This window comes from Pseudomonas triticicola, from assembly GCF_019145375.1.
GTDB lineage: Bacteria > Pseudomonadota > Gammaproteobacteria > Pseudomonadales > Pseudomonadaceae > Aquipseudomonas > Aquipseudomonas triticicola.
On the sequence record NZ_JAHSTX010000002.1, the window covers coordinates 115,344 to 173,014 of the forward strand.

Sequence of the window (57,671 nt, forward strand, 5' to 3'; positions counted from 1 at the left end):
ATGTCGATCCTGCTGCTCTTCGACCGCCAACACCCGGCCAGCGGCGAATTGCAGATCGCCGTAGCGGCAGTCAGTCGACGTCAGCGCGACCGGCTCGCCATCCAGCGCCTGCCGATACATCTGCTGATCCGCTTCATTGACGAAAACCACCCCGTCAGGCGTCAGACAAAAAGCACCACCGCCATATTCGTAAACGCGGCTACGCACGCTGAAACCGTCCGGCGTCAGACGTTTCGCCATGCCATCGCGCCAATGCCAGATTCGGCACGCGGCATCCTCGGGGCGGTATTCATTCCAGAACACGCCATGGGCGCCGAGCTGCAGTTCGGCGAAGTCGGTTCCGGCGGCGACGGCCTGGGCGGCGCTGAAAGGCTCAGCCCTTGGCGATGAGGCGTGAGTTTCGTTCATTGCGAAAGGCCAGTTGTTCGATGGTTTGAGTGGCGGTCTCGGCTTCTTCGCGGGCCTTGAGGATCACGCCATGATGTTCGGACTTGCTGCACACCGGGTCGGCATTACTGGCGTCGCCGGTGAGCATGAACGCCTGGCAGCGGCAGCCGCCGAAGTCTTTTTCTTTCTCGTCGCAAGAGCGGCACGGCTCGGGCATCCAGTCGTAACCGCGAAAACGGTTGAAGCCGAACGAGTCGTACCAGATGTGTTGCATGCTGTGATCGCGCACGTTGGGAAACTGCACCGGCATCTGGCGGGCACCATGGCAGGGCAGGGCGGTGCCGTCCGGGGTGACGGTCAGGAAGATGCTGCCCCAGCCGTTCATGCAGGCTTTCGGGCGTTCTTCGTAGTAGTCCGGGGTGACGAATATCAGCTTGCATGGATGCCCTTCGGCTTCCAGTCTGGCCCGGTATTCGTTGGTGATGCGTTCGGCGCGCACCAGTTGTTCCTTGGTCGGCAACAGACCGACACGGTTGAGCTGCGCCCAGCCGTAGAACTGGCAAGTGGCGAGTTCGACGAAGTCAGCCTCCAGCGCAATGCACAGTTCGATAATGCGGTCGATCTTGTCGATGTTGTGCCGATGGGTGACGAAGTTCAGCACCATCGGGTAGCCGTGGGCCTTCACCGCACGAGCCATTTCCAGCTTCTGCGCAAAGGCCTTTTTCGAGCCCGCGAGCAGGTTGTTCACTTGCTCGTCGCTGGCCTGAAAACTGATCTGGATGTGATCGAGCCCGGCCTTTTTGAAGTCGTTGATTTTCTGCTCGGTCAGGCCAATGCCGGAGGTGATCAGGTTGGTGTAGAAACCCAACTGCCGCGCTTCACGGATAAGTTCGGCCAAGTCCTGACGCACCAGCGGTTCGCCGCCGGAAAAGCCCAATTGCGCCGCGCCCATCTCCCGCGCTTCGCGGAACACCTTGATCCATTGCTCGGTGGTCAGCTCTTTGCCCTGCTCGGCGAAATCCAGCGGATTGGAGCAGTACGGGCATTGCAACGGGCAACGGTAGGTCAGCTCGGCGAGCAGCCACAGCGGCAGGCCGACTTCAGGTTTTGGCGGGACTTGCACGGACGAATCAGGCAAGTTCGATCCAGTGCTGTGCACGGGCAACCTCCATGAATTGCTCGATGTCGTCACCGAGCTCGGGCACGCCGGGGAACTGCTCGTCGAGTTTGGCAATGATCGCCGCGACATCACGTTCGCCATCAATCAAACCGCCGATCAGTGCGGCGCTGTCGTTGAGTTTGATCATGCCTTCAGGGTAGAGCAGCACGTGACCCTTTTGCGCCGGCTCGTATTGGAAGCGATAGCCCGGGCGCCAGCTCGGCACTTTGCTGCGGTCGAAACTCATAAGATGATTCCTTTATGCCAGACCCGTTGTTCGGTCACGCTGTGATACGGCGGACGGTTCAGTTCGTAGGCCATGCTCATGGCATCGAGCATGCTCCAAAGAATGTCCAGTTTGAACTGGAGAATTTCCAGCATGCGCTCCTGGCCTTCGCGGGTCTTGTAGTGCTCGAGGGTGATCGCCAGCCCATGCTCGACATCGCGCCGCGCCTGACCGAGGCGGGTGCGGAAATATTCGTAACCGGCCGGGTCGATCCACGGGTAATGCTGCGGCCAGCTGTCGAGGCGCGACTGGTGGATCTGCGGCGCGAACAATTCGGTCAGCGAGCTGCTGGCGGCTTCCTGCCAACTGGCGCGACGGGCGAAGTTGACGTAGGCATCGACAGCGAAACGCACGCCGGGCAGCACCAGCTCCTGAGAACGCAATTGGTCTGGGTCGAGGCCAACAGCCTGGCCCAGACGCAGCCAGGCTTCGATGCCGCCATCTTCACCGGGCGCGCCGTCGTGGTCGAGCAGGCGCTGAATCCACTCGCGGCGGATTTCCCGATCCGGGCAATTGGCAAGGATCGCTGCGTCTTTCAGGGGAATGTTCACCTGATAGTAGAAGCGGTTGGCGACCCAGCCCTGAATCTGCTCGCGGGTCGCACGGCCTTCGTACATCGCCACGTGGTACGGGTGGTAGATGTGGTAATAGGCGCCTTTGGCGCGCAGGGCCGCTTCGAATTCGGTGGGGGACAGCGGGGTGTCGGTCATGTCTGTTCTCCGGGAACAACCCTGGAAATCTCTGGTGTCTGTGCTGGCCTCTTCGCGAGCAGGCTCGCTCCCACAGTTAATCGCATTCCAATGTGGGAGCGAGCCTGTTCGCCATAGACCGCGCAGCGGTCTCGATTGCTTAAAGCACGATACTCATGCCATCAAACGCCACTTCAACATTACGCCGCGCCAGCTCCGCACGCTCCGGCGAATCCTCGTCGAGGATCGGGTTGGTGTTGTTGATGTGGATAAGTACTTTGCGCTGCTCGGGCAACTGCTCCAGCACTTCGAGCATGCCGCCGGGGCCGTTCTGGGCAAGATGGCCCATCTCGCGACCGGTGCGGGTGCCGACGCCACGACGCTGCATTTCATCGTCGTCCCACATTGTCCCGTCGACGAGCAGGCAATCGCTGCCCGCCATGATTTCCAGCAGCGGCGCATCGACCTTGCCCAGCCCCGGCGCGTAGAACAGCTTGCCGCCGGTATTGAGGTCTTCAACGATCAAACCGATGTTGTCGCCCGGATGCGGATCGAAACGGTGCGGCGAATACGGCGGCGCGGCGCTGCGCAATGGCAGCGGGGTGAAACGCAGGTTCGGGCAGGCCGCTACGGTGAAGCTCTGGTCGAGCTCGATACGGTTCCAGTCCAGCCCGCCGTTCCAGTGGGTGAGCATCTTGAACAGGGGAAAACCGGTGCTCAGGTCTTCGTGAACCATGTCCGTGCACCAGACCTGATGCGGGCAGCCTTCGCGCAGGCTGAGCAGGCCGGTGGTGTGATCGATCTGGCTGTCCATCAGGATGATCGCGCTGATGCCGGTGTCGCGCAGGGCGCGGCCCGGTTGCATCGGGGCGAAGCTTTGCAGTTGCGCGCGGATGTCCGGCGAGGCATTGCACAACACCCAGTTCATGCCGTCATCGGAAATGGCGATGGACGATTGGGTGCGGGCCTTGGCGTTCAGGCTGCCGTCGCGAAAACCTGCGCAGTTGACGCAGTTGCAGTTCCACTGCGGAAAACCGCCACCGGCGGCCGAACCCAGAATCTGGACGAACATGAACGCTCCATCATTTCAACGCGGAAAATAAAACGCCTCGGCGAGCCGAGGCGTTGCACTGCGATTCTGCGCAAGCAGAACTCAGCGGCTGGCGAAGTACATGGTGACTTCGAAGCCGATACGCAGGTCGGTGTAAGCAGGTTTGGTCCAGGCCATGAGATGTCTCCTTCTGAGGGTTGGGATAGCGCTATCCATAGGTATAGTCCACGGCAGCGCGAGGATGTTCCAATTAGTTAGGCGGCTATGTTACTCAAAATTTCAACGCCGTGACCCGTGAATCTTTGAGAAAGCTCCTTGCAGCCTCGGTAATGATCAGTTTATCGCTTGCCACGGCGCGTCCGGCATCGATTCATTGGCCAGGCAATGCCAGCCGCCCTCGGCGTTGATCAGACGCTGTGCAGCATCGAGTAAAGCCTGGCGATTCAGCTGCTGGATCGCCGCGACCAACTGCTCACGATAATCGGACGAATGGCCAGCGAGTTTGCCCTGCCACAGCAGCTCGGCAGCATCCTTGGTGGAAAGCGTGGCGTCGTCGAACTGATCGGCGAGGTTTTGGCGCTGCTGCTTGAGGCTTGCGTCATCGAGCGTTTCGATCAACGCGGGGATGTTTTTGAGGAACTCTTGAATGTATTCGAGCAACTCGGCGGCCGAAGTCGTCGGCGATTGCACGCCAAAGACAATCGCGGTCATGCCGTGCAATTGACGCAGCGCGCTGAACACGGCGTACCCCAATTGCAATTCGACGCGCAGGCGCTGGTAAAAAGGCGTCTGGCACACCTGAGCCAAAAGGCGCCATGCTGCTTCATCAGCGAAGTCGCGGCTGGCAGTCGGGCAGACCAGCAGCAAGGCGTGTTCGCTGGAGGCCGTGTTGATCTGGCTCCAGTGGTACTGGCCTTGGGTGATCGGTGTCACCGGTAGCTGATTGTCCGGTGTGCCGGGAATGCGGCTCAGCGCCAGGCCCAAGGCTGATTGGGTTTGTTGGTCAAGCCCGAGAGCGAGGCCGTCCCAGCGCGAAGTTGTCCACAGCTGATTGGCGTCATCGCTGGTTTCAATCGTGGGCAGGCATTTTTCCGGCAACGCCTCGAGCAGTTGGCGGATCGGCATCGACGGTATCTGCACCTCGTCCCGCGGCGAATCGGCGTCGATCATCGTCAGACATTTCAGCGCATGCTCGAGGACACTGGGCATCGGTTCCTGTAATCCGGTCATTTTCAGCAGGCATTGGTTACCTGCGGCGCTGAAAGACAAGTCCACTCCGGCTTCGGATGCATCCTGTCGTGTCTGGCGCAGACTGCGCTGCAATCTGGAGAGCAGATCTGCGCTGGCCGCCGCCTCGACCTGCCAGCGCAGATAGATCGCGCCTTCATCGCTGTTGTCCGGCAGCGTCTGGCTGAACTGCATAGGCGACCGTTCGCGACGGCTGCGCGAGCGATCCTGGGCGAACGTGCGCAGGCCACGGTGGGCGCTGGTCTGGCCGCGAATCAGACCGGCGTTTGCCAGTGGCTCGCTGGCTCGCAGAAAAGGATTGGCGGCGGGCAGGTGCCAATGATCGCTGAAGTTATCCACAACAGGAATTTCGCGAAGGATGTGCTCAAGTGCTGCAGCCCCGGATTCGGACAGGCCGAATGCTTGCTGCTCTATGTCGGTTCGCGCCAGTTGCCATGCGCCGCTGACTTGCTGCTGGCGCTGAAGCAGGGCGGCGTATTCCTCGCGTAACGGCGTCCAGTCCTGACGGGCGAAGAAGCTCAGCCAATCCAGCAGGCATCCGCGAATGGTATCCAGGCGGTCGCCGCCAGCATTGAATTGAAGATGCAGCAGCGCTTGGCTGGCGAACTGGTAAAGCGGCGTGGCTTTCAGGCTGTCAGCCAGATTCTGTTGATGCAGGTATGCGAGCAATCCCCCAGGTTTTGCGCTATTCAACCAATGACAGAGAAAAGCCATCGCCTCGGCGGATGACTCGGACAAGGCGTCGAAAGCAAATAACAGGTTCGCGTGAGCGCCGACCTGTTGATAACTTTTCACTGCCAACGGTGGCGGTGCGGCCTGGGCAACTTTATCCCCAAGCGGCAACACCGCTGCGAATTGCTGCGCCAGCTCCCGAAACTCATCGATACTTTGCGGCCCGACCAGACTGAGGGTCATTTGCCCGGTTCGATAAAAGCGCTGATGGAAATCTTTCAGCGCCGACTGAAACCCTGGCGATTCGACCTGCAAGCTGTCCCGATTGCCCGCATGAAAACCGCGCAACGGATGCTCCGCTGGCAAACTTTCATACAAGGCAAACTGCTGTTGCGCTGTCGGATCCTGCGACCAGCCGACGAATTCGGCCTGCAGCACTTCCCGTTCGCGCAGTTGATCGTCCAGATTCATACGTGGCCGGGCGAGCATGTCTGACAGACGCTCGAGCCCCGCGTTGAACGACGGCACCGGCAGCTCAAAGAAAAAGTCCGTGGTGCGCTCGCGGGTGCTGGCATTCACCTGCCCACCGTGACGTTGCACGTAGGCCATCAGCCCTTCGTCTGTGGGAAAACGCTCGGTGCCGAGAAACAGCAAGTGCTCGAGAAAATGCGCCAGCCCCGGCCATGCCAACGGCACGTCATGACTGCCGGCCGCCACGCGCAACGCGGCAGCGCTGCGCTTGAGACCGGGCACGTGGCGCAGGGTCACGCGCAGGCCGTTGGCCAGGGTTTCAGAGTGGGGGCGAGGATGAGTCGGCGCAGGCATGGGCACTTCCAGAACAGTGAAGTGCCCATGCTAGCGGATTAGCGGCGGTTGAGCGCGCCGTAAAGCTCCGGGCGGCGATCGCTGAGATAGCGATTGGCCTGACGTGAGTCGTTCATCAATTGGCGGTCCAGTTCACCGACGATCAGTGCCTCGTCCAGACCTGCCAGGGCGATGCGGCTGCCGTCCGGTGCGGCAATGCTGCTTTGCCCACAATACTGGATATCGCCTTCATGTCCGCAGTAATTGGCGTAAGCCACGTAGCACTGGTTTTCGAAGGCGCGGGCACGCACGGTGACATCGGCAACGAAGTCGAACGGAATCATGTTGGCCGTAGGCACCACGATCAGCTCGGCGCCGGCCAAGGCCAGGCGCCGCGCGTTTTCCGGAAACTCCAGGTCGTAGCAGATCAGGAAACCGAGCTTCCAGCCGTTCAATTCAACCACCGGCAAGTCGGAGTCACCGGGGCTGAACATCGATCGGTCGAGGTCGCCAAACAGATGCGACTTGCGATAGTTGCACAGGCGCTCGCCATGGGCGTCGATCAGTTGCACAGCGTTGTAGATCTGCCCGTCGGCGGTGCGCTCCGGATAACCGTAAACGATCGCCAGACCCGCAGCCTTGGCAATCCGGCCGATCTGCTGCGCCCATTCGCCGTTATAAACCTCGGCCAGCGTGCCCACCGCTTCGGCGCCGATGTTGTAACCGGTCATGAACATCTCCGGCAGCACCAGCAGGTCGGCGCCCTTGGCCTCCATCGCCACCTGATGCAGGCGCTGCAGGTTGGCGGCGGGGTCCAGTGGCAGCGGTGGACATTGGTAAACGGCTACGCGCATTGGGGAATCCTCTTACTCGGGCAGGGCGATAGGGCCGATGTCTTTGAACACATCACCCGGTCCGGGGTTCTCTTTATGTGTCGAGCCGCCGAAATGTTTCATGATGCCCCACACCGCGTTGAGCGAGGTCTGCACCGCGCCTTCGACCCACGCGGGCGTCCATGACACGTCGTCGCCGGCGATGAAGATCCCGCGCTGCTCGGCCGGCATGTCGTCCTGCATGAAGTGCGCATACATGCGCTGGTTGTAGCGGTAATGGCCGGGCAGGGCGCCCTTGAAGGCACCGAGGAAGTACGGATCGGCTTCCCACGACACGGTGATCGGATCGCCGATGATCCGTGCGGCGATGTCGACTTTCGGGTAGATCTTCTTCAGCGCGTTCAAGGCCAGCTCAACGCGTTTTTCCACCGGATGCGGGAGCATTTTCAACGCGTCGCTCATCCACGAATACGACAGGCAGATCACCCCCGGCTTGTCGTCGCCGTTGTCGAACAGATAGGTGCCACGGGTCAGGCGATCGGTGAGGGTCATGCTCATCACATCGCGGCCGGTCTCCGGATCCTTGTCCTTCCAGAATGGCCGGTCGACCATCACGAAGGTTTTCGACGACTGCATGTAGCGCGTGCGGTCGAGGGCCATCCACATCTTCTGCGAGAACAGGGTTTCGTCGCATTCGATCTGAGTGGTCAGCAGCCAGCTCTGGCAGGTGGTCAGCACAGCGGCATATTCGCGGGTGTCACCGTTGTTGTCGGTAACGGCGAAACGGCCTTGCGGTGCGTGAGCGATTTTCTTCACGCCGGAACGCGGTGCGCCACGGTGCAGGGATTTCAGGCTGGTGCCGGCCGGCCAGTGCACGCAGCGCTCCGGCACATGGCGCCAAATGCCCTGTGGCACCTGCTCGACGCCACCGACCACCAGGTGTTGGTGATCGTCGCAATTGGTCATTACCACGCGGAAGATTTCCAGCATCGAATTGGGGAAGTCCGAATCCCAGCCGCCGGTGCCGAAACCGACCTGACCGAACACTTCGCGGTGCTGGAACGACAATTTGGCGAAGGCTTTCGAGGTGGCGACGAAGTCGTAAAAGGTCCGGTCGTCCCACAGCGGCACCAGCTTGTTCCACAGCTCTTTCAGGCGCGGCACATCGCGATCGCGAATGGCTTGCTGAATATCGGAGAACTGCGAACCGGCTTCCAGCGCATCCGCCCAGGCGTCAGCCACTTCCTGAAACAATGCAGGAAGATCCTTCAGGCTTTCGGCGTAATGGGTTTCGCCTTCCAGATCGATCACGGTGCTACCAGAAGCGCCGGTCAGCGGGTTGGGGAAGGGCTTGGTTTCCAGGCCGAGCTTGTCGACGTAGTGATAGAACGCGGTGGAGGACACTGGAAAGCGCATGCCGCCAAGCTCGGCGACGATGGCGTCGGTGCCGTTGAAGGCTTGCGAGCGCAGACGACCGCCGAGTTTCGACGCCTCGTACACCACCGGCTTCAAACCGAGTTTCATCAGTTCATACGCAGCCACCAGACCGGCAATACCCGCGCCGACAATCGCCACCTCAGCGCCATGGTGCTGCTCGGGAATGCTCCCCAGCCCGGCGGGATGCTCGATCCAGTCGTCAAACGCGAACGGAAAGTCCGGACCGAAAATGGTGACTGGTTTTTTTCCGTCTGCAGGATGGCGATTGTTCTTGTTCATGGCTGACCTTATTGGCGACCCGACGCAGGATTCGCGTCTGAGTATAGGAAAAGATGCCAGCCATTCTAGGGAGCGTGGAGCGCGTTAATAAGACGCAATGTGTCGTCGTTTTGCCTGATTGTTGTGCAGACTGACGATTGCAGGCTGCATACCGACCAAAGAAGTGGGAGCGGGCCTGCTTGCGAAGCGGCTCAGCCAGAATGCCCGGCCAATGCTCAGACCGGCTGCCCGCGATCAATCTTGCTGCTCAGAATGATCGAAGTCGTGGTTTTCTCCACCCCATCGACGCTGCCGATCTGATCCAGCAACTGATCCAACTGCTCCGGCGAATCGGTGCGCAACCACGCCACATAATCAAACTCGCCACTCACCGCACACAGCTGCTGCACCTGCGCCATCGCACTCAAACGTCGCAGCACGTCCTTGCCGGAACGCGGCTGCACCTTGATCCCGACGTAGGCCTGCAAGCCACCATCGACCACACGCTGACCCAAGCGCACACCATAACCGGTGATTACCTTGGCCTTTTCCAGCCGGGCCAGACGCGACGTCACCGTAGTGCGAGCGATGCCCAGCTGACGGGCGAGCATGGCCACGCTTTCGCGGGCGTTGATTTGCAGCGCGGCGATTAGCTGGCGGTCGATTTCGTCGAGGATGGGGTGGCGGGTGTCTGGCAAGGGGGGGCTCCGATGGCGTGGGCGATGAGATTGCCGATGGTACAGGGTCAAGCGCATTGGGGCATATTTGGAACCCATCGCTCGATGGGAGGGATAACGGCTGTGACGGTTGCTCTTGTCAGGTTCAAGGGCTATGATCGGCACATCAGCACAGACCGGAACTTTGTAAGCAAAGGGTGTTGATTTCGGTGGCGCAAGCCACTCCTAGCCAGTGAGCGGGATAAGCGGGAAACCGTGAAAGGATAGGCCGATATTTCAGATTTACAGAAAGCCCCTTTGCGCAAGCATCGGGGCTTTTTGCTTTCTCTCACACGGATTTCCCCGCGCTACGCATTTCCAGAATGTAGCGGACGTTATGTGGTTTTCCTTTCGGCAGCTTCGAGCGTCCCCATTCAGCGACCTCGTAGGCGGAAATGATCCGGAGTTTGAGAAAGTTCGTTGTATTTTGCGGCTTGCTGATCGAAAAAAAGACCGCGTAGTCATGCAAATCAAGGCAGTAATAGCGCTGACTGTTTTCGACGTAGAAGGGCACAGCCAAGCCTTTGAAAAAGCGTTTTTGCAGGTAGTCCGTGATCTGGCTGCTGTAGTAGTGGCGGTCTGCACAAAAATACCGGACTTCTCCTCTGTGTCTTAGTGGCAGGCCGTGACCTTTGTCATCGGTAAAACAGTGGAACCCGAATTCAAACCTGACGACAAGCTGCTGCTCCGCCACTTCAAATGTCTGTTCAAAAGGCTGTAGATGCGCCATGCAATATCTGCGTCCGCCAATAATCAGGTCTTTCCATTCCATTGTTACTGTCGCCGGACATATTGATTTGTGGGATTTCCAAGCCCGGTCGCTGATAAGCAGCGACGTCTCGAGAGTATCCCTGCGAAGACATCATCAACAGATGTCTAACCGCTCAAAACCGCAGCTTAGGATCTTTCCTACAGCTCTGGTTAGGTCTTCCGAACATTGCGCCCGCCGAGACGAAACCCAACCACTCGCCCACAAAAAAGCCGCGCATTCAGCGCGGCTTTTCAATTTGGTGGGCCCACACGGACTTGAACCGTGGACCAAAGGATTATGAGTCCTCTGCTCTAACCAACTGAGCTATAGGCCCTCAGTAGGCCGCGGATTATAGCGACGGTTTCGCGGCTGTGCTATCCGAAAAATCCGATACGGTTACATGCAGAAACGTCGCGGCGAATTCGTCCGGGGGCAGCGGCAGGCTGACGATGTAGCCCTGTATCTGTTCGCACCCTTCAGCAGCGAGGAATTGTTGTTGCGCCTGGGTTTCCACGCCTTCGGCAATCACGGTGAATTGCATGCTGCGGCCGAGCGCGATGATGGCGCGCACAATGGCCGCGTCGTGGGGATCGTCAGGCAGTCCACGGACGAAGGACTGGTCGATCTTGAGGATGTCCAGCGGCAGGCGTTTGAGGTAGCTGAGCGAGGAGTAGCCGGTGCCGAAGTCATCGATCGCCAGTTGCACACCGAGGTGTTTGAGTTGGTGTAGCACTGCCAGCGCCTCTTCGGCCTGACTCATGATGAAGTTCTCGGTAATTTCCAGTTGCAGTAAATCCGGCCTGAGGTGGTTGTCCTTGAGCAGTTGTTCGATGCGCACCAACAGGTTGGGCTGACGCAATTGCGCACCGGCGAGGTTTACCGAAAGCGGACCGAGCGGTTGGTAGATCTCGTTCCACTCGAACATCTGCCGGCAAGCGGTCTCCAGCACCCAGTCACCGATCTGCAGGATCATGCCGTTTTCTTCCGCGAGCGGAATGAAATGCTCGGGCGGCACGTCGCCGAAGGTCGGGTGGCGCCAGCGAATCAGCGCTTCGGCGCCGACAAGGCTGTGGTCGACCAGGCTGATTTTTGGTTGGTAATAGAGAAACAGCTCATCACGCTCGATGGCGCGGCGCAGTTCGTGCTCCAGTGCTATGCGTTCGCTGGCCTGGGCGGTGAGGTCGCGGGTGTAGCTCTCGACACGGTTGCGCCCCTTGGCCTTGGAACGGTACATCGCCGCGTCGGCGTTTTTCACCAGGGTGGCCACATCGCAACCGTCGCGGGGATAGAGGCTGGTGCCGATGCTGGCGCTGATAAAGAACTCGTGTTCGCCGGCCTGGAACGGCGCGCCGAAGCAGTTGAGCAGTTTCGTCGCGATGTTGTCGGCGTCGCTGGCTTGCTGCAAGCCCGGCAGCAAAATGATGAATTCGTCACCGCCCAATCGCGCGACGGTGTCGATATCTCGTAACTGTTCCTTCAAACGCACGGCGATGCCCTTGAGCAACAGGTCGCCCACCGGGTGGCCGAGGCTGTCGTTGATGTGCTTGAAGCGGTCCAGATCGAGAAACAGCACCGCGCCCTGGCCGCCATTTTCCTGTTGGCTGGTCAAGGCCATTTGCAGGCGACTTTCGAACAAAGTGCGATTGGGCAGGCCGGTCAGCGGGTCGTGGTGAGCCTGGTAATCGAGCTTGGCCTGGGCGTGCTTGAGGCTGGAAATATCGGCGAATACCGCGACGAAGTGGGTGATGAACTTGTCGCGATTACGTACGGCGCTGATGGTCAGCCAGCTCGGGTACAGCTCGCCGTTCTTGCGCCGGTTGGAAATCTCGCCTTGCCAGTGTCCCTCGTCGGTCAATTGGTGCCACATCGCCGCGTAGAACGCGCTGTCGTGCAGCCCTGAGGCCAGCAAGCGTGGCGTGTGGCCCAGTGCTTCGCTTTCGCTATAGCCGGTAATTTCGGTGAAAGCACGATTGACGGCGCTGATGTGTTGTTGAGTATCGGTGATCAATACGCCCTCGGCGGTGCTCTCGAAAACGGTGGCGGCCTGCTGCAGTTTTTCCTGCATGAGATGGCGTTCGGTGATGTCGCGGGCGATGGTCAGCATGCAATCCTCGTCGCCAATCGGCAGCGGGCGACTGGACACTTCGCACAGGCGAATCTGCCCGTCGCTGCGACGGATGTGGCAAGTGAAGTCGCGGACGAAACCGTCGCGCTGCAGCAAATCGAGCATCTGTTTGCGTTCGTTGAGGTTGACCCAGATGCCCAGATCCAGCGTCGACCGATCCACCGACATGGCGCTGTTGAAACCGGTGATGCGGCTGAAACCTTCGTTGACCTCCAGCAGCAGGCCGTCGCTCTGGCGTGACAGCAGCAGGCCGTCGGGCGACGCATGGAAAGCCTTGGCGAATTTCTCTTCAGAGGTTTGCAGTTGCTGTTGGGTTTCCTTGAGCTGGCTGATGTCGCGCACCACGACTACCAGCGCCGGAGTGGTATCGAGGTCGAAGGGTTCGGCGGAAATCAGCCCGGTGAACACCTGGCCGTTGTTGCGGCGAAAGGGCATTTCCAGATTACGGATGCTGCCGGCCTGCAAACGCTGCAAGAGGCCCGGCCCGACGCCGGGAATGCCCCAGATATTGAGGTTGGTGGCGGTCTGCCCGATCACGTCCTCGGCCCTGAGGCCGATCTGCTCTTCGAAGGCCTCGTTGACCTCCAGCAGGCAGCCGTCGGACAGGCGTGCAATCACCAGAATGTCCGGACATTGCTCGAACACCGAAGCGAACTTCTGCTCCGACAGGCGCAGCGCCTCTTCAGTGCGCTTGATCTCGCTGATATCGATCATCAGGCCGCGCATCACTGGCTCGTGGCCGTGCTCAATCAGGCTGACGATGTCCCGCACCCACAGGCAGCGACCGTCGGCGGTGATCACGCGGTAGTCGACGATGTGATCGCGGCCCTGGCGCAGCGCTTCCTTGCAGTAGTTCTGCGTGCGGGTCAGGTCCGCGGGGTGAATGATGTTGTGCCAGAAGCCCGGAATCAGCCAGTGAGACTGTGGATAACCGAGCAAGTCTTCAGCGTGCGGCGAGACATAGCTGTAGGTGAAGTCGCTCATCCGCGCTTCCCAGGCGATGGCCGACAAGCTCTCTACCAGGCCACGGTAGTGATATTCGCTACTGCGCAATTCCTGTTCGAGGTCGATGCGCCGGCTGATTTCCGAACTCAGGCGGCGGTTGATGCGAATCACCACGGCGAGGATCGTCATCAGCAGCAACAGACCGGGCAGACCGTACATCAGCAGGTCCGACCAGAACGTGCGGTGGTCGAGCACATTACCGACCCAATGTTCCTGGATGCTACTGATTTCCGCCGGCGTCATGTCGGCGAGGACTTTATCAAGTATCCCGACCAGCACCTTGTTGTCGCGGGGCACGGCCATCGCCAATTGATAGCGATATGGGGTTTCGCCGCTGACGTAGAGGCCGTCGAGCTTGAGCTGGCGCAGGCTCCACACGCTGGAAGCGAGATCGCCGACCACCGCGTCCACTTCATCGGTCGCCAAAGCTTGCAGCGCCGAGCTGACATTGGGCATGGCGACCAGATTCAGGTCGGGGTGGTGAGTACGCAGCAGTTCGTGGGGGGCGTAGTTTTCCACCACGGCGATTTTCAGACCGTACAGGTCGTCGAGTTTGCGCGGCTGGGCGCCGCCGACATGGGCAAGGATGACGATCGGGAAGTCGAGATACGGCCGGGTAAATGACAGGTAATTCTGGCGCTCCGGCGTGGACATGATTCCCGGCAACAAATCGATCTTGCCTTTTTTCACCTGCTCCAGCACCACCGTCCAGCTTGCCGGTTCGATCGGCGTCAGCCTGATCGCCAGACGTTGGCGAATCACGTCGATATAGTCAGCGGCGAGACCCTGATAGCGGTTCTGATCGTCACGAAATTCGAAAGGCGGCCACGACGCGTCGACACCCAGGCGCAAGTCAGGGTGAGCCGCCAGCCAGCTGCGTTCTTCATCGGTGAGAGTCAGCGCGTCAGCCGTGGCGGTGCAGATCATCAATGACAGCAGAAAAAGCACGGGCGCCAGTCTGGGCATAACGCTCTCGTCAGGGCTTGGAGTGATTGTTTCGAGTGTAGACGGGGTACGCAGCGGGGAGGGCGGAGCGGGGAATTTAATCTGCCATAAAACAAAACCCCCGGCCTGGGCCGGGGGTTCTGGTATCACTCGTCGAGGAAGGAGCGCAGATGCTCGCTTCGCGTCGGATGGCGCAGCTTGCGCAGCGCCTTGGCTTCGATCTGACGGATCCGCTCACGCGTTACGTCAAACTGTTTGCCAACTTCTTCGAGCGTATGGTCGGTGTTCATGTCGATACCGAAACGCATGCGCAGTACCTTGGCTTCACGGGCAGTGAGGCCGGACAGCACTTCGCGAGTCGCTTCCTTCAGACTTTCCACCGTGGCGACATCGATTGGCGACTGCATGGTCGAGTCTTCGATGAAGTCGCCCAGATGGGAGTCTTCGTCATCACCGATCGGGGTTTCCATGGAGATCGGCTCTTTGGCGATCTTCAGCACCTTGCGGATCTTGTCCTCAGGCATTTCCATGCGTTCGCCCAGCTCTTCCGGAGTCGGTTCGCGACCCATTTCCTGCAACATCTGCCGGGAAATACGGTTGAGCTTGTTGATCGTCTCGATCATGTGCACCGGAATACGGATGGTGCGCGCCTGGTCGGCGATCGAGCGAGTGATCGCCTGACGGATCCACCAGGTGGCATAAGTCGAGAACTTGTAACCGCGACGGTATTCGAACTTGTCCACTGCCTTCATCAGGCCGATGTTGCCTTCCTGGATCAGATCGAGGAATTGCAGGCCGCGGTTGGTGTACTTCTTGGCGATCGAGATCACCAGACGCAGGTTGGCTTCAACCATCTCTTTCTTCGCGCGGCGGGCCTTGGCCTCACCGATCGACATGCGACGGTTGATGTCCTTGATTTCAGCGATGGTCAGACCGGTCTCGGTTTCCAGCGCGATCAGTTTCTGCTGGCAACGGACGATATCCGGCTGCACGCGACCGATGGCTTCGGCGTACTTGCTCTTGCCTTTGGCCAGGGCGTCGGACCAGCTTTCGTCGACTTCGTTACCCGGGAACTGACGCAGGAAATCGGCGCGTGGCATACGTGCATCACGTACGCACAGCTGCATGATCGCGCGCTCTTGCTGACGCAGACGATCCAGGGCACTGCGCACACGCTCGACCAGGGCTTCGAATTGCTTCGGCACCAGTTTGATCGGCATGAACAGCTCGGCCAGAGCCAGCAACTCGGCAACCGCTGCCTTGTTGTGACGACCGTGCTTTTTCAGGGCCTTGCGGGTGATTTCCATCTGGTCCGCCACCGCGCCGAAGCGCTGCGCCGCGATGACCGGGTCCGGACCGCTTTCGGCTTCTTCTTCGTCATCGGAAGATTCGGCATCATCGTCGTCGGTATCGTCGTCGGCCTTGACGGCTTTCGGGTCAACCGGCGGCGGCACTTCTGCCGCAGGCGGCGCGATGCCGTCGTCCGGGTCGATATAACCGCTCAGGACGTCGGACAGGCGACCACCTTCGGTGGTGACGCGGGTGTACTCGGAGAGAATGTGGTCAACCGTGCCAGGGAAGTGCGCAATTGCGCTCATCACTTCACGAATGCCTTCTTCGATCCGCTTGGCGATTTCGATTTCGCCTTCACGGGTCAGAAGCTCGACCGTACCCATTTCACGCATGTACATGCGCACCGGGTCAGTGGTGCGACCGATATCGGTCTCCACCGCCGCCAACGCAGCGGCTGCTTCTTCCGCAGCGGCCTCGTCGGTATCGGCGTCGGCCAACATAAGGGCGTCCGCATCCGGAGCACTCTCGTGTACGGGGATCCCCATGTCGTTAATCATGCGGATGATGTCTTCCACCTGCTCCGGATCTGAAATATCCTCGGGCAGGTGGTCGTTGACCTCGGCGTAAGTCAGATACTTCTGCTCACGACCCAGTTTGATCAACTCAATAATACGAGACTGCTGTTGCGCTTTTCCGGACATAACACCCTATCCACTGAAGGTCTTGGCGGGCAAAAAACAAGCCGAGGATTATACCTGAGCTATGACCTCACGCGCCAGTTGAGGTCGGGTTTGATGCGGAAACATTGCGACTTAAAAGGTCGCGCAGTTGATTTTTCTCTTCGACGCTCAGTTCGCTTTGCCGCGCTTTCCTGAGTAACTGTTCGAGATTTCGCTCGCGTTGGCGGGCGGACAAGCTAGTAATGGTGTCGAAAAACTGTTGTTCAAGGTTATCTCCGTCAATCAGCCATTCCTTTTCGGCCAGCGCCTTGAGCAAGCGGCCCTGTTCAGTACCGTGCCATCGCGCGATCAACTGAAATGAGTTTAGCTTGGGATTCTTCTGTACGGCTTCGAGCAGCGCCACAAGCAACTGGGCGTTGGTCTGATTTTCATCGGCAATGTGCCCGGCGTCCTCGACGCGCTTGGCCAGTTGCGGATGATGGAGCAATGTTCTCAATGCCGTGAGGGTTGGCGATTCGACGCCAATCGGCGTGCGCGGGCGCTGCTGTTCGCGATCGCCACCGCGCTTGCCGTTCTTGTCCCACGGTTTCTTGTCCCACTTCTTGCCGCCGGCGCCGGGTTTCTTCGGCGTCCATTCCTGCTGCGGCGCGTACATGTCCTGTGCCTGCGGCTGATGGTAGTCGCTGTAGTCCGGCATGGCGTCGTAATCGAAGCCCGGATCGTAGGCGGGCGGTGCTTCCTGCGGCACACTCTGAACCAATTGGCTGACGGTCTCGCTGCTCAGGCCGGTGATTTCGGTCAGGCGCTGACGCATGAGGATACGCAGGTTCGCGCCCGGCACCTTGTCGATCAGCGGTGCGGCGAGGGTGGCCATGTGCGCCTTGCCCTCAAGCGAGCGCGGGTCGGCCTCTTCGGTCAGTTGCTGGAAAAAATAATCGGCCAGCGGCTGCGCGTGCTGATTGATGCGCGCCTTGAAAGCGTCGGTGCCTTCGGCGCGAACCAGGGTGTCCGGGTCTTCGCCTTCGGGCAAAAACAGGAACCGCGCGCGACGACCGTCTTGCAGACACGGCAGGGTCGCTTCCAGTGCACGCCAGGCAGCGTTGCGGCCCGCCTGGTCGCCGTCGAAGCAGAACAATACGTTCGGCACGACGCGGAACAGGCGCTTGAGGTGTTCTTCGCTGGTCGCGGTACCCAGCGTGGCGACGGCATTGCGCAAGCCTTGCTGGGCGAGGGCGATGACGTCCATGTAACCCTCGACAACGATGATTTCATCGAGGTTGCGATTGTTCTTGCGCGCTTCATAGAGGCCGTAGAGTTCCTGACCTTTATGGAATACCGGGGTTTCCGGTGAGTTCAGGTACTTGGGCTTGTCGTCGCCCAGTACGCGGCCGCCGAAGGCGATGATTCGTCCGCGGGTGTCGCGGATCGGGAACATCACGCGATCGCGGAAGCGATCATAGCGCTTACCGGTTTCGGCGTTTTCGATCAGCAGGCCGGCTTCGATCATGGCCTTCTGTTGCAGGGTGTCGCTGCTCAGATGCTTGAGCAGGTTGTCCCAGCCTGGCGGCGCAAAGCCGAGGCCGAAATCCCGAGCGATCTCGCCGGTCAGGCCGCGGCCCTTGAGGTAATCCACCGCAGCCTTGCGCGATGGATGGCTCTTGAGTGCCTGCCGATAAAAATCAGCGGCGGCGGTGAGCAGTGGATACAGCGGCGAATCGGTCGGCTGACGCGGCTTGCGCTCGCGGCCGCTTTCTTCGCGGGGGATTTCCATGCCGGCGGCTTTGGCCAGATCTTCGACGGCCTGGGGGAAATCCAGGTTGTCGTGATCCATTAGAAAGCCGAGGGCGTTGCCGCCGGCGCCGCAACCGAAGCAGTAATAGAACTGCTTGTCGGGGCTGACGCTGAACGACGGGGTTTTCTCTTTGTGGAACGGGCAGCAGGCGGTGTAGTTCTTGCCGGCCTTCTTCAATTGCACGCGCGAGCTGACCACGTCGACAATGTCGGTGCGGTTCAGCAGGTCGTCAATGAAGCTCTGGGGAATCAGCCCGGCCATGGCGTTCTCGTCGTCTGCGCTGCAATAAATCCGTTGCGACAGCCTGTCGGACGCGGGCCATTGCTGGAAACGCACAAAAAGTGCGGCTCGACCGGTGTCGTCTGCGTGATCGCTGTCGGGAAGTGTATCTGCCGAAAATCCACTGACGTTAGTACCTATCAGTCTTCGACTATTTGAAAGTGTTGCGCTGAATCCGCTGACGGCCGGTTGTCGGCCTCGGATAGCTCAATAAAGCGGGCACGCATGCAGGTGCCTTGGGCTGATCGTCGTAAGAGGAATCAGTGGGTGTGCTCGTCAGTAGCCTTGAAAGGCTCGTCAGAAAAGACGTGCACCGCTGGCAAAAGAGCCAGGCCTGACGCGGTGAAGCAGATTTGTCTCGGTCGCATCTGCGGCGTCGACGGTGAAGCATCAAGCGTTTTACGCAAATGCCATTAGCCCGGCTGAGGGCCGGGCTTAGGCAAGAAGCTTGCTACGAACGTCTGTGGATTAGTACAGACGAACGGCGCGGCGCTGTTCGCGCTGAACTTTCTTGGCGTGACGCTTAACAGCGGCTGCTGCTTTGCGCTTACGCTCAGAAGTTGGCTTCTCGTAAAATTCGCGGCTACGAACTTCAGCCAGTACACCGGCTTTTTCGCAGGAGCGCTTGAAACGACGCAGAGCTACGTCGAAGGGTTCGTTCTCTTTTACTTTGACGGCTGGCATCCAGAGCTACCTTCATTCATTACCGGGGTCAACATCCTCGCGGCAAAAGAGCACTTGAAGACGTCGGTTTTTAAGGGTTGCGGATGTTAACCCCTCATCGCTCGGAATGCAAAGCCTCTGATCGAAAACCGCTGGTCGGGGCATCACGTGGCGACTATTATGCGCGCCTTCGAATTCAGCCTAAACAAGGCGCAAACCCATGCTAGTACTGGGATTAGAAACCTCCTGCGACGAAACCGGCGTCGCATTATATGACAGTGAGCGCGGTCTGCTGGCCGACGCGCTGTTCAGTCAGATCGACCTGCACCGCGTCTATGGCGGTGTGGTGCCGGAGCTGGCCTCGCGTGACCACGTCAAACGCATGCTGCCCTTGATCCGTCAGGTGTTGGCCGAGGCCGACTGTGTGCCGACCGAGATCGACGCAATCGCCTACACCGCAGGTCCTGGCCTGGTCGGCGCGCTGCTGGTGGGTGCATCCTGCGCGCAGGCGCTGGCGTTTGCCTGGGGCATTCCGGCGCTTGGCGTGCACCATATGGAAGGCCACTTGCTGGCGCCGATGCTGGAGCCGAAACCGCCGCAATTCCCGTTCGTCGCTTTGTTGGTTTCCGGTGGTCATACACAGCTGGTTCAGGTCGATGGCATTGGCCAGTACAGCCTGCTCGGCGAGACGCTCGACGACGCAGCGGGCGAAGCCTTCGACAAAACCGCAAAGATGATGGGCCTCAATTACCCCGGCGGGCCGGAAATCGCCAAGCTGGCCGAGAAGGGCGTCGCAGGACGTTTCACTTTTCCGCGTCCGATGTGTGATCGCCCAGGTCTGGACTTCAGCTTCAGCGGCTTGAAAACCTTCGCCCTCAACACGTGGCAGCAATGCGTCAGCGCCGGGGACGACGGTGAGCAAGCCCGTTGCGACATCGCGCTGGCGTTCCAGCAGGCTGTGGTGGAGACTTTGACCATCAAGTGCAAGCGCGCCCTGAAACAGGCGGGCATGAAGCGGCTGGTGATTGCCGGAGGCGTCAGCGCCAACAAGGCGTTGCGGGTTTCGCTGGAAAAGATGCTCGGCGATATGAAGGGCGATGTGTTCTATGCGCGCCCGGAGTTCTGCACCGACAATGGCGCGATGATCGCGTTTGCCGGTTGCCAGCGCCTGAAGGCCGGCCAGCAGGAAAGTCTGGCAATCACCGTGCAGGCACGCTGGCCAATGGAACAGTTGTCGGCGCTGTAATGAGCGACGCTCATGAACGGCAGTCAGAAATGCCGTTCGCGCCCGGCAAACAGGTCGCGTAGATTGCCGCGATGGCGCCAGACAATCAGCAAGGTCAGCGCGCTCATTGGCAGCAAGGCTTCCGGCTCTTGCCAGGCCAGCAACGGCAGGGTCAGTGGCGTGGCAATCAGCGCCGCCAGCGAGCTGGTGCGGGTCAGGTAGAACGTCAGCAGCCAGGCGCACACCGCCAGCAGCGCGGCGGGTGGATACAGGCCGAGCAGCATGCCGGCAGCAGTGGCAACGCCTTTGCCGCCACGAAAACGGAAGTACAGCGGGAACAGGTGACCGATCACGGCGCACACGCCAATCCAGGCCTGATCCTGCAGCGAAAGGCCCGCGCTCGAGGCGATCAGCACCGGCAGCAGGCCTTTGCACAGATCACCGAGTAGGGTCAGGATCGCCAGTTTGCGACCGGCCAGGCGCAGCATGTTGGTGGCGCCGGCATTACCCGAGCCACTCATTCGCGGATCCGGATTTCCGGTCAGGCGGCTGAGCAAAATGGCAAAGGACAGCGAGCCGAGCAGGTAGGCGAGAATCGCCAGTAACCAAAACATGCTAACTATTCCGGGCGAGGACGCCCTGATTCTAACGGCGCATCGCGCCCTTGTCGTGCAGCGGAGAGAAGTGCTTGGACAGAGTGTTTATCGAGGGCCTGGAAGTCGACACCGTGATCGGTGCCTACGACTGGGAGCGTGGCATCCGTCAGTGCCTGCGTCTTGATCTGAGCTTCGCCTGGGACAATCGCCCGGCTGCCGCCGGTGACGACCTGACCCTGGCGCTCGATTACGCCAGTGTTTCCACGCGCATTCAGGCCTTCGCCGAGCAGGCGCAGTTCCAGTTGGTCGAAACCTTTGCCGAGCGTCTGGTTGAAGTGCTCATGGCCGAATTCAAGATCACCTGGGTGCGGCTGAAACTGACCAAACCGGGCGCGGTGCCGGCCGCCAAGGGTGGTGTGGGTGTGGAGATCGAGCGCGGATGTCGCTGACTCAGGTCTACCTCGGGCTCGGTAGCAATATCGAGCGCGAAACCCATTTGCGCGCAGGTCTCGATGCGCTGGCCAAATTTCTGGTGGATATCCGTTGTTCGGCGGTGTTCGAGAGCCAGCCGGTGGGCATCAAGAGCGGGCCGTTCTTCAATTTCGTGGTCTCGGCCTACACCGATCTGCCGTTGATGGAGCTCGATCGCCGCTTGAAATTCATCGAGGCGGATAACGGTCGATATGCGCCGGATCGCAAGGGCTTGCCGCTGGATATCGACGTGCTGCTGTATGGCGATCTGGTGGGTAATTTCGACGGATTGGTACTGCCGCGTGCGGAAATTCTGAAAAATGCCTTTGTGCTGTGGCCGCTGTCGTTGATTGCGCCGGAGCGGGTGCATCCGGGGGTGGGCCAAAGCTTTGCGACGTTGTGGGCCGAGGCGCAGATTGATCAGGAGTTGGCGCCGGTTGCATTCGAATGGAATGGGCAGCAATTGACTCCGTCGAATCTTTAAAGCAAAAGATCGCAGCCTTCGGCAGCTCCTATAGAGGAATTTGCGTTTCCCTGGAGCTGCCGAAGGCTGCGATCTTTCGCTCTTGCTTCAGGCGTTGTCTTTGTAGATTTTCAATGCTTTCAACCGTTCCCGCTTCAGCGCTTCGCCCAGTTCCGGTCCCTTGAATCCCTGCTCCAGCAACGGCTGAACCGCCACTTCCCGCGCGGCTTGCGCCGCTCCGCGCAAATAGTCCGCCTGTGGATAACTGCGCTGCTCCAGGCCCTCGCGGCCACGGGCATCCATCTCGCACGCGGCGATAAACTCTTCGAATCGCTGCGGCCGCCGATAGATATCGAAACTCTGCAGCAACTCCAGCAGCGTTGAAGCTTTCAACTCCAGCGCCCGGTGCCCATGGGTGTGATACTGGCCGACCAGCAGCGCCAGTTCCTGACAGTCCTTGGGGACCTTGAAGCGCTCGTTGACCGCTTTGATCAGCTTCAGCCCGGTGTGCTCATGGGCGATATGCCGAGGCCATTCGTCTTCCGGCGTCAGGCCTTTGCCCAAGTCGTGCAGCAGGCAGGCCCAGCGCACCGTCAGTGGTTGTTTGTGCAGGGCTGACTGCTCCAGCACGCTCAGGGTGTGCAGGCCTGTGTCGATTTCCGGGTGGTGAGTCTCTGGCTGCGGCACGCCGAACAAGGCGTCGACTTCCGGCATTAGCTCTTTGAGTGCGCCACAGTCGCGCAAGACCTGAATGAACACCTGCGGGTGGTCTTCCAGCAGTGCCCGGGAAATCTCCTTCCAGCTACGTTCGGCAGTCAGCGCCTGTAATTCGCCGGACTCGCTGAGCTGACGCATCAGGTCCATTGTCTCGTCGGCGACCGTAAAGCCCAATCCTGCGTAGCGTGCAGCAAAACGGGCAACGCGCAGCACTCGCAACGGATCTTCGGCGAACGCCGGGGAAACATGGCGCAGGATTCGCGCTTCAAGATCGCGCTGACCATGGTACGGATCGGTCAGGTTGAGCTGATCGTCCTCGGCCATGGCATTGATCGTCAGGTCGCGGCGAATCAGGTCTTCTTCAAGCGTGACTTCGGGACTTGCGTAGAAAGTGAAACCGCCGTAACCGCGACCGCTTTTGCGCTCTGTGCGGGCGAGGGCGTATTCCTCACCGGTTTTGGGGTGCAGAAACACCGGAAAATCCGCGCCGACCGGGCGGAATCCCTTGGCGAGCATTTCTTCAGTGGTCGCGCCGACCACGACCCGGTCGATGTCAGTGACCGGCAACCCCAACAGGCGATCACGTACTGCGCCGCCAACCTTGTAAACCTGCATAAAAAACCTCCGTTAGTCCGACAGGATAACCCTTGCGTCAGACTTTCGGAGGCCAGAACCGGATCAAAGATGAATCACGGCCAGGTCGAGCCGGCCGTAATCGCCTTCGCTGTGTTCACTGCGCGGCGGCACATGGTGGGTTTTCATGATCTGGTCGCCCTGCAGGGTTTCCAGATGAATGTCAAAACCCCATAACCGGTGCAAGTGCTTGAGCACTTCATCGGTGGAGTCGCCCAGCGGTTTGCGGTCGTGCTGCTGGTGACGCAGGGTTAGCGAGCGATCGCCGCGCCGGTCGATGCTGTAGATCTGCACGTTCGGTTCACGATTGCCGAGGTTGTACTGCGCTGCCAGGGTTTCACGGATGATCCGGTAGCCGCCTTCGTCATGGATGGCCGGCACCAGCAGGTCATCTTTCTGGTCATCATCAAGAATGCTGAACAGCTTCAGATCGCGGATCACCTTGGGCGACAGGTACTGCAGGATGAAGCTTTCATCCTTGAAGCTGCTCATGGCGAACTTGATGGTCGACAGCCAGTCGGAACCGGCGATGTCCGGGAACCAGCGGCGATCCTCTTCGGTAGGCTCTTCGCACATGCGCCGAATGTCGCGGTACATGGCGAAACCCAACGCATACGGGTTGATGCCGCTGTAGTACGGACTGTCGAAACCCGGTTGGAATACCACGCTGGTGTGCGAGGTAAGGAACTCCATCATGAAACCGTCGGTGACCAGGCCTTCGTCGTACAAATCATTCATCAGCGTGTAATGCCAGAACGTTGCCCAGCCTTCGTTCATCACCTGAGTCTGGCGCTGTGGATAGAAATACTGGGCGATTTTGCGCACGATACGCACGATCTCGCGCTGCCACGGCTCCAGCAGCGGTGCGTGTTTCTCAATGAAATAGAGGATGTTTTCCTGCGGCTCGGCCGGGAAGCGGGCGTTGTCCTTGTCGCTGTATTTGTCCGCGCCCTTGGGAATGGTGCGCCACAGATCATTGATCTGCTTCTGCAGATGCTCTTCGCGATCCTTCTGCCGCCGGCGCTCTTCTTCGGCGGAAATCGGATACGGACGCTTGTAGCGGTCGACGCCGTAATTCATCAAGGCATGGCAGGAATCGAGCAGATCTTCCACGGCGTCGATGCCGTGGCGTTCCTCGCACTGCATGATGTACTGCTTGGCGAATACCAGGTAATCGATGATCGAACTGGCGTCGGTCCAGGTGCGGAACAGGTAATTGCCCTTGAAGAAGCTGTTGTGGCCATAGCAGGCATGGGCCACCACCAACGCCTGCATGCAGATGGTATTTTCTTCCATCAGATAGGCGATGCACGGATCGGAGTTGATCACGATCTCGTAGGCCAGGCCCATCTGCCCGCGACTGTAGGATTTCTCTGTGCTGAGGAAGTGTTTGCCGTAGGACCAGTGGTGATAGCCCAGCGGCATGCCCACCGAGGCATAGGCGTCCATCATCTGCTCGGCGGTGATCACTTCGATCTGGTTGGGATAGGTGTCCAGAGCATAGCGGGCCGCGATCCGGGCGATTTCGCGGTCGTAGGTCTGGATCAGCTCGAATGTCCATTCGGAGCCGGTGGAAATCGGTTGGCGTTTCTGCTCTTTGGCGGTCATGTCACTAACCTGCGCTGGAAGAGTTCACGGAAGACCGGATAGATATCTCCGGCCGAGACCAGTTGCTGCTGGGCAAACGTGTCAGAGAAGGCTTCGGCGATGCGTTCGTATTCGTACCACAGGGCCTGATGTTCGCGCGGGGTGATCTCCACATAAGTGTAGTACTGCACAAACGGCATGATCTGGTTGATCAGGATGTCACGGCAGATCGGCGAATCGTCGTTCCAGTTGTCGCCGTCGGAGGCCTGAGCGGCGTAGATGTTCCACTCATTGCTCGGATAGCGCTCGGCCATGATTTCCTGCATCAGCTTCAGGGCGCTCGAAACAATGGTACCGCCGGTCTCACGAGAATAGAAAAACTCCTCCTCGTCCACCTCTCGGGCGCTGGTGTGGTGACGGATGAACACCACGTCAATTTTGTCGTAGTTACGCTTGAGAAACAGGTACAGCAAGATGAAAAAGCGCTTGGCGATGTCCTTGGTCGCCTGCGTCATCGAACCGGAAACGTCCATCAGGCAGAACATCACTGCTTTGGAACTGGGGTTGGGTTGCTTGACCAGCAAGTTGTATTTCAAATCGAAGGTGTCGAGGAACGGCACCCGGTGAATGCGCGCGCTGAGTTTCTCGATTTCAGCTTCGAGTTCCTGAATATCGCCGAAGTTGTCCGGTTCTTCGCGCTTGAGCCGTGCCAGCTCTTCCTTGGCTTCGCGCAGTTTCGCGCGGCTGCTGCCGGACAGGGCGATACGACGCGCATGAGCCGAGCGCAAGGTGCGAATGATATTGATGCGTGAGGGGTTACCTTCGTTGCTGATCCCGGCGCGGACGGTTTTGAACGTGTCGGTGCCGGTCAGGTTGCGTTTGACCAGATTCGGCAGTTCCAGGTCTTCGAACATGAACTCGAGGAATTCTTCCTGGGTGATCTGGAAGACGAACTCGTCCATGCCTTCGCCGGAGTTGCCGGCCTTGCCCGGACCGCGCCCGCCACCGCCTCCCGGGGGACGAGCGATATGTTCGCCGGCAGTAAATTCCTTGTTGCCGGGATGCACCACGGTCTGTTTGCCGCCGCGACCATGGTGAAGCACCGGTTCGTCGATGTCGCGACCGGGAATGCTGATCTGCTCGCCGTGCTCCATATCCGTGATGGAGCGGCGGCTGACTGCCTCTTCGACAGCCTTCTTGATGTGGTCACGGTAACGCCGCAGAAAACGCTGGCGGTTCACCGTGCTCTTGTTCTTGCCATTGAGGCGTCGGTCGATCACATAGCTCATAAGGCCCCTCCGGGGAGCTTCAAGTTTCGAGCTGCAAGCTGCAAGTAGAAGCGAATGCCCGTGTTTTCGGGTTCACGCGCTTCGTTCTTGCAGCTTGTGGCTTATAGCTTGCAGCTGCCTCACTGCGACTTGCGGACCCGCAGGTACCATTCGGACAGCAGGCGTACCTGTTTATCGGTATAGCCACGTTCAACCATTCGCGTAACGAAGTCGTTGTGTTTCTGCTGATCCTCCTTGCTGGCCTTGGCGTTGAAACTGATGACGGGCAGCAGGTCTTCGGTGTTGGAGAACATTTTCTTCTCGATGACCACCCGCAGTTTTTCGTAGCTGAGCCAGGTCGGGTTCTTGCCGTTGTTGTTGGCCCGGGCGCGCAGAACGAAGTTGACGATCTCGTTGCGGAAATCCTTCGGATTGCTGATCCCGGCCGGTTTCTCGATTTTCTCCAGTTCTTCGTTCAGCGCCACGCGGTTGAGAATCTCGCCGGTCTCCGGGTCGCGATACTCCTGATCCTGAATCCAGAAATCCGCATACAGCACGTAGCGGTCGAAGATGTTCTGACCGTATTCGCTGTAGGACTCCAGATAAGCGGTCTGGATTTCCTTGCCGATGAACTCGATGTAGCGCGGCGCCAGGTATTCCTTCAGATAGCGCAGGTAACGTTCGCGGGTTTCGGCCTGGAACTGTTCCTGTTCGATCTGTTGTTCAAGCACATAGAGCAGGTGCACCGGGTTGGCGGCGATTTCATGCGGGTCGAAGTTGAACACCTTGGAGAGGATCTTGAAGGCGAAGCGGGTCGACAGGCCGTTCATGCCTTCGTCGACACCGGCCGAATCGCGATACTCCTGAATCGACTTGGCCTTCGGATCGGTGTCCTTGAGGTTTTCACCGTCGTAGACGCGCATCTTCGAATAGATGTTGGAGTTTTCCGGCTCCTTGAGGCGCGACAGCACGGTGAATTGCGCAAGCATTTTCAAGGTGTCCGGTGCGCAGTGCGCCTTGGACAAGGAACTGTTGAACAGGAGTTTGTCGTAGATCTTCACTTCATCGCTGACGCGCAGGCAGTACGGCACTTTGACGATGTAGATCCGGTCGATGAACGCCTCGTTGTTCTTGTTGTTGCGGAAGGTGTGCCACTCCGACTCGTTGGAGTGAGCCAGCAAAATCCCGGTGAACGGAATCGCGCCGAGGCCTTCGGTACTGTTGTAGTTACCTTCTTGAGTAGCGGTCAGTAATGGGTGCAGCACCTTGATCGGCGCCTTGAACATTTCGACGAATTCCATCAAGCCCTGGTTGGCTCGGCACAGCGCACCAGAGTAGCTGTAGGCATCGGCGTCGTTCTGCGGGAATTCTTCGAGCTTGCGGATATCGACCTTGCCGACCAGCGCCGAGATGTCCTGGTTGTTCTCGTCACCGGGTTCGGTCTTGGCCACCGCAATCTGATTGAGGATCGACGGGTAAAGCTTGACCACGCGGAACTGACTGATGTCGCCGCCGAATTCGGCCAGACGCTTGGTCGCCCAGGGCGACATGATGGTGTTCAGGTAGCGTCGTGGAATGCCGAAATCTTCCTCGAGGATCGCGCCATCTTCAGTGGCGTTGAACAGACCCAAAGGTGATTCGAAGACCGGCGAGCCTTTGATGGCGTAGAAAGGCACTTTCTCCATCAGCTGTTTCAGCTTCTCGGCCAGGGACGATTTACCGCCGCCGACGGGGCCGAGCAGATAAAGAATCTGTTTCTTCTCTTCCAGGCCTTGGGCAGCGTGGCGGAAATACGAGACGATCTGGTCGATGCATTCTTCCATCCCGTGGAAGTCTTCAAAGGCCGGATAGCGGCGGATCACCTTGTTGGAGAAGATGCGCGACAGCCTCGAATTGGTCGAAGTGTCGAGCAGTTCCGGTTCGCCGATCGCCATCAATAGACGCTCGGCGGCGGAAACGTAGGCGCTGCGATCGTTTTTGCACAGCTCCAGGTACTCCTGCAGAGAGAGTTCTTCCTGGCGTGTGGATTCGAAGCGTTGTTGGAAGTGGCTAAAGATACTCATGACGTCACCTCGCTCGATACGTGGAGCCGACGCCGGATCACTCAGTCGATGCTGGCAGCAGTCGCTGTGGCAGCTGCTGTTTACCCCCCAGAATTCTCCCACGGTCGACAAACCGCGAAAGCTACTCCCGATGATCCGCGCGCCGGTGTACCGGCTCTCCCCTGATTTGGATGGCCTGCGCTTAAGGATAGTTGGGAATTCGAGAGGTAAAGGCGAGATACGTAATTAGTTGTGGCAGACCGTTCGTCTGCCGCGCGCAGGCCCACGGCAGCCGGGGCCTGCGCTGCGCAAAAAAATTATTCGGCGGTGCCTTGCGCGGTTTCCGACGGATAAGTCGTACGCCACAGCTCAAAGCCGCCGTCCATGCTGTAAACATCGGAGAAACCTTGGCTGGCCAGATAGGCGGCTGCGCCCTGACTGGAGTTGCCGTGATAGCAAACCACGACGGTCGGTGCATCAAGGTCGGCGCCTTGAATGAAAGCGTGCAGTGAGTGGTTGTCGAGATGCTTCGAACCGCTGATGTGCAGCGCGGCGAAGGTCGCTGGATCGCGTACGTCAACCACAACGGCGCCTTGTTCACGCAGGGCCTGCGCCTGTTCCGGGGGGATTCGTTTGAATTCGCTCATGGCGGGTTCCTGTAGCTCAACTGAAAGTGCAGTCTAACGCGGCGCGTCGACTGGCGAAGATTCGGGGATAAGTGGCGCAACCGTGTGGGCAATCCCGCCGTGCTCGTCGCATTTACATGACAGACGTTCGCCGCTGTCGACGTTCATCAGCGTCAGGCTGCCGCCCCATACGCATCCGGTGTCCAGCGCGGAAATGCCCGGCTCGTGGATATTGCCCTCGAGCGCAGCCCAGTGACCGAAGATGATGCGCAGGCCCTTGGTCTTGCGCTCCTTGTGCTGAAACCATGGCTTGTAGCCGGGCGGGGCGCTGTCGAGGCCTTCCTTGCTTTTGAGGTCAAGCTTGCCTTCGGCGGTGCAAAAGCGCATGCGCGTGAAGTAATTGGTGATCACCCGCAGACGATCAATGCCTTTGAGGTCGTTGTCCCATTTCGCCGGTTCATTGCCGTACATACCGTCAAGGTAGGCGGGGAATACGTTGTCGTCACGCAGGGCGGTCTCGACTTCGGCGGCGCACTTCAACGCACGGCGCAGCGACCATTGCGGCGGGATGCCAGCATGGACCATCGCAACATCGCGTGTTTCGTCGTAATGCATCAGCTTTTGCTGGCGCAGCCATTCCATCAGTTGCGGCCCATCGGGGGCCTCGATGATTTCGCGCAGTGTGTCGCTTTTCTTCAGGCGCTCGATCTTCTTCGCGGCTGCCAGCAGGTGCAGGTCGTGATTGCCCAGCACGCAGACCAGTGATTCCCGCATGCCATAGAGAAAGCGCAGGGTTTCCAACGACTGCGGGCCACGATTGACCAGGTCGCCGACCAGCCACAGCCGATCAAGCGACGGGTCGAACGCGACTTGCTTGAGCAGGCACTCGAGCGGCTCGAGGCAGCCTTGCAGGTCGCCGACGGCATACGTCGTCATCAGTGCAGGGCTCCGGGTACGGCGAGGCGAAACGGTTTGATCGTCGCGTCGAAACGTTTGCCGTCATCAGAAAGCATCTGATAGGTGCCCTGCATGGTGCCGACCTTGGTGGTCATTACCGTGCCGCTGGTATACGTGTGGCTTTCGCCGGCGGCGATCAGCGGCTTCTGGCCGACGACGCCTTCACCGCGTACTTCTTCGACATGGCCGTCACCATCGGTAATCACCCAGTGCCGGGAGAGAAGCTTGGCCGCAAGCTTGCCGTTGTTCTGCACGGTGATGGTGTAGGCGAAGGCGAAACGGTCGTGTTCGGGTTGCGATTGGTCTGGCAGATAGCGGGTGACGACGCTGACATCGACCTGATAACGGGAATCGGACATGCAAGAAGGCCTTAACGAAGCGGAACGCGGGGCGTAGCTGATGGGGAATCAGTCTAGGCAAGTATCGGGCAGTAAACCAGAGTGGTGTGCTGCCCGATAGCGTTCATCGCGAGTCAGTCGGCGGCAGGAGTGGCCGGGACCTGTATCGCGAGCTGGTCGGCCAGGCGCACGAATGCGGCCAGATCCAGTTGCTCGGGACGCAGGCTGCCATCGACGCCAGCGGCTTCGATCTCGGCATTGCTGAGCAATTGCTTGAGGGTATTGCGCAGGGTTTTGCGGCGCTGGTTGAAGGCTTCGCGCACCACGCGCTCCAGCAACTTGTGGTCCTTGGCCGGGTGCGGCAGCACCGCGTGGGGCACCAGACGAACGATTGCCGAGTCGACTTTCGGCGGTGGATTGAATGCGCCCGGGCCGACGTTGAACAGATGTTCCACGCGGCAGTGGTACTGAACCATGATCGACAGACGACCCCAGTCACCGCCACCCGGGCCTGCAGCCAGACGCTCGACCACTTCTTTCTGCAGCATGAAGTGCATGTCACGAATGATGCCAGCGTTGTTCAGCAGGTGAAAAATCAATGGCGTGGAGATGTTGTACGGCAGGTTGCCAACCACCCGCAGGCTGTTTGGCGCGGCGTTCAGCGAATTGAAGTCGAACTTCAGCGCATCACCCTGATGCAGGTTGAAATTGCTCATGCCGGCAAACTGCTGATTGAGGATCGGGATCAGATCCTTGTCGAGTTCCACTACGTCGAGTTGCGCGCCGGAGCCGAGCAGGCCCTGCGTCAGAGCACCCTGACCGGGGCCGATTTCCAGCAGGCGGTCGTCAGCCTTGGCATGGATGGAGCGCAGGATGCGGTCGATAACGCCGGCATCGTGCAGGAAGTTCTGACCAAAGCGTTTGCGCGCCTTGTGTTGGTATTGCTCGTTCATAAACGGGTCTCGGCCATCTGGTAGGCGGTTTCCAGGGCGACTTGCAGGCTGCCGGTGTCGATCCTGCCGCTGCCGGCCAGATCCAGGGCGGTGCCATGGTCGACCGAGGTGCGGATGATCGGCAGGCCCAGCGTCACGTTGACGGCAGCGCCGAAGCCTTTGTACTTGAGCACGGGCAAGCCCTGGTCGTGGTACATCGCCAGCACTGCGTCGCAGTGCTCCAGATATTTGGGGGTAAACAGAGTGTCGGCAGGCAGCGGGCCACGAAGGTCCATGCCCTCGCCGCGCAGGCGCTCTAATGTCGGTTCGATGATGTCGATTTCTTCATGGCCCAGGTGGCCGCCTTCACCGGCATGCGGGTTGAGACCGCAGACCAGGATGCGTGGCCGGGCGATGCCGAATTTGTCTTGCAGGTCGGCGTGCAGGATTCGCGTGACGCGCTCCAGCCGCTCCGGGGTGATCGCGTCGGCAATCTCGCGCAGAGGCAGATGCGTGGTGACCAGCGCCACGCGCAAACCGCGAGTGGCCAGCATCATCACTACCTGCGCGGTGTGCGTCAGGTCGGCGAGAAATTCTGTGTGTCCGGAGAACGCGATACCCGACTCGTTGATGACGCCTTTGTGTACCGGCGCAGTGATCATCCCGACGAAATCGCCGTTCAGGCAGCCGTTGCCGGCGCGGGTCAGGGTTTCGAGGACGAACGCCGCGTTAGCCTTGTCCAATTGCCCTGCGACTACCGGTGCGCTGAGCGGCGTGTCCCAGACGTACAGGCTGTTGGCCGGCGCTGGAACATCTGGCCACTGCCCCGGCGCGACATCCAGCAGGTTGACGGCCAGCCCCAGTTGCGCGGCCCGCTCAAGGAGCAGGTCGCGGCTGGTAATGGCTATCAGGGGATGTGGCTGGGCTTGCGAGGCGAGCAGCAGGCACAGGTCGGGACCGATGCCGGCCGGTTCGCCGGGTGTCAGCGCGAAACGCTTGGGTTTCACTGCGCTGCCTGGTCTGCACCAGGGAGTTTGATCTCTACGTACGCTTCGTCACGGATCTGACGCAGCCAGGTTTGCAGCTCTTCGTCGTATTTGCGGTTACGCAGTACGGTCATGGCTTGCTGCTCACGGGCCTGTTCGGTGCCGTCAGTGGCGCGACGGCCAAGGACTTCCAGCACGTGCCAGCCGTATTGGGTCTGGAATGGCTTGGACAGCTGACCTTGTGGGGTCGAAGCCATCACTTCGCGGAATTCCGGTACCAGCACGTTCGGGTCGATCCAGTTCAGGTCGCCGCCGTTAAGGGCGGAACCCGGATCTTCCGAGTAGTTTTTCGCCAGTTCGGCAAAGTCTTCCCCAGCGGTGATGCGGTCATACAACGATTGCACCAGCGCCTTGGTCTTGGCTTCGTCGCGGATCGGGCTTGGCTTGACCAGGATGTGACGCACATGAACTTCGTCGCGCATCTGCGCTTCGCCGCCACGTTTGCCCAGCAGCTTCAGAATGATGAAGCCGCCCGGTGTACGCGCAGGCTGAGTAATGTCGCCGACCGCCATGCTGCTCAGCTCACGATCGAACGGAGGTGGCAGTTGTGCGGCTTTACGCCAGCCCATGTCACCGCCTTCCAGCGCGTTGTCGCTGCCGGATTTGGCCACGGCCATCTGACCGAAGTCAGCGCCTTGCTTGAGCTGTTGGTAAACATCCATGGCCTGACGATAAGCGCTCTGAATCGCTTCAGAGTTGGCGCTTTCCGGGGTCGGAATCAGGATGTTGGCCAGGTGCAGTTCTTCGGACAGTTGCATCTTGCCGAGGTCGGAGGCGAGGAAGTTCTTCACTTCCTGCTCTGAAACCTGAATGCGCTCGGCCACACGACGCTGACGCACACGGCTGATGATCATTTCGCGTTTGATCTGATCACGGGCGTCGTCATAGTTCAGGCCATCGCGAGCCAGCGCAGCACGGAACTGATCAACAGTCATGTTGTTGCGTTGGGCGATGGTGCCGACAGCCTGGTTCAACTCTTCGTCAGTGATGCGGATGCCCGAGCGTTCGCCGATCTGCAGTTGCAGGTTTTCGACGATCAGGCGCTCGAGCACCTGCTGATCGAGCACGCCCGGAGGCGGCAGACCGCCACCGCGCTTGGCGATGGTCTGCTGAACTTCGTGAACGCGCTGGTCCAGTTGGCTCTGCATGACCACGTCGTTATCGACGATCGCCACCACTTTATCGATGGACTGTACGGCGGCGTTGGCCGCCGTACCCAGGAACAACGCGCCCAGCAGCAACGGGCGCAGACAATCAGAAAGCTTGGTCTTCACGTTCACGATAACCTTGAATGCCTTTGTCGAGGAAGCTCTCTACCTTGGCGCCAGTCAGGCCGCCGAGTCCCTTCAGAACAATTTGGAGGAAGACGCCATGGTCGCCTTTTTCGTTTTGCGGAGCTTCCTGGCTGAACTCGTCATAGGAAACCCAGTAACGGTTGATCAGGCGCAGTTTCCAGCAGCAGTTGTCGTATTCGAAACCACCGAAAGCTTCCAGCGTGCGGTTGCGGTTGTAGTCGTACTGCCAGCGGCTGATGGCGTTCCACTGCGGAACGATCGGCCAGATGACCGAGAAATCATGCTGCTGGATCTTGTAGTAGTCCTTCACGTAGCCAGGTTGGCCCGGGGTGCCGTAGTCGCCGCCACCTACCGACCATTTACCGGTGTTCTGGTCATAACGAACCTGGTCATTACGGTAGCGATAACCAACGTTGATGACTTTGTTCGGATTGTCTTCCGGCTGATAGTGGAACATCGCACTGCCGGAGCGTGGGCTGCGGCTGTCCGGGTCCCAGTTGTAGTCGGCAGTGGTGCGCCAATCGCGGTTCCAGCGGTATTCGTATTCCAGCGCGTATGGCGAAACGTCGGACTTCGCGTCATCACGATCGTTGAAAGCGATACCCGGCAGTTGAACCTTGCGATCCTTGAAGTACAGAGCCTGGCCGACGCTGATGCGCTGACGCTCGAAACCGTTGTCTTCAATCCAGCGACTGGTAACGCCCAGCGACAGTTTGTTCTCGTCGCCGACACGGTCGGCGCCGGAGAAGCGGTTGTCGCGGAACAGCGAGGCGTAGTTGAAGGTGTATTCGCTGGTGTCGAAAACCGGAATGTCTTCCTGATCAACCTCAGGTACATAGAGATAGAACAGGCGTGGTTCCAGGGTCTGACGGTAGTTCTTGCCGAAATACGAGGTGTTGCGGTCGAAGTACAGGCCACCATCGATGCTGGCGATCGGTACGCCACGGTTCTGGTTGCTGTCGAACTCGCCGTTGAGCTTTCTCTGTTCTGCGGTCATCGCATCGATCTGCGATTTGCCGGTGTTGTCCAGATCAAGCTGATACTGCGTGTACTGGTACTTCAGCGATGGCTTGAGGAAACCATACGTCCAGTTCATCGGCAGGCTGACGCCCGGCTTCAGATTCAAACGATCGCCGTTGGCGCGAGCCAGGCCAGTGATGTTGTTGTCCAGGCGCGACTCGGTAGTGATGCCGTCTTCCTGTACAAACGTGCCGCTACGCAGGTCGCGATCAAAGCGAACCAACTCGGTCTCGTAATCGAAGTTCAGCCCTTCCGGGTGATACGGCAGCTGACCATTGAAGGTGATCTGCGGCAGACGGCCATACGGTGTGATGTTCGAAACGGTCGCCAGTTGATACTGCTGAGCGTTGAGGCGTGCAGTGTAGCTGTCGCCACGATAAGTGACCGAGCCCTGCTGGTTGACGAAGTCGTCGCTCTTGACGCCGATCTGGTCGGTTTGCAGATCCTGGAAGTAATACGGATCGCTGATCTTGGTGTAGTCAACCTGGGTCAGCACGCGGGAGTCGAGACCGCCCTTGTGCTGCCAGTTGTACATGTAGCGAGTCTCGTTGTAGTCGGACTGACGCTTGCGATCATCGTCCTCGTCGTTGAGATACGAGGCACCGAACTGCCCTTCGCTCGACTTGGTCAAGTAACGGAACTCACCCTCCACCAGCATGCCGCGCTTGCTCATGTAACGCGGGTACAACGTGGCGTCGTAGTTTGGCGCCAGGTTGAAGTAGTACGGAGTAACCAGCATGAAGCCGGTGTCGCTGCCCGAGCCGATGGTCGGCGGCAGGAAGCCGGACTGGCGACGGTCGTCGATCGGGAAGTAGATGTACGGGGTGTACAGAATCGGAATGTCTTTGACGCGCAACGTCACGTTGGTCGCGGTACCGAAACCGGTCGCCGGGTTCAAGGTGATGTTGTTGCCCTTGAGCTGCCAGGCGTTGCTGTTCGGTTCGCACGTGGTGTACGTGCCGTCCTTCAAGCGGATGATCGCGTTTTCGGCACGCTTGGCATATAGCGCGTTACCGCGGATGCGCGATTTGTGCATCACGTATTCGGCGTTGTCGACCTTGGCTTCACCGGTGTCGAGCTGCACATCGGCGTGGTCGCCGACGATCAGCGCGCCGTTGTCGCGGATGCGCACGTTGCCGGCCAGTTCGCCACGGCTTTCGGCCTGATACAGGTTGGCCTCGTCGGCCTCGACCTGCATGCTGCCCTGACGCATGACCACGTCACCGGCGAGGCTGGCGACCTGGGTGTCCTGCTCATAACGCGACGCTTTGGCACCGATGAAGGTCGGCGCGTCACTTTTATTCGTCTTGTCATTCATGCCAGGACGAATCGGTTCGATATAGGAACCAGAGCAGTAAGGACCGGTCTCGGCCAATTGGGCGGCGGTGAGCTTCTCGCGCGGAACCCAGTCGAGGTGACTGTAGTCTTCGCTACGGGATTTCAGGCCGCGGCCCTTGGACTCGGTGACCAGTGCGGTTTTTGCACCGGTCTCTGCGCCGGAACCGTTGTCGGCCGGGGCCTCGCCAGCAGAGCTGACGGCACTGCCGTCATGCACCGGGCGCGGCGGCAATGCCGCGGCGGGCGACTTGGGCGCACAGTCCCAGCCACCCGTAGCCGAGACGGAGCAGTCATACTGCTCGGCGGCAACAACGAATTGACTGGCCAGAGGTTGCATAGCCAGCAGACTGCCGGTTACCAACAACGGAAATTTTTTACGAAACGCGGGGGATTTCAATGCCATCTTATTAGTCCGGGCTTCCTGCGTGCCATCTGCCCGCGGTGTGGGCCGCACGCCTCTCGATGGTCTGAAAAAGATGCTGGATAATAAAGCATGACCCGCTTGACGGCTAGCGCCGTCGGAGACCCTTGCAATGCCTGACCAAGATGTACGCTTGCAACACCTGAAAGTTTGGCTCGATGAGCAGTTGGCAAAGCTGTTTGCCGAGCAGGGCTGGGGCACCGTGCCCCCGGCCACGTTGACCGCGGCCAGCAGCGACGCGAGTTTCCGCCGCTACTTCCGCTGGGAGGGCGATGGTCGCAGCTTCGTCGTGATGGACGCGCCGCCCCCCCAGGAAAACTGCAAACCGTTCGTGGATATCGCTTTTTTGCTGGCGAAATCCGGAATTAATGTGCCGAAAATTTACGCCGAAGACCTCGATCGCGGTTTTCTTTTGCTCAATGACCTGGGCAACAAGACCTATCTCGACGTGATCGATGGCGAAAATGCCGACGCGTTATTCCACGATGCCCTGCAAGCGCTGTTGGCTTTTCAACAGTTGCCGATGGTTGCGCCGTTGCCCAGTTACGACGTCGCCTTGTTGCGTCGCGAGCTTGAGTTGTTCCCCGACTGGTACGTCAAGCGCGAGCTGGGCGTCGAGTTCGATGCGGCCCAGCAGCAACAATGGCAGCACATCAGCGAGTTGCTGATCGACAGCGCGCTGGCGCAGCCGAAAGTGCTGGTGCACCGCGACTACATGCCGCGCAACCTGATGCTCAGCGAGCCCAACCCCGGCGTGCTGGACTTCCAGGACGCGGTTTACGGCCCGGTGACCTACGACGTGACCTGCCTGTTCAAGGATGCTTTCCTCAGCTGGCCGGAAGAACGTGTACGCGGCTGGCTGGAAAGTTACTGGCAGCAGGCCTCGGCACTGGACATTCCGGTGCAGGCCGATTTCGAAGACTTCCTGCGCGCCAGCGACCTGATGGGCGTGCAGCGTCACCTCAAAGTCATCGGCATCTTCGCGCGTATCTGCCACCGCGATGGCAAGCCACGCTATCTGGCCGACGTGCCGCGCTTCTTCTCCTATATAGAAGCAGTGATCGCACGCCGTCCTGAACTGGCGGAACTGCAAGCGCTGTTCAGCAGCTTGCGTGCTGGAGCGACGGCATGAAGGCAATGATTCTGGCAGCGGGCAAAGGCGAGCGCATGCGCCCGCTGACCCTGACTACGCCGAAACCGCTGGTGCGTGCCGCTGGCGTGCCGCTGATCGAGTTTCACCTGCGCGCCCTCGCGGCCGCAGGCTTCAACGAAATTGTCATCAACCACGCCTGGCTCGGTCAGCAGATCGAGGATCATCTGGGCGACGGTTCGCGTTTCGGCCTGAGCATCCAGTACTCGCCGGAAGGCGAGCCGCTGGAAACCGGTGGCGGGATTTTCCGCGCGCTGCCGTTACTTGGTGACGATGCGTTTCTGGTGGTCAACGGCGACATCTGGACCGATTACGACTTCAGCGTGCTGCACCAGCCGATCAATGGCCTGGCGCATCTGGTGCTGGCAGACAATCCGGCGCATCACCCGAAAGGCGACTTCACTCTCATCGACGGCAAAGTGCAGGACGGTGAGCCTGATGCGGCGACCCTGACCTACAGCGGCATCGCCGTGCTGCATCCGCAGTTGTTCGACGGTTGCAGCGATGGCGCGTTCAAGCTTGCGCCGCTGCTACGCAACGCCATGGCCAAAGGTGAAGTGACGGGCGAGCTGTTGAAGGGGCATTGGGTAGATGTTGGTACCTACGAGCGTCTGGCCGAAGCCGAAGCCTTGATAGAAGCGAGTCGCTGAGATGCTGTGGCCAGGGACTCTGATTGGAGCCGGAGTGGGGTACGCGATTGCCAGCATTCCGGGGGCCATGCTTGGGGCGTTGTTGGGGCAGGCGCTGGATCGGCGCTTGCACTTGCAGAGCTGGGGACATTTACGCGAGAAGCTCGGCGGCCGGCCGATGCTGCGCAACGACGAACTGCTGTTCGTGTTGCTCGGGCGTCTGGCCAAGAGCGACGGGCGCGTCACTGACGGGCATATCCAGCAGGCGCGCAATGAAATGCGCGCGCTGGAAATGAGCGAGCCGGCGACGCGTCGGGCGATTGCCGCGTTCAATCGCGGCAAGTCCGGCAGCGACAATCTGCGCGGCTATCTGCGCCGTTTGAGTTCGCAGCCGCATGCGGCTGAAGGCGTGTTGCGTGCCTGCTGGCGAATGGTCTGGGCTGATGGTCGCGCCGGGGTCAGCGAACGCGAATTGCTGGCGCAGTGGGGCAAGTGGCTGGGCTGGACGGCGCAGCAGGTGCAGGCATTGGCCAGCGACTACGAGCCGGGCAAGCGGCCGATCGTCAGTGCGGCGGTGAGTTATCAGGAGGCGATGAAGTTGCTTGGGGTGTCGGCGAGCAGCGAGCCGGCGCAGATCAAGCGCGCTTACCGGCGATTGCTCAGTCGCCATCACCCGGACAAGATTGCCGGCAGCGGCGCGACCCCGGCACAGGTGCGGGAGGCGACCGAGCGGACGCGGGAATTGCATAGCGCTTATACGCTGATTCGCGAGCGGCGGGATTTTCGCTAGAAGTTAGATGGGTGTTGCTTGTGCTTGCCTCTTCGCGAGCAGGCTCGCTCCCACATTGAATTGTGCATAGATCCAATGTGGGAGCGAGCCTGCTCGCGAAGAGGGGCGACTCGGTGTAACAGTCAGTCAACAGCCTGAGGATTCAACCATCCTCGCACCCGCCGAAACAGTTGTTCCTGCTCAGCCTTCTTGTCCGGCAGCACCTTCAGCGCCACCTGGCTGAACGCCGAGGTCTTCAGGCGCTTGCTCGCCTGCATGCGCTCCAGCGCTGCGTTGCGATCCAGCACTTTGTCCATGTAAAAAATATCCACCGTCGGCAGCTTCAGCGTCGGCGTCAGTTCGGCGAGTGGCGGCAGGGCTTTGGCTGGTGCTTGCGCGTCAACCATAACCAGTTTCTCCACCTGAGGCGTTTGTCGCTCGCTGAGAAAACGCGCCGCCCAGTAGGCGCCGCTGCCGTGACCGAGCACGACAATGCTGCGCGCGCTCTGCTGTTCGGCGTAGGCAATCGCTGCGTCGATGCGTCCGAAGATGCGATCGGCATCGGCCTTGGCTTGTTCTTCGCTGGTCTCGGCGACCACCTGTTCGGCAACTTCCGCTTCACCGCCTGCGGCTTGCTCGATCGGTTGCGCGGTGGCGGCGTCCTTGCTTGTGGTTTCCGGGGCTTTCGGCGCTGCGGTCGGTTCGATTACGCGCGGAGCAATGGCGTCGCCTTGCAGATCCGGCAGGGTGATACTCAGGCTGCTCCACTCGAAATCCGGCAATTTGCGTCGCAACGGGCCGATTGCCTGCGGCCAGTCAGCGGTTTCGCCGGCACCGGGAACGATGATCACTGCGCCTCTGGGTTCGGCGCTGTTGGCCGGTTTCCACAGGGCGAGAAAGGTGTCGCTGCCAGCCTGCAGTTGTTGCTGCTCTTGCGCCGGCAGTTTACGTTGCAGTGCGGCGGCCTCTTCCTGACTACGCTCAAGCAGTGGCTGGCGCTCGGCCGGTTTTTCTTCGGCGGGTTTATCCGTGGCGGCAGGCGCCGGGTCGGCGGCTTCGACGGAAAACGCACAAGGCAGGATCAGCGACAGGCACAATGCTGGCAGTGCCAGGCGGTAGACAGAGGGCATCGGTTATTCCAGGCCAGAAAAGTATCCCGGCAGCCTAATGGGTTGGTCAGAATTTGTCAGTGTATGAGACTTCAATGAAGCGATTTTGCTGCCTGTGGGTTATCGGCTGTTTGTGGTTTCCCTTGATGGGCTGGGCGGCGCCTGCGCTGCCGGCTCATGCCGCGCAATTGTCGCCAGAGCAGCAGCAATGGCTGGCGCAGCACAACGAATTGCGCGTCGGCCTGGTGTTGCAGGCGCCCTACGCGACCTACGATCGGCGCCTGCAGCGATTGTCCGGGGCCAATGTCGAGTTGATGAAGCTGCTGGCCAAAACCCTCGGCGTGGAACTGAGCTGGCGCAACTTTCAGGATCTCGGGGCATTGGAAAGCGCTTTGCGCGAGGGCGAGATCGACATCGCCCCGGGCCTCAGCCAGACCCCCAGCGCGCTACGCCTCTGGCAGTTTTCCGACCCGTACATGCGCGTGCCGCAACTGGTGGTCAGCGATCAGAAAAGCAGCGGCGCGGTCGATCTGGAAAAGCTCGACAGCCAGACCCGCGTCGCCGTACGCATGCCGAGCAGCACCGCCGATTACCTGCGCAGCAACTATCCGCACTTGAATCTGCAAGGCGTGCCGCTGGAACGGCAAGCGTTGCAACTGCTGTTGAGTCAGCAAGCCTCCTACGCGGTGGTCGACGAAGCGCAGTTGGGGCGCCTGTCGGTGGAGCCGGAGTTTGCCGAACTGGTGGTGGTCGGCGATATCGGCCTGCCGCAACTGCTGCGCGTGGCCTCGCGGCGCGATTGGCCGGAACTGGCCGGCATCGTCCAGAGCGCCTTGCGCGCGATCCCGGCCAAGGATCTGGAACAATTGCACAACCAATGGCTGCAGCCGAAATACCCACGGCTGACCGAGTCGCCGGGGTTCTGGCAGAACCTCAGCCTGTTGTTCGCGGTGATGCTGCTCAGTTGCGCGGCAATCGTGGTCTGGCAGCGGCGCCAACAGCACAGTCTCGAACAACGCTTGCTCAGCGCCCGCGAGGACATTGCGTTGCGCGCGGCCAGTGAAGAAGCACTGCGCCTGACGCAGTTTTCCATCGACCAAAGCACGGTCGGCATTCTCTGGGTCAATTGGGACAGCCATGTGCGCTACGCCAACCGCGCAGCGGAAAACATGCTCGGTTATCCTTCGGGCGGGCTGATCGAACGGCCGCTGATCGATTTCGAGCCCGGCCTGCACATGGATCGCTGGCTCAATCTGTGGAAGCGTGCACGGGCCAGTGAAGAAGGGCCCTTGAGCTTCGAAACCAGTTGCCTGCGCGCCGATGGCAGCGTGTTGCCGGCCGACGTTTCTCTGAGTTTTCTGCGTTTTCGCGACAGTGAATATCTGGTGGTCTACCTCACCGACGTCACCGACCGCCGCCGCGCGCTCGCCGCTTTGCAGGAAAGCGAGGCGCGCCTGCAAGGCATCGCCGCCAACGTTCCGGGTCTGGTGTTCAGGCTGGAGCGGGCACCGGTCACCGGGCAGATCGACTTTGCCTACATCAGCGAGGGCAGCGAAAGTCTGGTCGGTTATGCGCCGGCAACCATCGCTCATCGCGACATGGGCTTGCGCAGCCTCGTGCACCCCGACGACAAGGCCAGTTATCACCGCACCCAGGATCAGGCGCTGGACACTGACAGCGACTGGTCGTGGCAGGGCCGCATCGTCACGCGCCAGGGGGAGCAGCGCTGGGCCGAGATCAAGGCGATCACCCGCCAGCTGGAGGACGGCGCCTATGTGTGGGACGGCATCGTCTGGGACATCAGCGAAAGCAAACGCATCGAGCTGGAACTGGCGGCCTCGCGCGAGCAACTGCGTGAACTGTCGGCGCACCTGGAAAGCGTGCGTGAAGAAGAGAAGGCGCGCATTGCCCGGGAAGTTCATGATGAGTTGGGGCAGATGCTCACCGTGCTGAAACTGGAGACATCGATGTGCGAATTGGCCTACGCGCAACTCGATCCGGGACTCAACGAGCGGCTCAACAGCATGAAACGCCTGATCGCGCAGTTGTTTCAGCTGGTACGCGATGTGGCGACGGCGTTGCGCCCGCCGATCCTTGATGCCGGGATTGCCTCGGCCATCGAGTGGCAGGCTCGGCGTTTCGAGGCGCGCACACAGATACCGTGTCTGGTGCAGGTGCCGGACAACCTGCCGGCACTCAGCGATGCCAAAGCGGTGGGGCTGTTCCGGATTCTGCAGGAAGCGCTGACCAACGTGATGCGCCATGCTCAGGCGCATACGGTGGAGTTGACCCTGGCGTTGGATGACGATGAATTGTGTCTGACGGTCGCCGATGATGGCGTAGGATTCGTCGCCGACGAAGGTCGGCCGACTTCGTTTGGTCTGGTCGGCATGCGTGAGCGAGTGTTGATCATGGGCGGGCGGCTGGAGCTGGTGAGTGAGCCGGGGGAGGGCACTAGCCTTCGAGTGTGGGTGCCGGTGAGTGAGGTCTGAAAGTCTGTGTTGTAAGTGCGCACGCCTTCGCGAGCAGGCTCGCTCCCACAGGGAGAATGCATTCCAGGGTGGGAGCGAGCCTGCTCGCGAAATATTTTGGCTAAGGAGAAGAACGTGATCCGTGTACTGGTAGCCGAAGACCACACCATCGTCCGCGAAGGCATCAAGCAATTGATCGGCCTGGCCAAGGATCTGCAAGTAGTGGGGGAGGCGAGCAATGGCGAGCAACTGCTCGAAACCCTGCGCAGCGTGCCGTGCGAGGTGGTGCTGCTGGACATCTCCATGCCCGGGGTCAATGGCCTGGAAGCGATCCCGCGCATTCGGGCGCTGAACAATCCGCCGGCGATTCTGGTGCTGTCGATGCACGACGAAGCGCAAATGGCCGCGCGCGCATTGAAGGTCGGCGCGGCCGGGTATGCGACCAAGGACAGCGATCCGGCGCTGCTGCTCACGGCGATCCGCAAGGTCGCGGCGGGCGGGCGCTACATTGACCCGGAACTGGCCGACCGCATGGTCTTCGAAGTCGGCCTGACCGATACCCGGCCGCTGCATTCGCTGTTGTCAGAACGCGAATTCTCGGTGTTCGAACGCCTGGCCCAGGGCGCCAACGTCAACGACATCGCCCAGCAACTGGCCCTGAGCAGCAAGACCATCAGCACCCACAAGGCGCGGCTGATGCAGAAGCTCAACATCACCTCGCTGGCCGAACTGGTGAAGTATGCGATGGAACACAAACTCCTCTGACCGTCACCGCCCTCATGTGGGAGCGAGCCTGCTCGCGAAGGCGGCGTAACAGTCAGCCATTCAGTTTGATGACCCACCGCATTCGCGAGCAGGCTCGCTCCCACAGGTTCGGAGTTGGCATATCCATTAGCGACAGACGCTTTTGCCTTTACTAGCGGCTTGCAGCTTGCCCCTTGCCGCTGCGTTTGCCCAAACGCGCCATCCTTGTAGGGCAATCCCTACCCCCAACCTTCCATTGCGCTTAAGCGATTCTCTCCTGCGCCCCGATTTGCGTGGCCGCCGCCAGCCACTAGGCTTGATGAACAAGCAGTCATCAACAACAAAGGTGTGGGTATGAGCCAGGTCGATACAAGCGCAGGGACCAGTGATGTGCTGGTCAGCTTTCGTGGTGTGCAGAAGAGCTACGACGGCGAGAACCTGATCGTCAAAGACCTCAACCTGGACATTCGCAAAGGCGAGTTTCTCACCCTGCTCGGGCCGTCCGGGTCCGGCAAGACCACCAGCCTGATGATGCTCGCCGGTTTCGAAACGCCGACCGCCGGTGAAATCCTCCTGTCCGGGCGTTCGATCAACAACGTGCCGCCGCACAAGCGCGATATCGGCATGGTGTTCCAGAACTACGCGCTGTTCCCGCACATGACTGTCGCGGAGAACCTTGCTTTCCCGTTGACCGTGCGCGGCCTGAATAAAAGCGATGTCAGCGAGCGGGTGAAGAAAGTCCTCAGTATGGTTCAGCTCGATGCCTTCGCCTCGCGTTATCCGGCGCAGTTGTCCGGCGGTCAGCAGCAGCGTGTGGCACTGGCCCGCGCGTTGGTGTTCGAGCCGCAACTGGTACTGATGGACGAACCGCTGGGCGCCCTCGACAAACAACTGCGTGAACACATGCAGATGGAGATCAAGCACCTGCACCAGCGCCTCGGCGTGACAGTGGTCTACGTGACCCACGATCAGGGTGAAGCACTGACCATGTCCGACCGCGTTGCCGTGTTCCATCAAGGCGAGATCCAGCAGATTGCGCCGCCGCGCACGCTCTACGAAGAGCCGAAAAACACCTTTGTCGCCAACTTCATTGGCGAGAACAACCGCCTCAACGGCCGCCTGCTCAGCCAGAGTGGCGAGCGCTGCGTGGTCGAGTTGGGGCGTGGCGAAAAGGTCGAGGCGCTGGCCGTCAACGTTGGCCAGACCGGCGAGCCGGTGACCCTGTCGATCCGTCCGGAGCGCGTCAGCCTGAACGGTTCGAGCGATCAATGCGTCAACCGCTTCTCAGGGAGGGTGGCGGAATTCATCTATCTGGGCGACCACGTCCGGGTGCGCCTGGAAGTCTGCGGCAAGACCGACTTCTTCGTGAAACAACCGATTGCCGAGCTAGATCCTGCGCTCAGCGTCGGCGACGTGGTACCGCTTGGCTGGCAGGTCGAGCACGTTCGTGCGCTCGATCCGCTTTTAGAGGCGCACTAAGCGCCCAGGCAATACCAACACCAACCCTGCACGTGGAGAGAACAATAAATGTTGAGATCCCTGAAGTTCACCGCCCTGACTCTGGGCCTGATGGGTGCGACCGGCGCGATGGCTGCCGGCCCGGACTTGACCGTGGTGTCGTTTGGCGGGGCGAACAAGGCGGCGCAAGTCAAAGCCTTCTATGCACCGTGGGAAGCGGCGGGTAATGGCAAGATCGTTGCCGGCGAATACAACGGCGAGATGGCCAAGGTCAAAGCCATGGTCGACACCAAGAGTGTGTCGTGGGATCTGGTCGAAGTTGAATCGCCGGAGCTGTCCCGTGGTTGCGACGAAGACATGTTCGAGCAGCTCGATCCTGCGCTGTTCGGCAAGACCGAAGATTACGTCAAGGGCGCCATTCAGCCGTGCGGCGTGGGCTTCTTCGTTTGGTCGACCGTGTTGGCCTACAACGCCGACAAACTGAAAACCGCACCGACCAGTTGGGCGGATTTCTGGGACACGAAGAAATTCCCGGGCAAGCGCGGCCTGCGCAAAGGCGCCAAGTACACCCTCGAGTTCGCGCTGATGGCCGATGGTGTCGCGCCGAAAGACGTCTACAAAGAGCTCGCGAGCAAGGGCGGCCAGGATCGCGCCTTCAAGAAACTCGATGAGCTCAAGCCAAGCATTCAGTGGTGGGAAGCCGGTGCACAACCGCCGCAATACCTCGCTTCCGGCGACGTGGTGATGAGTTCGGCCTACAACGGTCGCATCGCTGCGGTGCAGAAAGAATCCAACCTGAAAGTGGTGTGGAACGGCGGCATCTACGACTTCGACGCCTGGGCCATCCCGAAAGGTCTGGACGCCAAGCGCGCCGAAGCGGCGAAGAAGTTCATTGCCTTCTCGGTGCAGCCGCAGCAGCAGAAGACCTACTCGGAAAACATCGCCTACGGCCCGGCCAACACCCAAGCCGTGCCGCTGCTGGCCAAGGATGTCCTGAAAGACATGCCGACCACCCCGGAAAACATCGCCAACCAGGTGCAGATCGACGTCAGCTTCTGGGCTGATAACGGCGAGCAACTGGAACAGCGCTTCAATTCCTGGGCGGCGAAATAACCACTGTTTTACCTGTATGGAGATGGCAAGGGGGCTTTTGTGGCGAGGGGATTTATCCCCGTTGGGTTGCGAAGCAGCCCCGAAGCCATACCCGCTCGGTGGGTCAGGTAAACCGCATTCTCAGGTTTTACGACTGCTGCGCAGCCGAACGGGGATAAATCCCCTCGCCACAAAGGTTCGCTGCCACAGGAAGGCTCGCTCCCACAGGTAGCAGTGTTTCAACGCAACAGAGGTGGTTCGCCACCTCTGTAACGATCAAAGATTTGCGGAGTACGTCATGGCCATCGCCGTTCCCCTGAACGAGGGCGCCAGCCCCACCTTGAAGCAGAAGCTCAAGCACGCCGAGCGGGTCAACCGCTGGAAAGCCCAGGCGCTGATTGCGCCGCTGGTGCTGTTTCTGCTGCTGGTGTTTCTGGTGCCCATCGTGGCGCTGCTCTATAAAAGCGTCGGCAACCCGGAAGTGGTTGGCGGCATGCCGCGCACTGTCACCGCCATCGCCAGTTGGGACGGTCGTGGTCTGCCCGCTGAGCCGGTGTACAAGGCTGCCAGCGAAGACCTCGCCGAAGCCCGCAAAAACCAGACGCTGGGCGATCTGTCCAAGCGCTTGAACATGGAGTTGGCCGGCTACCGCAGCCTGCTGACCAAAACCGCCCGGGCGCTGCCGTTCGCCAGCGAACCGGCTTCTTATAAAGAAGCGCTGGAAGCGCTCGACGAACGCTGGGGCGACCCGGCCTACTGGCAAGCGGTGAAACGCAACACCAGCAGCATCACTCCGTATTACCTGCTGGCGGCGGTCGATCACCGTATCGATGACCTCGGCGAACTGGCTCCAGCCACCCCGGATCAGGCGATCTACCTCGACATCTTCGCGCGCACGTTCTGGATGGGCCTGATCATCACCGTGATCTGCCTGCTGCTCGCCTATCCACTGGCTTATCTGCTGGCGAACCTGCCTTCGCGGCAGAGCAACCTGCTGATGATCCTGGTGTTGCTGCCGTTCTGGACCTCGATTCTGGTGCGGGTCGCCGCGTGGATCGTGCTGCTGCAATCCGGCGGTCTGATCAACAGTGCGCTGCTGGCCATGGGCATCATCGATAAACCGCTGGAACTGGTGTTCAACCGCACCGGCGTATACATCTCGATGGTGCACATTCTGCTGCCGTTCATGATTCTGCCGATCTACAGCGTGATGAAAGGCATCTCGCCGACCTACATGCGCGCGGCAATTTCCCTCGGTTGCCATCCGTTCGCCAGCTTCTGGCGGGTGTACTTCCCGCAGACCTACGCTGGTGTCGGCGCCGGCTGCCTGTTGGTGTTCATCCTTGCGATTGGCTACTACATCACCCCGGCGCTGCTCGGCAGCCCGAACGACCAAATGGTCAGTTACTTCGTCGCCTTCTACACCAACACCAGCATCAACTGGGGCATGGCCACTGCGCTCGGCGGGCTGCTGTTGCTGGCGACCGTGGTGCTTTATCTGATCTACAGCTGGCTGGTCGGCGCCAGTCGCCTGCGCCTGAGCTAAGGGGAATTTGCGATGCTGAGTCCTTACATGTCGCCCATCGAACGGGTGTGGTTCTACAGCCTGCGGATCCTCTGCGGCTTGATCCTGTTGTTCCTGATCCTGCCGGTGCTGGTGATCATTCCGCTGTCGTTCAACTCGGGGAGTTTCCTGGTCTATCCGCTGCAAGGTTTCTCGCTGCAGTGGTACCACGACTTCTTCGCCTCGGCGGAATGGATGCGTGCACTGAAGAACAGCATCATCGTCGCCCCGGCGGCGACGGTGCTGGCGATGATCTTCGGCACGCTGGCGGCGATCGGCCTGACCCGTGGCGACTTCCCAGGCAAGTCACTGGTGATGGCGCTGGTGATTTCACCGATGGTGGTGCCGGTGGTGATCATCGGCGTGGCGAGTTATCTGTTCTTCGCGCCGCTGGGGCTGGGTAACAGCTTCTTCTCGCTGATCGTCGTGCATGCGGTATTGGGTGTGCCGTTTGTGATCATCACCGTGTCGGCGACGTTGCAGGGCTTCAATCACAATCTGGTGCGTGCTGCTGCGAGTCTCGGTGCATCGCCGCTGACTGCATTCCGCCGGGTGACCTTGCCGCTGATTGCGCCGGGAGTGATTTCCGGGGCGCTGTTTGCCTTTGCCACTTCTTTCGATGAAGTGGTGGTGACGCTGTTTCTTGCCGGACCCGAGCAGGCGACATTGCCTCGGCAGATGTTCAGCGGGATTCGCGAAAACCTCAGCCCGACAATTGCCGCTGCGGCGACGTTGCTGATCGCTTTCTCGGTGATTCTGCTGCTGACGCTGGAATGGTTGCGGGGGCGCAGCGAGAAGCTGCGTACTGCCCAGATCTAAAATCAAGATCAAAAGCTTACCCCCTCACCCCAGCCCTCTCCCCGAGGGGGCGAGGGGGAAGGGAGCAGATCTTGGTGGCTTTCGCGGCCGGAGTTCGACTCGGTAATTCAGGTCGATGTATTTCGAGAGTACAACCCGGTCAGTCCCCTCTCCCTCCGGGAGAGGGTTAGGGTGAGGGGCTCTTGATCTTCCTATCCGATCAACCATTCACACCCTGAATAGCAGACAACCCCAAATCCCCAGCTAATCTTGTGCCCAGCTCCCACATCTATAAGAGGCTGCGCACCATGAGTCTGTCCCAGTTTAAAATCGCTCACAAACTGATCACCGGCGCCGCAGCCATCGAGCAACTGGCTGCCGAACTCACCCGCCTCGACATCGACAACCCGTTGATCGTCACCGACGCCGCGCTGGTCAAGTCCGGTACTGTCGAGCTGGCGCTGGTGCAACTCGGCGGGCGCGAATACGAGATTTTCGACCGTGTGCTGCCCGATCCGGAAATCGCCATCGTCGAAGACTGCATGCGCGCCTATCGCGAAGGCGGGCATGACGGTTTGATCGGCCTCGGGGGTGGCAGCGCCATCGACATCGCCAAGAGTGTCGCCGCCTACGCCGGTTACCACGGTGCGCTGGAAGATCTGTTCGGCGTCGATCAGGTGCCGCGCAAAGGCCCGCCGCTGATTGCCATCCCGACCACCGCCGGCACTGGCTCTGAAGTCACCAATGTGGCGATCCTCTCGGACAAGGTCGCGCAGTTGAAGAAAGGCATCGTCAGCGACTATCTGCTGCCGGACGTGGCGCTGGTCAGTCCGCAAATGACTCTGACCTGTCCGCGCAGCGTCACCGCCGCCAGTGGTGTCGATGCACTGGTGCACGCCATCGAATCCTATCTGTCGGTGAACGCCTCGCCGATCACCGACTCCCTCGCCATCGGCGCAATCAAGCTGATCGCCAGCGCTCTGCCCAAGGCCTACGCCAACGGCGCCAATTTGCAAGCGCGCGAAGACATGGCCACCGCCAGCCTGATGGCCGGCATGGCGTTCGGTAACGCCGGGGTCGGTGCGGTGCATGCGCTGGCGTATCCGCTGGGCGGGCGCTTCAACATTGCCCATGGCGTCAGCAACGCCTTGCTGCTGCCCTATGTGATGACCTGGAACAAAATGGCCTGTGTCGAACGCATGCAGGATATTGCCGAAGCCATGGGCGTGAAGACCGCTCATCTGAGCGCCAGCGAAGCTGCGGACAAAGCCGTGCAGGCCATGACCGACCTGTGCGCGGCGGTGGAAATCCCTGCCGGGCTGCGCAGTTTCGGCGTGCCTGAAGAAGCAATTCCAGCGATGGCGGTGGAGGCCGCCGACATCGAGCGGCTGATGCGCAACAATCCGCGCAAGCTCAGCGCCGGCGACATCGAGAAGATCTACCGCGCGGCCTACTGAGGCGCGGTCGCTGAGGGCTCATGGCACAACCCAATCATCGCGGTCCCGGTGCGCGCGTGGAAACTTGAGGTATACAATGCGCGCCATCGTGATTTAGCTCAGCACAGGTGCGTCATGCAGCCCTTCGTAATTGCTCCGTCGATCCTCTCCGCCGACTTCGCCCGCCTCGGCGAGGAAGTGGACAACGTTCTCGCCGCCGGCGCCGACTTCGTCCACTTCGATGTCATGGACAACCACTACGTGCCCAACCTGACGATCGGCCCGATGGTCTGCGCGGCGCTGCGCAAGTATGGCGTCACCGCGCCGATCGACGCGCACCTGATGGTCAGCCCGGTGGACCGCATCGTCGGTGACTTCATCGAAGCCGGCGCGACCTACATCACCTTCCACCCCGAAGCTACTTTGCACGTCGATCGCTCGCTGCAGCTGATCCGTGAAGGCGGCTGCAAGTCCGGTCTGGTGTTCAACCCGGCGACTCCGCTGGACGTGCTCAAGTACGTGATCGACAAAGTCGACATGGTTCTGCTGATGAGCGTCAACCCGGGCTTCGGCGGGCAGAAATTCATTCCCGGCACCCTCGACAAACTGCGTGAAGCGCGGGCGATCATCGACGCCTCGGGCCGCGACATCCGCCTGGAAATCGACGGCGGCGTCAACGTCAACAACATCCGCGAAATTGCCGCTGCTGGTGCTGACACCTTCGTCGCCGGCTCGGCCATTTTCAACGCGCCGAACTATCAGGAAGTCATCGACAAGATGCGTTCCGAACTGGCACTGGCGCGCCCATGAGCGGTTTTGAGCAGCTGTTCCCGGGGCAACTGCCACGGTTGGTGATGTTCGATCTGGATGGCACGCTGATCGATTCGGTTCCCGACCTGGCGGCGGCGGTGGACACCATGCTGCTCTCCCTCGGCCGTCCGCCGGCGGGCATCGAAGCAGTGCGCGAATGGGTCGGCAATGGCGCGCCGGTGCTGGTGCGTCGGGCCTTGGCCGGTAGCATCGATCATTCGGCGGTGGATGACGCTGAAGCCGAGCGCGCACTGGAGATTTTCATGGAGGCGTACGGCGCCAGCCATGAGCTGACCGTGGTCTATCCCGGTGTGCGCGACACGCTCAAGTGGCTGCACAAACAAGGCGTGGCCATGGCGCTGATCACCAACAAGCCCGAGCGCTTCGTCGCGCCGCTGCTCGATCAGATGAAGATCGGGCGCTACTTCAAGTGGATCATCGGCGGCGATACCCTGCCGCAGAAGAAGCCTGACCCGGCGGCGCTGTTTTTCGTGATGAAAATGGCCAACATTCCGGCCTCGCAATCGTTGTTCGTCGGTGATTCGCGCAGTGATGTGCAGGCGGCGAAAGCAGCGGGGGTCAAATGTGTCGCGCTGAGTTATGGCTACAACCATGGCCGGCCGATTGCCGAGGAATCGCCGGCACTGGTGATCGACGATTTGCGCAAACTAATTCCCGGTTGCCTGGATCTGGCCGGTGGGATAACGTTGCCCGACGCTGTTCAACCCCCTTCTGGAAACGCCATCGTGGTGGTCACCCGCAAACTCTGGATGAAAGTCATCAAGGCCCTGGCCCGCTGGCGTTGGCGCGCCTGACTGATTCTGGCCGGCCCTGCCGGCGCGTTTGCATACCTGACTGATTGCACCTCACACCACGAGGCACCTTATGAATCGCGATGAATTCCTGCGTCTGGCCGCTGACGGCTACAACCGCATCCCGTTGGCTTGCGAAACCCTGGCCGACTTCGACACGCCGCTGTCGATCTACCTGAAACTGGCCGATCAGCCCAACTCCTACCTGCTCGAATCGGTGCAGGGCGGTGAGAAATGGGGCCGTTACTCGATCATCGGCCTGCCGTGCCGCACCGTGCTGCGAGTCCACGACCATCACGTCAGCATCACCGTCGATGGCGTCGAGACCGAAAGCCATGACGTCGAAGACCCGCTGGCCTTCGTTGAAACCTTCAAAGCGCGCTACAACGTGCCGACCATCGCCGGCCTGCCGCGCTTCAACGGTGGACTGGTCGGTTACTTCGGTTACGACTGTGTGCGCTATGTCGAGAAGCGTCTGGGCAAATGCCCGAACCCGGATCCGCTGGGCGTGCCGGACATTCTGCTGATGGTTTCCGACGCCGTTGTGGTGTTCGACAACCTGGCCGGCAAGATGCACGCGATCGTCCTCGCCGACCCTGCGCAGACCGATGCCTTCGAGCAAGGTCAGGCGCGTTTGCAGGAACTGCTCGAGCAACTGCGTCAGCCGATCACCCCGCGTCGTGGCCTGGATTTCAGCAAACAGCAATCGGCCGATCCGGTGTTCCGTTCGAGCTTCACTCAGGACGATTACGAAAAAGCCGTCGACACCATCAAGGAATACATCCTCGCCGGCGACTGCATGCAGGTGGTGCCATCGCAGCGCATGTCGATCGACTTCAAGGCTGCGCCGATCGATCTGTATCGCGCGCTGCGTTGCTTCAACCCGACGCCGTACATGTACTTCTTCAACTTCGGCGACTTCCACGTCGTCGGCAGTTCACCGGAAGTGCTGGTGCGCGTCGAAGACAATCTGATCACCGTGCGCCCGATCGCCGGCACGCGCCCACGCGGCGCCACCGAAGAAGCCGATGTGGCGCTGGAGCAGGACCTGCTCTCGGATGACAAGGAGATCGCCGAGCACTTGATGCTGATCGATCTGGGCCGCAACGATACCGGGCGCGTTTCGGAAATCGGTTCGGTGAAGCTCACCGAGAAAATGGTCATCGAGCGTTATTCCAATGTGATGCACATCGTCTCCAACGTCACCGGCCAGTTGAAGTCGGGCCTGACCGCGATGGACGCACTACGAGCGATTCTGCCGGCGGGTACGTTGTCGGGCGCGCCGAAGATTCGCGCGATGGAAATCATCGACGAACTCGAGCCGGTCAAGCGCGGTGTGTACGGCGGCGCGGTCGGTTACTTCGCCTGGAACGGCAACATGGACACCGCCATTGCCATTCGCACGGCGGTGATCAAGAACGGCGAGCTGCATGTGCAGGCTGGCGGCGGCATCGTCGCCGACTCGGTGCCGGCGCTGGAATGGGAAGAAACCCTGAACAAACGCCGCGCGATGTTCCGCGCCGTGGCCCTGGCCGAGCAGACCCCGGACGCCTGATCCACGCAATTTCCCATGTGGGAGCGAGCGTGTTCGCGAAGAGGTGAGTCAGTCACCGTTGATGCTGACTGACCCAGCGCTTTCGCGAGCAGGCTCGCTCCCACATCGGGTTTTGTGTTGAGGCATAAAAAAAGCGGCGCCTGTCAGGCGCCGCTTTTTTGCATCTACGATTCAGAAATCCAGCACAACCCCGACATTCACTCCCTGCTGCTTGAAGTCATCATCCTTGCGCAAGGTATAACCGCCACGCAGCGCCAGATCCGCCGTCAGCTTGTGACTGACACCCAGGCTCAAGCGGTTCAGGTGACTTGCCGGTGTGTAGCCTTCAAGGGTGAAGTCATTGGCCGGCAGGGTGTTAAGCGCGATGTTGACCTTCTGCACGTCATCTTCGTACTCACGCTCGTGGGCGTATTCGCCATACACCTGGGTTTGCGCGGTGAAGTTGTACTTGCCCTGAATGCCCAGGCCCAGGCGTTTCGAATCGCGGCTCTGGTCATCGAAGGTCAGCGCCGTAGCGCGGTTGCTCTTCTCCGAGTAACCGTCGACATCGACACTGGCGTAATCGGCGCTGACAAACGGCGACAGATGCCATTGGCTGCCCGGTTGCGCAATGTCATAGCCCAGGCGCGTGCTGAACGCCCACAGACTGCCGTCGGTATCGCCTTTCTCCGCGCCCTCGCTGGCGCCGAGGTCGAACTTGCGCTTGAGGTTGTCGTAGTCGAGTTTGCCGCCGGTCAGCGCCGCGTCGGCCCACCAGCGGTTCTGCTGGAACTGGGCGAACGCGGTGGCCATGTAGCTGTTGAGTTTGTAGTCGGAATCGTTGTGCCCGGCCTCGAGATTCTGCCGGTACAGACCGGCCGCCACGCCCACGCGCCAGGCCTCGCTCAGGCGATAGCTGCCGCCGACGTTGAGGTTGTAACCGTTGCCATCGGCACTGGCGCCGCTGCTTTGGCTGTCGACATCCAGATGCTGTCCGCCGGCCGAGACAATCGCGCGCCATTGGCCGACCGCTTGCCAGTTCTCCCAGTCTGCCTTCCATTGGTTGCGCAATTCATCCTGATGTGCACGCACGGTGCCGTGGGCCATTTCCGGTAGCAGGCTCAATTCCCACGGCGCAGCCAACAGCGAATAGGCATAATCGGCGATCAGTTTTTGCCCGGATTCGGTCGGGTGTACGCCATCGTTGTAGATCAGTTTGGTCGGATCCGGCGTGGCGCTGTTGATCCCGTAGCGGGCGTTTTCCGGGCAGTTATTGCCACTGAAGCAGGTCGCGGTGAGGTTCTGATCGGTGGCCAGACCGAAGCGTCCCGGGTCGGCGAAGACTTCCGAGAGCAGCACCGGAATGTTCAGCGGAATGACTTCAGCGTTGATGCCTTGCAGGCGCGTCACCAACTGACTGTTGAACTGGTTGGCGAGGGTGCTGCTGAACGCTTGCAGCGGCGTGCCGTTCAGAGCGGGTGTCAGGCCCACGTCGGGCAGCAGCCAGACCATCACGTATTTGGCGCCGGCGGTCTGCAGGGTCTGCACGCTGTCGGCCAGTCGATCGGCTGCGGCGTTGGCCTGGGGCAGGCTGAGAATGCGACCCTGGAGGAAGTCGTTGCCGCCCCCGGAAATGTAATACAGCGCATTCGGGTCGGCGCGAAAGCCGTTCGACGGCAGGTAACCGGCGCGGGTGCGTTCGCCGGTGGCCGATTGGCTGGTGATCGAGTCGAGAATCTGGTCAGTGCGATAGCCGCCGACCGCCCAATTGTTGCCGTCGGGCTGGCCGTTTTCCGCGCGCACCGCTGAGCTGGAAGAGGCTGTCTGGTCGGGCGAAAAGCCCAGGCGGCCGCCAAGCAACTGGGTGGAATTCAATGAAAAAACTTCGCCGCTGCCATCCTGATACACCGGCCCGGTACGGTTGGTGTAACGCTCGGTGGAGCCCGCCGGGCCGCCCGTGTCGGCGAAGGTGCCGGCATCGTTGAGGCTGTCGCCGAAGACGATGAAACTCGAATAAGGATTGGGCGCTGCATTGGCCTGGGCGCAGGCGAGTGCGAGCAAGCAGCTGGCCAGCGGTACAAACAACGTCTGTCTGATCATGAGCAAGTCCGTTTATTTATTGTTGTAGGTGAACGAAACGACAGTACCAAAAACTTTCGGCCTTTTGCCATCGGTCGCGAATCCCTCTGCCGTTTTATAACCCGCAGGCCCCGCCATATTGCACGCTCCGCCCAGCTAAGTTACTGTGCCGGAACGTATGAACGAGACCTTCCCCGTGTTGATCACCAGCAAACTTCTGGATCAAGTCATCAAGGCACACGCCCGCTGGCGTTGGCGCGCCTGAATCTTCTCTGCCGGCTCCGCCGGATCTGTATCGCTTTGCCTTCCTTGTCTGTTTGAAATGCCGCTGTGCTGGCGCCCTGTGCGCGTCCGACATCGCGCAGCGCCCTGCGGGCAAGTCATCTGAAGGCTGTCATCAAGTCAGAATTCAAGAGGTTCGAAACGCCATGTTGCTGATGATCGACAACTACGACTCCTTTACCTACAACGTTGTGCAATACCTCGGCGAGCTGGGTGCCGAGGTCAAAGTGGTGCGCAACGACGAGCTGACCATCGCCGAAATCGAAGCGCTGAATCCCGAGCGCATCGTGGTTTCCCCCGGGCCATGCACGCCCACCGAGGCGGGCGTTTCCATCGACGCGATCAAGCACTTTGCCGGCAAGCTGCCGATCCTCGGCGTTTGCCTCGGCCACCAGTCCATCGGCCAGGCCTTCGGCGGTGATGTGGTGCGTGCCCGCCAGGTCATGCACGGTAAGACTAGCCCGGTATTCCACGAGGACAAGGGCGTGTTCGCCGGCCTCAATCATCCGCTCACTGTTACCCGCTATCACTCGCTGATCGTCAAGCATGACAGCCTGCCCGATTGCCTCGAGCTGACCGCGTGGACCCAGCACGATGACGGCTCGGTCGACGAGATCATGGGCCTGCGTCACAAGACCCTGAACATCGAGGGCGTACAGTTCCACCCCGAGTCGATCCTCACCGAGCAGGGTCATGAACTGTTTGCCAATTTCCTCAAACAAACCGGCGGCACGCGCTAAGGACTTCCCATGAATATCAAGACAGCCCTCAGCCGTATCGTCGAACACCTCGACCTCAGCACCGATGAGATGCGCGATGTGATGCGCGAGATCATGACCGGCCAGTGCACCGAAGCGCAGATCGGCGCGTTCATGATGGCCATGCGCATGAAGAGCGAGAGCATCGACGAAATCGTCGGCGCGGTGTCGGTGATGCGTGAGCTGGCCGATCAGGTCGAGCTGAAAACCCTCGACGGCGTGGTCGATGTGGTCGGCACCGGCGGTGACGGTGCGAATATCTTCAACGTCTCGACCGCATCTTCCTTTGTTGTCGCAGCGGCCGGTTGCACCGTGGCCAAGCACGGCAACCGCGCGGTGTCCGGCAAGAGCGGCAGCGCCGATCTGCTGGAAGCTGCCGGCATCTACCTGAACCTGACTCCGGTCCAAGTCGCGCGCTGCATCGACAACGTCGGCATCGGTTTCATGTTCGCCCAGACCCATCACAAAGCGATGAAGTACGCCGCCGGCCCGCGCCGCGAACTCGGCCTGCGCACGCTGTTCAACATGCTTGGCCCGCTTACGAATCCGGCCGGTGTGAAACATCAGGTCGTCGGCGTGTTCACCCAGACGCTGTGCCGGCCATTGGCCGAAGTCTTGCAGCGACTGGGCAGCAAACACGTGCTGGTCGTGCACTCGAAGGACGGCCTGGATGAGTTCAGCCTCGCCGCGCCGACCTTTGTCGCTGAATTGAAAAACAACGAAATCACTGAGTATTGGGTCGAACCGGAAGACCTCGGCATGAAGAGTCAGAGCCTGCACGGCCTGTCCGTCGAAGGTCCGGAAGCGTCGCTGGCGCTGATCCGCGATGCCCTCGGCAAGCGCAAAACCGAAAACGGTCAGAAAGCTGCCGAGATGATTGTGCTCAATGCCGGTGCGGCGCTGTACGCCGCCGACCTTGCAAGCAGTCTGAAACAGGGTGTGGAGCTGGCGCACGACGCGCTGCACACCGGCCTCGCTCGGGAAAAGCTCGAGGAGCTGGGTGCCTTTACCGCGGTATTCAAAGTGGAGAATGAAGGATGAGTGTACCGACGGTTCTGGAAAACATTCTGGCGCGCAAGGTTGAGGAAGTCGCCGAGCGCAGCGCTCGGGTCAGCCTGAGCGAGCTGGAAAGTCTGGCCAAGGCGGCCGATGCACCCCGTGGTTTCGCCCAGGCATTGCTGGCGCAAGCGAAGAAGAAACAACCGGCCGTGATTGCCGAAATCAAGAAGGCTTCGCCAAGCAAAGGCGTGATCCGCGAAGACTTCGTACCGGCGGACATCGCCAAGAGCTACGAGAAGGGCGGGGCGACCTGTCTGTCGGTGCTGACCGACATCGATTACTTCCAGGGTGCCGATGCCTATCTGCAACAGGCGCGCGCCGCCTGCAAATTGCCGGTGATCCGCAAGGACTTCATGATCGATCCGTACCAGATCGTTGAAGCCCGCGCGCTGGGCGCCGATTGCGTGCTGTTGATCGTCTCCGCACTGGACGACGTGAAGATGGCCGAGCTGGCCGCCGTAGCCAGAGGCGTCGGTCTCGACGTCCTGGTGGAAGTGCACGACGGTGACGAACTGGAGCGCGCGTTGAAAACCCTCGACACGCCGCTGGTCGGGGTCAACAACCGCAACCTGCACACCTTTGACGTCAGCCTGGAAACTACTCTCGACCTGTTGCCGCGTATCCCGCGCGATCGCCTGGTGATCACCGAGAGCGGCATTCTCAATCGGGCCGACGTTGAGCTGATGGAAATCAGCGACGTGTATTCGTTCCTGGTCGGCGAAGCGTTCATGCGCGCGGAAAATCCGGGGATTGAATTGCAGCGCCTGTTTTTCCCGGAGCGTGGTGTGCCGATCAGTGGTTCGTCCCTCGACTGACCGAGTCGACCTCATTCGCGAGCAGGCTTGCTCCCACATTTGGAATGCATTTCCCCCTGTGGGAGCGAGCCTGCTCGCGAAGGGGCCATCGAAACCGCTAGAGATTTCCATGTTGCCGGAGCCTGTTATGTCGCTGCCAACCCCCCTGACCATCGAATCCGGCCTGCAAGCCGAACAGGACTTGCTGGCCTCGGTCTGCGCTGGCGACGCCGAATTCGGCCTGCTGTTCTGGCAACCCACCGACCGCGCGCTGG

Annotated in this window: 49 protein-coding genes and 1 tRNA gene (2 of these 50 cut by a window edge); 20 read left to right on the top strand and 30 right to left on the bottom strand. The window is 60.3% G+C overall.

Annotated features, from left to right (window positions below):
- The 16 genes from KVG85_RS22260 to rpsU form a co-directional block, all read right to left on the bottom strand.
- Positions 1-408 carry the beginning of a S9 family peptidase gene (locus tag KVG85_RS22260; protein WP_217865063.1) on the bottom strand. Its footprint begins 1,392 nt before the window's first position, so the window shows 408 of its 1,800 coding nt (coding positions 1-408); its start codon is at positions 406-408; the stop codon falls past the left edge of the window.
- Complete coding sequence (pqqE, locus tag KVG85_RS22265) at positions 374-1,546, bottom strand: pyrroloquinoline quinone biosynthesis protein PqqE (protein ID WP_217865064.1); 1,173 nt, start codon at positions 1,544-1,546, stop codon at positions 374-376. The genes KVG85_RS22260 and pqqE overlap by 35 nt, the downstream gene beginning before the upstream one ends.
- Positions 1,518-1,793, bottom strand: a complete 276-nt coding sequence (gene pqqD, locus KVG85_RS22270) for a pyrroloquinoline quinone biosynthesis peptide chaperone PqqD (protein ID WP_056786642.1) — start codon at positions 1,791-1,793, stop codon at positions 1,518-1,520. The genes pqqE and pqqD overlap by 29 nt, the downstream gene beginning before the upstream one ends.
- The gene (gene pqqC / locus KVG85_RS22275) at positions 1,790-2,542 is read right to left on the bottom strand and encodes a pyrroloquinoline-quinone synthase PqqC (RefSeq protein WP_024014556.1); all 753 of its coding nucleotides are present in this window, start codon (positions 2,540-2,542) and stop codon (positions 1,790-1,792) included. Before pqqC ends, pqqD begins: the two co-directional genes overlap by 4 nt.
- 139 nt (positions 2,543-2,681) lie before the next feature.
- Complete coding sequence (gene pqqB, locus KVG85_RS22280) at positions 2,682-3,593, bottom strand: pyrroloquinoline quinone biosynthesis protein PqqB (RefSeq protein ID WP_194935273.1); 912 nt, start codon at positions 3,591-3,593, stop codon at positions 2,682-2,684.
- Positions 3,594-3,674: 81 nt separating this feature from the next.
- A complete protein-coding gene (gene pqqA / locus KVG85_RS22285) occupies positions 3,675-3,749 on the bottom strand; it encodes a pyrroloquinoline quinone precursor peptide PqqA (RefSeq protein ID WP_003444522.1) in 75 nt (24 codons plus the stop codon).
- 156 nt (positions 3,750-3,905) lie between these two features.
- Positions 3,906-6,317 (bottom strand): pyrroloquinoline quinone biosynthesis protein PqqF, encoded by a 2,412-nt coding sequence (gene pqqF / locus KVG85_RS22290; RefSeq protein WP_217865065.1) that lies wholly within the window; start codon positions 6,315-6,317, stop codon positions 3,906-3,908.
- A gap of 38 nt (positions 6,318-6,355) precedes the next feature.
- Positions 6,356-7,150, bottom strand: a complete 795-nt coding sequence (locus KVG85_RS22295) for a carbon-nitrogen hydrolase family protein (protein ID WP_217865066.1) — start codon at positions 7,148-7,150, stop codon at positions 6,356-6,358.
- Positions 7,151-7,162: 12 nt separating this feature from the next.
- Complete coding sequence (locus tag KVG85_RS22300) at positions 7,163-8,845, bottom strand: flavin monoamine oxidase family protein (RefSeq protein ID WP_217865067.1); 1,683 nt, start codon at positions 8,843-8,845, stop codon at positions 7,163-7,165.
- Between the two features lie 215 nt (positions 8,846-9,060).
- Positions 9,061-9,522 (bottom strand): Lrp/AsnC family transcriptional regulator, encoded by a 462-nt coding sequence (locus tag KVG85_RS22305; RefSeq protein WP_039757699.1) that lies wholly within the window; start codon positions 9,520-9,522, stop codon positions 9,061-9,063.
- Between the two features lie 307 nt (positions 9,523-9,829).
- On the bottom strand, positions 9,830-10,312 hold the full coding sequence (locus tag KVG85_RS22310; protein WP_225926889.1) for a YjaZ family protein: 483 nt from the start codon (positions 10,310-10,312) through the stop codon (positions 9,830-9,832).
- 236 nt (positions 10,313-10,548) lie between these two features.
- A tRNA-Ile gene (locus tag KVG85_RS22315) sits at positions 10,549-10,625 on the bottom strand.
- A 15-nt stretch (positions 10,626-10,640) separates the two neighbouring features.
- Positions 10,641-14,387, bottom strand: a complete 3,747-nt coding sequence (locus KVG85_RS22320; RefSeq protein ID WP_217865068.1) for a bifunctional diguanylate cyclase/phosphodiesterase — start codon at positions 14,385-14,387, stop codon at positions 10,641-10,643.
- Positions 14,388-14,512: 125 nt separating this feature from the next.
- The gene (rpoD, locus tag KVG85_RS22325) at positions 14,513-16,360 is read right to left on the bottom strand and encodes an RNA polymerase sigma factor RpoD (protein ID WP_217865069.1); all 1,848 of its coding nucleotides are present in this window, start codon (positions 16,358-16,360) and stop codon (positions 14,513-14,515) included.
- Positions 16,361-16,427: 67 nt separating this feature from the next.
- Positions 16,428-18,392 carry a DNA primase gene (gene dnaG, locus KVG85_RS22330; protein WP_217865070.1) on the bottom strand — a complete coding sequence of 655 codons (1,965 nt, stop codon included), beginning with the start codon at positions 18,390-18,392 and terminating at the stop codon, positions 16,428-16,430.
- 486 nt (positions 18,393-18,878) lie between these two features.
- Positions 18,879-19,094 (bottom strand): 30S ribosomal protein S21, encoded by a 216-nt coding sequence (gene rpsU, locus KVG85_RS22335; RefSeq protein ID WP_002551877.1) that lies wholly within the window; start codon positions 19,092-19,094, stop codon positions 18,879-18,881.
- Between the two features lie 199 nt (positions 19,095-19,293).
- Here rpsU and tsaD point away from each other — a divergent pair, with 199 nt between their 5' ends.
- Complete coding sequence (tsaD, locus tag KVG85_RS22340) at positions 19,294-20,319, top strand: tRNA (adenosine(37)-N6)-threonylcarbamoyltransferase complex transferase subunit TsaD (protein ID WP_016772883.1); 1,026 nt, start codon at positions 19,294-19,296, stop codon at positions 20,317-20,319.
- Between the two features lie 23 nt (positions 20,320-20,342).
- Here tsaD and plsY read toward each other — a convergent pair whose 3' ends face one another.
- Entirely contained in the window at positions 20,343-20,912 is a 570-nt protein-coding gene (plsY, locus tag KVG85_RS22345; protein WP_024014548.1) for a glycerol-3-phosphate 1-O-acyltransferase PlsY, read from the bottom strand.
- Between the two features lie 74 nt (positions 20,913-20,986).
- Between plsY and folB the strand changes: the two genes are divergently transcribed.
- Both folB and folK read left to right on the top strand, forming a co-directional pair.
- A complete protein-coding gene (gene folB, locus KVG85_RS22350) occupies positions 20,987-21,343 on the top strand; it encodes a dihydroneopterin aldolase (RefSeq protein WP_016772885.1) in 357 nt (118 codons plus the stop codon).
- Positions 21,334-21,849, top strand: coding sequence for a 2-amino-4-hydroxy-6-hydroxymethyldihydropteridine diphosphokinase (gene folK, locus KVG85_RS22355; RefSeq protein ID WP_217865071.1), 516 nt, complete (start codon positions 21,334-21,336; stop codon positions 21,847-21,849). The genes folB and folK overlap by 10 nt, the downstream gene beginning before the upstream one ends.
- Before the next feature lie 87 nt (positions 21,850-21,936).
- Here the strand turns inward: folK and KVG85_RS22360 are convergent, their stop codons facing one another.
- The 11 genes from KVG85_RS22360 to KVG85_RS22410 all read right to left on the bottom strand — a co-directional run bounded on the left by KVG85_RS22360 (position 21,937) and on the right by KVG85_RS22410 (position 36,030).
- Positions 21,937-23,160, bottom strand: coding sequence for a multifunctional CCA addition/repair protein (locus tag KVG85_RS22360; protein WP_217865072.1), 1,224 nt, complete (start codon positions 23,158-23,160; stop codon positions 21,937-21,939).
- Between the two features lie 63 nt (positions 23,161-23,223).
- The gene (locus KVG85_RS22365; protein WP_217865073.1) at positions 23,224-24,786 is read right to left on the bottom strand and encodes a SpoVR family protein; all 1,563 of its coding nucleotides are present in this window, start codon (positions 24,784-24,786) and stop codon (positions 23,224-23,226) included.
- Positions 24,783-26,054, bottom strand: a complete 1,272-nt coding sequence (locus KVG85_RS22370; RefSeq protein ID WP_039757709.1) for a YeaH/YhbH family protein — start codon at positions 26,052-26,054, stop codon at positions 24,783-24,785. Before KVG85_RS22370 ends, KVG85_RS22365 begins: the two co-directional genes overlap by 4 nt.
- 119 nt (positions 26,055-26,173) lie before the next feature.
- The gene (locus KVG85_RS22375) at positions 26,174-28,096 is read right to left on the bottom strand and encodes a PrkA family serine protein kinase (RefSeq protein WP_016772892.1); all 1,923 of its coding nucleotides are present in this window, start codon (positions 28,094-28,096) and stop codon (positions 26,174-26,176) included.
- A gap of 296 nt (positions 28,097-28,392) precedes the next feature.
- Positions 28,393-28,722, bottom strand: a complete 330-nt coding sequence (gene glpE, locus KVG85_RS22380) for a thiosulfate sulfurtransferase GlpE (protein ID WP_217865074.1) — start codon at positions 28,720-28,722, stop codon at positions 28,393-28,395.
- 33 nt (positions 28,723-28,755) lie between these two features.
- Positions 28,756-29,637, bottom strand: coding sequence for a symmetrical bis(5'-nucleosyl)-tetraphosphatase (locus KVG85_RS22385; RefSeq protein ID WP_217865075.1), 882 nt, complete (start codon positions 29,635-29,637; stop codon positions 28,756-28,758).
- Positions 29,637-30,017, bottom strand: a complete 381-nt coding sequence (gene apaG, locus KVG85_RS22390) for a Co2+/Mg2+ efflux facilitator ApaG/CorD (protein WP_217865076.1) — start codon at positions 30,015-30,017, stop codon at positions 29,637-29,639. The genes KVG85_RS22385 and apaG overlap by 1 nt, the downstream gene beginning before the upstream one ends.
- Positions 30,018-30,130: 113 nt before the next feature.
- Positions 30,131-30,949 carry a 16S rRNA (adenine(1518)-N(6)/adenine(1519)-N(6))-dimethyltransferase RsmA gene (gene rsmA / locus KVG85_RS22395; protein WP_217865077.1) on the bottom strand — a complete coding sequence of 273 codons (819 nt, stop codon included), beginning with the start codon at positions 30,947-30,949 and terminating at the stop codon, positions 30,131-30,133.
- On the bottom strand, positions 30,946-31,935 hold the full coding sequence (gene pdxA, locus KVG85_RS22400) for a 4-hydroxythreonine-4-phosphate dehydrogenase PdxA (RefSeq protein WP_217865078.1): 990 nt from the start codon (positions 31,933-31,935) through the stop codon (positions 30,946-30,948). The genes rsmA and pdxA overlap by 4 nt, the downstream gene beginning before the upstream one ends.
- A complete protein-coding gene (gene surA, locus KVG85_RS22405; protein ID WP_217865079.1) occupies positions 31,932-33,254 on the bottom strand; it encodes a peptidylprolyl isomerase SurA in 1,323 nt (440 codons plus the stop codon). Before surA ends, pdxA begins: the two co-directional genes overlap by 4 nt.
- Entirely contained in the window at positions 33,229-36,030 is a 2,802-nt protein-coding gene (locus tag KVG85_RS22410) for an LPS-assembly protein LptD (RefSeq protein WP_217865080.1), read from the bottom strand. The genes surA and KVG85_RS22410 overlap by 26 nt, the downstream gene beginning before the upstream one ends.
- A 130-nt stretch (positions 36,031-36,160) precedes the next feature.
- On the opposite strand from KVG85_RS22410, the gene KVG85_RS22415 reads away from it, so the two are divergent.
- Genes KVG85_RS22415 through KVG85_RS22425 form a run of 3 tightly spaced genes read left to right on the top strand, consistent with a single transcriptional unit; the run spans position 36,161 to position 38,617 of the window.
- Complete coding sequence (locus tag KVG85_RS22415) at positions 36,161-37,180, top strand: aminoglycoside phosphotransferase family protein (protein ID WP_217865081.1); 1,020 nt, start codon at positions 36,161-36,163, stop codon at positions 37,178-37,180.
- Positions 37,177-37,848 carry an N-acetylmuramate alpha-1-phosphate uridylyltransferase MurU gene (gene murU / locus KVG85_RS22420; RefSeq protein WP_217865082.1) on the top strand — a complete coding sequence of 224 codons (672 nt, stop codon included), beginning with the start codon at positions 37,177-37,179 and terminating at the stop codon, positions 37,846-37,848. The genes KVG85_RS22415 and murU overlap by 4 nt, the downstream gene beginning before the upstream one ends.
- Position 37,849: 1 nt before the next feature.
- Complete coding sequence (locus tag KVG85_RS22425; protein WP_024014539.1) at positions 37,850-38,617, top strand: TerB family tellurite resistance protein; 768 nt, start codon at positions 37,850-37,852, stop codon at positions 38,615-38,617.
- 122 nt (positions 38,618-38,739) lie between these two features.
- Here KVG85_RS22425 and KVG85_RS22430 read toward each other — a convergent pair whose 3' ends face one another.
- Positions 38,740-39,726, bottom strand: coding sequence for an alpha/beta hydrolase family protein (locus tag KVG85_RS22430; protein ID WP_217865083.1), 987 nt, complete (start codon positions 39,724-39,726; stop codon positions 38,740-38,742).
- Positions 39,727-39,800: 74 nt separating this feature from the next.
- Here KVG85_RS22430 and KVG85_RS22435 point away from each other — a divergent pair, with 74 nt between their 5' ends.
- From KVG85_RS22435 to trpE, 10 genes are all read left to right on the top strand, one after another.
- Positions 39,801-42,197, top strand: coding sequence for a PAS domain-containing sensor histidine kinase (locus KVG85_RS22435; protein ID WP_217865084.1), 2,397 nt, complete (start codon positions 39,801-39,803; stop codon positions 42,195-42,197).
- A 114-nt stretch (positions 42,198-42,311) separates the two neighbouring features.
- Positions 42,312-42,941 (top strand): response regulator, encoded by a 630-nt coding sequence (locus KVG85_RS22440; protein WP_003228820.1) that lies wholly within the window; start codon positions 42,312-42,314, stop codon positions 42,939-42,941.
- Between the two features lie 333 nt (positions 42,942-43,274).
- The gene (locus KVG85_RS22445; RefSeq protein WP_041476689.1) at positions 43,275-44,399 is read left to right on the top strand and encodes an ABC transporter ATP-binding protein; all 1,125 of its coding nucleotides are present in this window, start codon (positions 43,275-43,277) and stop codon (positions 44,397-44,399) included.
- Positions 44,400-44,447: 48 nt separating this feature from the next.
- Complete coding sequence (locus KVG85_RS22450) at positions 44,448-45,491, top strand: ABC transporter substrate-binding protein (RefSeq protein WP_016772907.1); 1,044 nt, start codon at positions 44,448-44,450, stop codon at positions 45,489-45,491.
- 277 nt (positions 45,492-45,768) lie between these two features.
- Complete coding sequence (locus KVG85_RS22455) at positions 45,769-47,016, top strand: ABC transporter permease (RefSeq protein WP_217865085.1); 1,248 nt, start codon at positions 45,769-45,771, stop codon at positions 47,014-47,016.
- 12 nt (positions 47,017-47,028) lie between these two features.
- The gene (locus KVG85_RS22460) at positions 47,029-47,853 is read left to right on the top strand and encodes an ABC transporter permease (protein WP_122748123.1); all 825 of its coding nucleotides are present in this window, start codon (positions 47,029-47,031) and stop codon (positions 47,851-47,853) included.
- A 287-nt stretch (positions 47,854-48,140) separates the two neighbouring features.
- Entirely contained in the window at positions 48,141-49,289 is a 1,149-nt protein-coding gene (locus KVG85_RS22465) for an iron-containing alcohol dehydrogenase (RefSeq protein WP_217865086.1), read from the top strand.
- A gap of 114 nt (positions 49,290-49,403) precedes the next feature.
- Complete coding sequence (gene rpe / locus KVG85_RS22470) at positions 49,404-50,078, top strand: ribulose-phosphate 3-epimerase (RefSeq protein ID WP_007918813.1); 675 nt, start codon at positions 49,404-49,406, stop codon at positions 50,076-50,078.
- A complete protein-coding gene (locus KVG85_RS22475; protein WP_101160848.1) occupies positions 50,075-50,893 on the top strand; it encodes a phosphoglycolate phosphatase in 819 nt (272 codons plus the stop codon). The genes rpe and KVG85_RS22475 overlap by 4 nt, the downstream gene beginning before the upstream one ends.
- Positions 50,894-50,963: 70 nt before the next feature.
- Positions 50,964-52,445, top strand: a complete 1,482-nt coding sequence (trpE, locus tag KVG85_RS22480; protein ID WP_217865087.1) for an anthranilate synthase component I — start codon at positions 50,964-50,966, stop codon at positions 52,443-52,445.
- A gap of 171 nt (positions 52,446-52,616) precedes the next feature.
- On the opposite strand, the gene estP is transcribed toward trpE, so the two are convergent.
- The gene (gene estP / locus KVG85_RS22485; protein ID WP_217865088.1) at positions 52,617-54,524 is read right to left on the bottom strand and encodes an esterase EstP; all 1,908 of its coding nucleotides are present in this window, start codon (positions 54,522-54,524) and stop codon (positions 52,617-52,619) included.
- Between the two features lie 407 nt (positions 54,525-54,931).
- Here estP and KVG85_RS22490 point away from each other — a divergent pair, with 407 nt between their 5' ends.
- From KVG85_RS22490 to KVG85_RS22505, 4 genes are all read left to right on the top strand, one after another.
- A complete protein-coding gene (locus KVG85_RS22490; RefSeq protein WP_041476683.1) occupies positions 54,932-55,525 on the top strand; it encodes an aminodeoxychorismate/anthranilate synthase component II in 594 nt (197 codons plus the stop codon).
- A gap of 9 nt (positions 55,526-55,534) precedes the next feature.
- Positions 55,535-56,584, top strand: coding sequence for an anthranilate phosphoribosyltransferase (trpD, locus tag KVG85_RS22495; protein WP_016772917.1), 1,050 nt, complete (start codon positions 55,535-55,537; stop codon positions 56,582-56,584).
- Positions 56,581-57,417, top strand: a complete 837-nt coding sequence (gene trpC / locus KVG85_RS22500; protein WP_217865089.1) for an indole-3-glycerol phosphate synthase TrpC — start codon at positions 56,581-56,583, stop codon at positions 57,415-57,417. The genes trpD and trpC overlap by 4 nt, the downstream gene beginning before the upstream one ends.
- 127 nt (positions 57,418-57,544) lie before the next feature.
- Positions 57,545-57,671, top strand: the 5' end (the start) of a protein-coding gene (locus KVG85_RS22505) for a lipoate--protein ligase family protein (RefSeq protein WP_217865090.1). The gene runs 575 nt beyond the window's last position; only the first 127 of its 702 coding nucleotides appear in the window; the start codon lies at positions 57,545-57,547; its stop codon lies off the right edge, out of view.

Coding starts and splice junctions, on each gene's coding strand:
- KVG85_RS22320 (WP_217865068.1), bottom strand. CDS start 14,387: ATGCCCAGACTGGCGCCCGTGCTTTTTCTGCTGTCATTGATGATCTGC.
- apaG (WP_217865076.1), bottom strand. CDS start 30,017: ATGTCCGATTCCCGTTATCAGGTCGATGTCAGCGTCGTCACCCGCTAT.
- trpD (WP_016772917.1), top strand. CDS start 55,535: ATGAATATCAAGACAGCCCTCAGCCGTATCGTCGAACACCTCGACCTC.
- KVG85_RS22450 (WP_016772907.1), top strand. CDS start 44,448: ATGTTGAGATCCCTGAAGTTCACCGCCCTGACTCTGGGCCTGATGGGT.
- rpoD (WP_217865069.1), bottom strand. CDS start 16,360: ATGTCCGGAAAAGCGCAACAGCAGTCTCGTATTATTGAGTTGATCAAA.
- rpe (WP_007918813.1), top strand. CDS start 49,404: ATGCAGCCCTTCGTAATTGCTCCGTCGATCCTCTCCGCCGACTTCGCC.
- tsaD (WP_016772883.1), top strand. CDS start 19,294: ATGCTAGTACTGGGATTAGAAACCTCCTGCGACGAAACCGGCGTCGCA.
- KVG85_RS22375 (WP_016772892.1), bottom strand. CDS start 28,096: ATGAGTATCTTTAGCCACTTCCAACAACGCTTCGAATCCACACGCCAG.
- rpsU (WP_002551877.1), bottom strand. CDS start 19,094: ATGCCAGCCGTCAAAGTAAAAGAGAACGAACCCTTCGACGTAGCTCTG.
- KVG85_RS22365 (WP_217865073.1), bottom strand. CDS start 24,786: ATGACCGCCAAAGAGCAGAAACGCCAACCGATTTCCACCGGCTCCGAA.
- plsY (WP_024014548.1), bottom strand. CDS start 20,912: ATGTTTTGGTTACTGGCGATTCTCGCCTACCTGCTCGGCTCGCTGTCC.
- murU (WP_217865082.1), top strand. CDS start 37,177: ATGAAGGCAATGATTCTGGCAGCGGGCAAAGGCGAGCGCATGCGCCCG.
- pqqB (WP_194935273.1), bottom strand. CDS start 3,593: ATGTTCGTCCAGATTCTGGGTTCGGCCGCCGGTGGCGGTTTTCCGCAG.
- KVG85_RS22490 (WP_041476683.1), top strand. CDS start 54,932: ATGTTGCTGATGATCGACAACTACGACTCCTTTACCTACAACGTTGTG.
- trpE (WP_217865087.1), top strand. CDS start 50,964: ATGAATCGCGATGAATTCCTGCGTCTGGCCGCTGACGGCTACAACCGC.
- dnaG (WP_217865070.1), bottom strand. CDS start 18,392: ATGGCCGGGCTGATTCCCCAGAGCTTCATTGACGACCTGCTGAACCGC.
- pqqC (WP_024014556.1), bottom strand. CDS start 2,542: ATGACCGACACCCCGCTGTCCCCCACCGAATTCGAAGCGGCCCTGCGC.
- pqqD (WP_056786642.1), bottom strand. CDS start 1,793: ATGAGTTTCGACCGCAGCAAAGTGCCGAGCTGGCGCCCGGGCTATCGC.
- KVG85_RS22300 (WP_217865067.1), bottom strand. CDS start 8,845: ATGAACAAGAACAATCGCCATCCTGCAGACGGAAAAAAACCAGTCACC.
- KVG85_RS22435 (WP_217865084.1), top strand. CDS start 39,801: ATGAAGCGATTTTGCTGCCTGTGGGTTATCGGCTGTTTGTGGTTTCCC.
- KVG85_RS22415 (WP_217865081.1), top strand. CDS start 36,161: ATGCCTGACCAAGATGTACGCTTGCAACACCTGAAAGTTTGGCTCGAT.
- KVG85_RS22425 (WP_024014539.1), top strand. CDS start 37,850: ATGCTGTGGCCAGGGACTCTGATTGGAGCCGGAGTGGGGTACGCGATT.
- KVG85_RS22360 (WP_217865072.1), bottom strand. CDS start 23,160: ATGCAGGTTTACAAGGTTGGCGGCGCAGTACGTGATCGCCTGTTGGGG.
- KVG85_RS22475 (WP_101160848.1), top strand. CDS start 50,075: ATGAGCGGTTTTGAGCAGCTGTTCCCGGGGCAACTGCCACGGTTGGTG.
- KVG85_RS22385 (WP_217865075.1), bottom strand. CDS start 29,637: ATGACGACGTATGCCGTCGGCGACCTGCAAGGCTGCCTCGAGCCGCTC.
- KVG85_RS22310 (WP_225926889.1), bottom strand. CDS start 10,312: ATGGAATGGAAAGACCTGATTATTGGCGGACGCAGATATTGCATGGCG.
- KVG85_RS22460 (WP_122748123.1), top strand. CDS start 47,029: ATGCTGAGTCCTTACATGTCGCCCATCGAACGGGTGTGGTTCTACAGC.
- pqqF (WP_217865065.1), bottom strand. CDS start 6,317: ATGCCTGCGCCGACTCATCCTCGCCCCCACTCTGAAACCCTGGCCAAC.
- trpC (WP_217865089.1), top strand. CDS start 56,581: ATGAGTGTACCGACGGTTCTGGAAAACATTCTGGCGCGCAAGGTTGAG.
- folK (WP_217865071.1), top strand. CDS start 21,334: ATGTCGCTGACTCAGGTCTACCTCGGGCTCGGTAGCAATATCGAGCGC.
- KVG85_RS22455 (WP_217865085.1), top strand. CDS start 45,769: ATGGCCATCGCCGTTCCCCTGAACGAGGGCGCCAGCCCCACCTTGAAG.
- KVG85_RS22295 (WP_217865066.1), bottom strand. CDS start 7,150: ATGCGCGTAGCCGTTTACCAATGTCCACCGCTGCCACTGGACCCCGCC.
- estP (WP_217865088.1), bottom strand. CDS start 54,524: ATGATCAGACAGACGTTGTTTGTACCGCTGGCCAGCTGCTTGCTCGCA.
- KVG85_RS22410 (WP_217865080.1), bottom strand. CDS start 36,030: ATGGCATTGAAATCCCCCGCGTTTCGTAAAAAATTTCCGTTGTTGGTA.
- glpE (WP_217865074.1), bottom strand. CDS start 28,722: ATGAGCGAATTCAAACGAATCCCCCCGGAACAGGCGCAGGCCCTGCGT.
- KVG85_RS22430 (WP_217865083.1), bottom strand. CDS start 39,726: ATGCCCTCTGTCTACCGCCTGGCACTGCCAGCATTGTGCCTGTCGCTG.
- rsmA (WP_217865077.1), bottom strand. CDS start 30,949: ATGAACGAGCAATACCAACACAAGGCGCGCAAACGCTTTGGTCAGAAC.
- KVG85_RS22370 (WP_039757709.1), bottom strand. CDS start 26,054: ATGAGCTATGTGATCGACCGACGCCTCAATGGCAAGAACAAGAGCACG.
- KVG85_RS22445 (WP_041476689.1), top strand. CDS start 43,275: ATGAGCCAGGTCGATACAAGCGCAGGGACCAGTGATGTGCTGGTCAGC.
- KVG85_RS22465 (WP_217865086.1), top strand. CDS start 48,141: ATGAGTCTGTCCCAGTTTAAAATCGCTCACAAACTGATCACCGGCGCC.